This is a genomic window from Caballeronia sp. A2-2, assembly GCF_057612605.2.
In genome coordinates this window covers 1,992,620-2,047,686 of record NZ_CM172587.1, presented here as the reverse complement: position 1 = coordinate 2,047,686, position 55,067 = coordinate 1,992,620, and the positions used below count along the sequence as shown (strand labels likewise).

The 55,067-nt window shown below is 62.5% G+C and carries 58 protein-coding genes and 2 tRNA genes (2 of these 60 running past the window's edge); 22 read left to right on the top strand and 38 right to left on the bottom strand.

The genetic code is table 11. The annotated features are described in order from the left end of the window. On the bottom strand, window positions 1-394 hold the 5' end (the start) of the coding sequence (alr, locus tag ACZCWR_RS09735; protein ID WP_487300564.1) for an alanine racemase. The gene continues 677 nt to the left of window position 1, outside the view; 394 of the gene's 1,071 nt are visible here — the first part of the coding sequence; the start codon lies at window positions 392-394; its stop codon lies beyond the left edge, outside the window. Between the two features lie 275 nt (window positions 395-669). On the opposite strand from alr, the gene lplT reads away from it, so the two are divergent. From lplT to thiD, 4 genes are read left to right on the top strand one after another with little or no spacing between them, the layout of a single operon-like run. Beyond that, entirely contained in the window at window positions 670-1,977 is a 1,308-nt protein-coding gene (gene lplT / locus ACZCWR_RS09730; protein WP_487300563.1) for a lysophospholipid transporter LplT, read from the top strand. A 40-nt stretch (window positions 1,978-2,017) separates the two neighbouring features. Beyond that, complete coding sequence (gene thiM, locus ACZCWR_RS09725) at window positions 2,018-2,827, top strand: hydroxyethylthiazole kinase (protein ID WP_487300562.1); 810 nt, start codon at window positions 2,018-2,020, stop codon at window positions 2,825-2,827. 8 nt (window positions 2,828-2,835) lie between these two features. After that, entirely contained in the window at window positions 2,836-3,486 is a 651-nt protein-coding gene (gene thiE, locus ACZCWR_RS09720) for a thiamine phosphate synthase (protein WP_487300561.1), read from the top strand. An 8-nt stretch (window positions 3,487-3,494) separates the two neighbouring features. Next, window positions 3,495-4,307, top strand: coding sequence for a bifunctional hydroxymethylpyrimidine kinase/phosphomethylpyrimidine kinase (thiD, locus tag ACZCWR_RS09715; protein WP_487300560.1), 813 nt, complete (start codon window positions 3,495-3,497; stop codon window positions 4,305-4,307). Here the strand turns inward: thiD and ACZCWR_RS09710 are convergent. From ACZCWR_RS09710 to tsaB, 4 genes are read right to left on the bottom strand one after another with little or no spacing between them, the layout of a single operon-like run. Beyond that, window positions 4,294-5,259, bottom strand: coding sequence for a DUF1853 family protein (locus tag ACZCWR_RS09710; protein WP_487300559.1), 966 nt, complete (start codon window positions 5,257-5,259; stop codon window positions 4,294-4,296). The two genes, thiD and ACZCWR_RS09710, sit on opposite strands and share 14 nt — an antisense overlap. Continuing rightward, window positions 5,256-6,131, bottom strand: coding sequence for a uracil-DNA glycosylase (locus tag ACZCWR_RS09705; RefSeq protein WP_487300558.1), 876 nt, complete (start codon window positions 6,129-6,131; stop codon window positions 5,256-5,258). The genes ACZCWR_RS09710 and ACZCWR_RS09705 overlap by 4 nt, the downstream gene beginning before the upstream one ends. Continuing rightward, entirely contained in the window at window positions 6,118-6,612 is a 495-nt protein-coding gene (gene rimI, locus ACZCWR_RS09700) for a ribosomal protein S18-alanine N-acetyltransferase (RefSeq protein WP_487300557.1), read from the bottom strand. Before rimI ends, ACZCWR_RS09705 begins: the two co-directional genes overlap by 14 nt. Next, window positions 6,609-7,418 (bottom strand): tRNA (adenosine(37)-N6)-threonylcarbamoyltransferase complex dimerization subunit type 1 TsaB, encoded by an 810-nt coding sequence (gene tsaB, locus ACZCWR_RS09695; RefSeq protein ID WP_487300556.1) that lies wholly within the window; start codon window positions 7,416-7,418, stop codon window positions 6,609-6,611. The genes rimI and tsaB overlap by 4 nt, the downstream gene beginning before the upstream one ends. 159 nt (window positions 7,419-7,577) lie before the next feature. Between tsaB and ACZCWR_RS09690 the strand changes: the two genes are divergently transcribed. Together ACZCWR_RS09690 and ACZCWR_RS09685 are read left to right on the top strand one after the other, a co-directional pair. Next, window positions 7,578-7,847, top strand: coding sequence for an acyl-CoA-binding protein (locus ACZCWR_RS09690; protein WP_487300555.1), 270 nt, complete (start codon window positions 7,578-7,580; stop codon window positions 7,845-7,847). Between the two features lie 467 nt (window positions 7,848-8,314). Then, window positions 8,315-9,934 carry a DEAD/DEAH box helicase gene (locus ACZCWR_RS09685; protein WP_487300554.1) on the top strand — a complete coding sequence of 540 codons (1,620 nt, stop codon included), beginning with the start codon at window positions 8,315-8,317 and terminating at the stop codon, window positions 9,932-9,934. Between the two features lie 94 nt (window positions 9,935-10,028). On the opposite strand, the gene ACZCWR_RS09680 is transcribed toward ACZCWR_RS09685, so the two are convergent. The 3 genes from ACZCWR_RS09680 to ACZCWR_RS09670 all read right to left on the bottom strand — a co-directional run bounded on the left by ACZCWR_RS09680 (window position 10,029) and on the right by ACZCWR_RS09670 (window position 13,018). Further along, window positions 10,029-10,463 carry a universal stress protein gene (locus ACZCWR_RS09680; protein ID WP_487300553.1) on the bottom strand — a complete coding sequence of 145 codons (435 nt, stop codon included), beginning with the start codon at window positions 10,461-10,463 and terminating at the stop codon, window positions 10,029-10,031. Window positions 10,464-10,718: 255 nt separating this feature from the next. Then, window positions 10,719-11,849 carry an IS481 family transposase gene (locus tag ACZCWR_RS09675; protein WP_487300552.1) on the bottom strand — a complete coding sequence of 377 codons (1,131 nt, stop codon included), beginning with the start codon at window positions 11,847-11,849 and terminating at the stop codon, window positions 10,719-10,721. A gap of 260 nt (window positions 11,850-12,109) precedes the next feature. Further along, the gene (locus tag ACZCWR_RS09670; protein WP_487300551.1) at window positions 12,110-13,018 is read right to left on the bottom strand and encodes a LysR family transcriptional regulator; all 909 of its coding nucleotides are present in this window, start codon (window positions 13,016-13,018) and stop codon (window positions 12,110-12,112) included. A 138-nt stretch (window positions 13,019-13,156) separates the two neighbouring features. Between ACZCWR_RS09670 and ACZCWR_RS09665 the strand changes: the two genes are divergently transcribed. From ACZCWR_RS09665 to ACZCWR_RS09655, 3 genes are all read left to right on the top strand, one after another. Further along, window positions 13,157-13,951 (top strand): haloacid dehalogenase type II, encoded by a 795-nt coding sequence (locus ACZCWR_RS09665; protein ID WP_487300550.1) that lies wholly within the window; start codon window positions 13,157-13,159, stop codon window positions 13,949-13,951. A gap of 18 nt (window positions 13,952-13,969) precedes the next feature. Beyond that, window positions 13,970-15,562: a malate synthase A gene (gene aceB / locus ACZCWR_RS09660; RefSeq protein ID WP_487300549.1), complete on the top strand. Its 1,593-nt coding sequence runs from the start codon at window positions 13,970-13,972 to the stop codon at window positions 15,560-15,562. 155 nt (window positions 15,563-15,717) lie between these two features. Beyond that, window positions 15,718-15,978 (top strand): DNA-binding protein, encoded by a 261-nt coding sequence (locus ACZCWR_RS09655; RefSeq protein ID WP_487300548.1) that lies wholly within the window; start codon window positions 15,718-15,720, stop codon window positions 15,976-15,978. Between the two features lie 30 nt (window positions 15,979-16,008). Here the strand turns inward: ACZCWR_RS09655 and ACZCWR_RS09650 are convergent, their stop codons facing one another. Together ACZCWR_RS09650 and bamC are read right to left on the bottom strand one after the other, a co-directional pair. Then, window positions 16,009-16,299 (bottom strand): putative quinol monooxygenase, encoded by a 291-nt coding sequence (locus ACZCWR_RS09650; protein ID WP_487300547.1) that lies wholly within the window; start codon window positions 16,297-16,299, stop codon window positions 16,009-16,011. Between the two features lie 488 nt (window positions 16,300-16,787). Further along, complete coding sequence (bamC, locus tag ACZCWR_RS09645) at window positions 16,788-17,993, bottom strand: NlpB/DapX family lipoprotein (protein ID WP_487300546.1); 1,206 nt, start codon at window positions 17,991-17,993, stop codon at window positions 16,788-16,790. A gap of 516 nt (window positions 17,994-18,509) precedes the next feature. On the opposite strand from bamC, the gene ACZCWR_RS09640 reads away from it, so the two are divergent. Next, complete coding sequence (locus tag ACZCWR_RS09640; RefSeq protein ID WP_487300545.1) at window positions 18,510-18,929, top strand: DUF2844 domain-containing protein; 420 nt, start codon at window positions 18,510-18,512, stop codon at window positions 18,927-18,929. Window positions 18,930-18,944: 15 nt separating this feature from the next. Next, entirely contained in the window at window positions 18,945-20,222 is a 1,278-nt protein-coding gene (locus ACZCWR_RS09635; RefSeq protein ID WP_487300544.1) for a DUF3443 domain-containing protein, read from the top strand. A gap of 71 nt (window positions 20,223-20,293) precedes the next feature. Here the strand turns inward: ACZCWR_RS09635 and pcaC are convergent, their stop codons facing one another. The 6 genes from pcaC to ACZCWR_RS09605 are packed head-to-tail and all read right to left on the bottom strand — an operon-like array spanning window position 20,294 to window position 25,462. Continuing rightward, window positions 20,294-20,683, bottom strand: coding sequence for a 4-carboxymuconolactone decarboxylase (gene pcaC / locus ACZCWR_RS09630; protein ID WP_487300543.1), 390 nt, complete (start codon window positions 20,681-20,683; stop codon window positions 20,294-20,296). Beyond that, window positions 20,684-21,475 (bottom strand): 3-oxoadipate enol-lactonase, encoded by a 792-nt coding sequence (gene pcaD / locus ACZCWR_RS09625; RefSeq protein WP_487300542.1) that lies wholly within the window; start codon window positions 21,473-21,475, stop codon window positions 20,684-20,686. It lies immediately after the preceding gene. A 23-nt stretch (window positions 21,476-21,498) separates the two neighbouring features. Beyond that, a complete protein-coding gene (locus ACZCWR_RS09620; RefSeq protein ID WP_487300541.1) occupies window positions 21,499-22,854 on the bottom strand; it encodes a 3-carboxy-cis,cis-muconate cycloisomerase in 1,356 nt (451 codons plus the stop codon). A 2-nt stretch (window positions 22,855-22,856) separates the two neighbouring features. After that, window positions 22,857-24,059: a 3-oxoadipyl-CoA thiolase gene (gene pcaF, locus ACZCWR_RS09615; RefSeq protein WP_487300540.1), complete on the bottom strand. Its 1,203-nt coding sequence runs from the start codon at window positions 24,057-24,059 to the stop codon at window positions 22,857-22,859. A gap of 31 nt (window positions 24,060-24,090) precedes the next feature. Next, a complete protein-coding gene (locus tag ACZCWR_RS09610) occupies window positions 24,091-24,747 on the bottom strand; it encodes a 3-oxoacid CoA-transferase subunit B (RefSeq protein WP_487300539.1) in 657 nt (218 codons plus the stop codon). A gap of 22 nt (window positions 24,748-24,769) precedes the next feature. Then, the gene (locus ACZCWR_RS09605; protein ID WP_487300538.1) at window positions 24,770-25,462 is read right to left on the bottom strand and encodes a 3-oxoacid CoA-transferase subunit A; all 693 of its coding nucleotides are present in this window, start codon (window positions 25,460-25,462) and stop codon (window positions 24,770-24,772) included. A 199-nt stretch (window positions 25,463-25,661) separates the two neighbouring features. Here ACZCWR_RS09605 and ACZCWR_RS09600 point away from each other — a divergent pair, with 199 nt between their 5' ends. Continuing rightward, a complete protein-coding gene (locus tag ACZCWR_RS09600; protein ID WP_487300537.1) occupies window positions 25,662-26,462 on the top strand; it encodes an IclR family transcriptional regulator in 801 nt (266 codons plus the stop codon). 17 nt (window positions 26,463-26,479) lie between these two features. Beyond that, the gene (locus ACZCWR_RS09595; RefSeq protein WP_487300536.1) at window positions 26,480-27,403 is read left to right on the top strand and encodes a LysR family transcriptional regulator; all 924 of its coding nucleotides are present in this window, start codon (window positions 26,480-26,482) and stop codon (window positions 27,401-27,403) included. Between the two features lie 7 nt (window positions 27,404-27,410). Here ACZCWR_RS09595 and ACZCWR_RS09590 read toward each other — a convergent pair whose 3' ends face one another. Beyond that, window positions 27,411-27,821 carry a DoxX family protein gene (locus ACZCWR_RS09590; protein ID WP_487300535.1) on the bottom strand — a complete coding sequence of 137 codons (411 nt, stop codon included), beginning with the start codon at window positions 27,819-27,821 and terminating at the stop codon, window positions 27,411-27,413. Between the two features lie 100 nt (window positions 27,822-27,921). On the opposite strand from ACZCWR_RS09590, the gene ACZCWR_RS09585 reads away from it, so the two are divergent. From ACZCWR_RS09585 to ACZCWR_RS09570, 4 genes are all read left to right on the top strand, one after another. After that, window positions 27,922-28,824: a LysR family transcriptional regulator gene (locus ACZCWR_RS09585; RefSeq protein WP_487300534.1), complete on the top strand. Its 903-nt coding sequence runs from the start codon at window positions 27,922-27,924 to the stop codon at window positions 28,822-28,824. Between the two features lie 128 nt (window positions 28,825-28,952). After that, window positions 28,953-29,351: a hypothetical protein gene (locus ACZCWR_RS09580; protein WP_487300533.1), complete on the top strand. Its 399-nt coding sequence runs from the start codon at window positions 28,953-28,955 to the stop codon at window positions 29,349-29,351. A 90-nt stretch (window positions 29,352-29,441) separates the two neighbouring features. Then, window positions 29,442-29,518: transfer RNA gene (locus ACZCWR_RS09575), tRNA-Pro, on the top strand. A 167-nt stretch (window positions 29,519-29,685) separates the two neighbouring features. After that, window positions 29,686-30,093, top strand: coding sequence for a hypothetical protein (locus tag ACZCWR_RS09570; RefSeq protein WP_487300532.1), 408 nt, complete (start codon window positions 29,686-29,688; stop codon window positions 30,091-30,093). On the opposite strand, the gene ACZCWR_RS09565 is transcribed toward ACZCWR_RS09570, so the two are convergent. The 14 genes from ACZCWR_RS09565 to ACZCWR_RS09500 form a co-directional block, all read right to left on the bottom strand. Then, the gene (locus ACZCWR_RS09565) at window positions 30,090-30,467 is read right to left on the bottom strand and encodes a MerR family transcriptional regulator (protein ID WP_487300531.1); all 378 of its coding nucleotides are present in this window, start codon (window positions 30,465-30,467) and stop codon (window positions 30,090-30,092) included. The genes ACZCWR_RS09570 and ACZCWR_RS09565 overlap by 4 nt on opposite strands. Before the next feature lie 92 nt (window positions 30,468-30,559). Next, complete coding sequence (locus tag ACZCWR_RS09560) at window positions 30,560-30,970, bottom strand: integration host factor subunit alpha (protein WP_487300530.1); 411 nt, start codon at window positions 30,968-30,970, stop codon at window positions 30,560-30,562. Window positions 30,971-31,035: 65 nt separating this feature from the next. Further along, the gene (gene pheT, locus ACZCWR_RS09555; RefSeq protein WP_487300529.1) at window positions 31,036-33,468 is read right to left on the bottom strand and encodes a phenylalanine--tRNA ligase subunit beta; all 2,433 of its coding nucleotides are present in this window, start codon (window positions 33,466-33,468) and stop codon (window positions 31,036-31,038) included. 88 nt (window positions 33,469-33,556) lie between these two features. Then, complete coding sequence (gene pheS / locus ACZCWR_RS09550) at window positions 33,557-34,570, bottom strand: phenylalanine--tRNA ligase subunit alpha (RefSeq protein WP_487300528.1); 1,014 nt, start codon at window positions 34,568-34,570, stop codon at window positions 33,557-33,559. A gap of 206 nt (window positions 34,571-34,776) precedes the next feature. Next, complete coding sequence (gene rplT, locus ACZCWR_RS09545) at window positions 34,777-35,136, bottom strand: 50S ribosomal protein L20 (RefSeq protein WP_035990405.1); 360 nt, start codon at window positions 35,134-35,136, stop codon at window positions 34,777-34,779. Window positions 35,137-35,164: 28 nt separating this feature from the next. Further along, complete coding sequence (rpmI, locus tag ACZCWR_RS09540; RefSeq protein ID WP_006052501.1) at window positions 35,165-35,362, bottom strand: 50S ribosomal protein L35; 198 nt, start codon at window positions 35,360-35,362, stop codon at window positions 35,165-35,167. Window positions 35,363-35,590: 228 nt separating this feature from the next. Beyond that, window positions 35,591-36,118, bottom strand: a complete 528-nt coding sequence (gene infC / locus ACZCWR_RS09535) for a translation initiation factor IF-3 (RefSeq protein ID WP_074168877.1) — start codon at window positions 36,116-36,118, stop codon at window positions 35,591-35,593. A gap of 46 nt (window positions 36,119-36,164) precedes the next feature. Next, on the bottom strand, window positions 36,165-38,072 hold the full coding sequence (gene thrS, locus ACZCWR_RS09530; RefSeq protein ID WP_487300527.1) for a threonine--tRNA ligase: 1,908 nt from the start codon (window positions 38,070-38,072) through the stop codon (window positions 36,165-36,167). Window positions 38,073-38,367: 295 nt separating this feature from the next. Further along, a tRNA-Val gene (locus ACZCWR_RS09525) sits at window positions 38,368-38,444 on the bottom strand. Window positions 38,445-38,559: 115 nt separating this feature from the next. After that, window positions 38,560-40,794, bottom strand: a complete 2,235-nt coding sequence (locus ACZCWR_RS09520) for a RelA/SpoT family protein (protein WP_487300526.1) — start codon at window positions 40,792-40,794, stop codon at window positions 38,560-38,562. A gap of 21 nt (window positions 40,795-40,815) precedes the next feature. Then, window positions 40,816-41,169 carry a RidA family protein gene (locus ACZCWR_RS09515; protein ID WP_487300525.1) on the bottom strand — a complete coding sequence of 118 codons (354 nt, stop codon included), beginning with the start codon at window positions 41,167-41,169 and terminating at the stop codon, window positions 40,816-40,818. A 67-nt stretch (window positions 41,170-41,236) separates the two neighbouring features. After that, window positions 41,237-42,157, bottom strand: a complete 921-nt coding sequence (locus ACZCWR_RS09510; protein WP_487300524.1) for an alpha/beta fold hydrolase — start codon at window positions 42,155-42,157, stop codon at window positions 41,237-41,239. Window positions 42,158-42,325: 168 nt separating this feature from the next. Then, complete coding sequence (locus ACZCWR_RS09505; RefSeq protein WP_487300523.1) at window positions 42,326-42,967, bottom strand: CoA transferase subunit B; 642 nt, start codon at window positions 42,965-42,967, stop codon at window positions 42,326-42,328. 2 nt (window positions 42,968-42,969) lie between these two features. Next, entirely contained in the window at window positions 42,970-43,674 is a 705-nt protein-coding gene (locus tag ACZCWR_RS09500; protein ID WP_487300522.1) for a CoA transferase subunit A, read from the bottom strand. A gap of 215 nt (window positions 43,675-43,889) precedes the next feature. On the opposite strand from ACZCWR_RS09500, the gene ACZCWR_RS09495 reads away from it, so the two are divergent. Further along, complete coding sequence (locus ACZCWR_RS09495) at window positions 43,890-44,435, top strand: LuxR C-terminal-related transcriptional regulator (RefSeq protein WP_487300521.1); 546 nt, start codon at window positions 43,890-43,892, stop codon at window positions 44,433-44,435. 28 nt (window positions 44,436-44,463) lie between these two features. Here the strand turns inward: ACZCWR_RS09495 and ACZCWR_RS09490 are convergent, their stop codons facing one another. The 3 genes from ACZCWR_RS09490 to ACZCWR_RS09480 form a co-directional block, all read right to left on the bottom strand. Next, window positions 44,464-45,000, bottom strand: coding sequence for a 2OG-Fe(II) oxygenase (locus ACZCWR_RS09490; RefSeq protein ID WP_487300520.1), 537 nt, complete (start codon window positions 44,998-45,000; stop codon window positions 44,464-44,466). Between the two features lie 322 nt (window positions 45,001-45,322). After that, on the bottom strand, window positions 45,323-45,760 hold the full coding sequence (locus ACZCWR_RS09485; protein ID WP_487300519.1) for an acyl-CoA thioesterase: 438 nt from the start codon (window positions 45,758-45,760) through the stop codon (window positions 45,323-45,325). Window positions 45,761-45,789: 29 nt separating this feature from the next. Then, complete coding sequence (locus ACZCWR_RS09480) at window positions 45,790-46,563, bottom strand: SDR family oxidoreductase (protein WP_487300518.1); 774 nt, start codon at window positions 46,561-46,563, stop codon at window positions 45,790-45,792. Window positions 46,564-46,767: 204 nt separating this feature from the next. Here ACZCWR_RS09480 and ACZCWR_RS09475 point away from each other — a divergent pair, with 204 nt between their 5' ends. Next, a complete protein-coding gene (locus ACZCWR_RS09475) occupies window positions 46,768-48,441 on the top strand; it encodes an electron transfer flavoprotein-ubiquinone oxidoreductase (RefSeq protein WP_487300517.1) in 1,674 nt (557 codons plus the stop codon). Window positions 48,442-48,494: 53 nt separating this feature from the next. Here the strand turns inward: ACZCWR_RS09475 and aroC are convergent, their stop codons facing one another. The 3 genes from aroC to ACZCWR_RS09460 form a co-directional block, all read right to left on the bottom strand. Beyond that, window positions 48,495-49,601: a chorismate synthase gene (gene aroC, locus ACZCWR_RS09470; protein ID WP_487300516.1), complete on the bottom strand. Its 1,107-nt coding sequence runs from the start codon at window positions 49,599-49,601 to the stop codon at window positions 48,495-48,497. A 58-nt stretch (window positions 49,602-49,659) separates the two neighbouring features. Further along, on the bottom strand, window positions 49,660-51,588 hold the full coding sequence (locus ACZCWR_RS09465) for an MFS transporter (protein WP_487300515.1): 1,929 nt from the start codon (window positions 51,586-51,588) through the stop codon (window positions 49,660-49,662). A 165-nt stretch (window positions 51,589-51,753) separates the two neighbouring features. Continuing rightward, complete coding sequence (locus tag ACZCWR_RS09460; protein WP_487300514.1) at window positions 51,754-52,224, bottom strand: CBS domain-containing protein; 471 nt, start codon at window positions 52,222-52,224, stop codon at window positions 51,754-51,756. Window positions 52,225-52,512: 288 nt separating this feature from the next. Here ACZCWR_RS09460 and ACZCWR_RS09455 point away from each other — a divergent pair, with 288 nt between their 5' ends. From ACZCWR_RS09455 to ACZCWR_RS09445, 3 genes are read left to right on the top strand one after another with little or no spacing between them, the layout of a single operon-like run. Continuing rightward, window positions 52,513-53,835 carry an O-acetylhomoserine aminocarboxypropyltransferase gene (locus tag ACZCWR_RS09455; protein ID WP_487300513.1) on the top strand — a complete coding sequence of 441 codons (1,323 nt, stop codon included), beginning with the start codon at window positions 52,513-52,515 and terminating at the stop codon, window positions 53,833-53,835. Next, window positions 53,832-54,683, top strand: coding sequence for an alpha/beta fold hydrolase (locus tag ACZCWR_RS09450; RefSeq protein WP_487300512.1), 852 nt, complete (start codon window positions 53,832-53,834; stop codon window positions 54,681-54,683). Before ACZCWR_RS09455 ends, ACZCWR_RS09450 begins: the two co-directional genes overlap by 4 nt. A 22-nt stretch (window positions 54,684-54,705) precedes the next feature. Beyond that, the gene (locus ACZCWR_RS09445; protein ID WP_487300511.1) at window positions 54,706-55,026 is read left to right on the top strand and encodes an Mpo1-like protein; all 321 of its coding nucleotides are present in this window, start codon (window positions 54,706-54,708) and stop codon (window positions 55,024-55,026) included. Between the two features lie 6 nt (window positions 55,027-55,032). Here ACZCWR_RS09445 and ACZCWR_RS09440 read toward each other — a convergent pair whose 3' ends face one another. Continuing rightward, window positions 55,033-55,067 carry the final stretch of a YihY family inner membrane protein gene (locus ACZCWR_RS09440; protein ID WP_487300510.1) on the bottom strand. It continues 1,273 nt past the right edge of the window, so only the last 35 of its 1,308 coding nucleotides appear in the window; its start codon lies beyond the right edge, outside the window; the stop codon is at window positions 55,033-55,035.

Genomic DNA, 55,067 nt, shown 5'->3' with positions numbered 1-55,067 from the left:
CCAGGCGATTCATGCCGCTGTTCATCTTCAGTTGGATATTGACCGGCTTCGAGAGCCGCGCCATTTCCAGCATGCGCAATTGCTCGTCGCAATGAACGGCCGTGGTCAGGCTGTAACGGTCGATCACGTCGATGTCGGTCGGCCGAAAAAAGCCTTCGAGCAGAAGAATTGGCCCCGCCCAGCCCAATTCACGCAACTTCGCGGCTTCTTCGAGGTCCAGAAGCCCGAAGCCGTCCGTTGCGCGCAAGCCGGGGAACGTCCGCGCCAGTCCGTGGCCATACGCATTGGCCTTGACGACGGCCCAGATCTTGGACTTCGGCGCGTATTTGCGCGCGACGGCGAGGTTATTGGCCAGTGCGGCCGTATGAATGGTTGCTGAAAGGGGGCGCGGCATGAGTGTCTGGTGGAAGTGCGGTTCTGGCGTACCTGTGGCGGGCGGCATATGCCCGGCTGCAAGACGCCTTGTGAATCAATCTCTTATGGAGAATTCGGCGCACGATCGTGTGTTTCCATACGCGATCGAGATTACTGCTAGTCAGAATGCGCCTATTTTCGTGTTATAAAGCCGTGCGCACAACCCATTTCGAACGGCATAAGCCCGGATGTAAGGCGGGCGGCACGCCCCGCGTCCGGGACGGATCACCCGCAGTGAGGAAAGCTTCGGATCAGATGAAAAAAGGTTTTTACACCATCATGGCCGCGCAGTTTTTCTCATCGCTGGCCGATAACGCACTACTGATCGCTGCCATCGCACTGCTGAAGGATCTCCACGCGCCGAACTGGATGACGCCGCTGCTCAAGCTGTTCTTCGTGCTGTCCTATGTCATTCTGGCCGCGTTCGTCGGCGCCTTCGCGGATTCCCGGCCCAAGGGTCGCGTGATGTTCGTGACCAATTCCATCAAGGTGGTCGGCTGCATCACCATGCTGTTCGGCGCGCATCCGCTGCTGGCTTACGGCATCGTGGGGTTTGGCGCGGCGGCGTATTCGCCGGCCAAGTACGGCATTCTCACCGAGCTGCTGCCGCCGGACCGGCTGGTCGCGGCCAACGGGTGGATCGAAGGCACCACGGTCGGTTCGATCATCCTGGGCACGGTGATGGGCGGCGCGCTCATCAGTCCGCAGGTCGCCTCGCATCTGCTCTCGTATCACATTCCGCGCGTGAACACGCCCGCGGAGGCCGCCATGCTCGTCATCATGGCGATGTACGTGGTCGCCGCCGTCTTCAACCTGCGCATTCCCGATACCGGCGCACGCTATCCGAAGCAGGAAACGCGGCCGGTCAAGCTCATTACCGATTTCGCGGATTGCTTTCTCGCGCTGTGGCGTGACAAGCTCGGCCAGATTTCGCTCGCCGTGACCACGTTGTTCTGGGGCGCGGGCGCGACGCTGCAATTCATCGTGCTGAAGTGGGCCGAAGTCTCGCTCGGCATGACGCTCTCGCAAGCGGCCATCCTGCAGGCCGTGATCGCGGTCGGCGTGGCGGTGGGCGCGATCCTCGCGGCGGCGCGCGTGCCGCTCAAGCGCTCGCTGAGCGTGTTGCCGGTCGGCATCGTGATGGGGCTGGCCGTCATGATCATGGCGTTCTACACGCGGCATCTGTTTCCCGCGCATTGGGGCATCTACTTCGGCAGGATGCATTTCCCCGGCTATCTGCTGGTCGCGTATCTGTTCCTCATGATCGTGGGCGGCCTGTCGGGATTTTTCGTGGTGCCGATGAACGCGCTGCTTCAGCATCGCGGACACGTGCTGTTGTCGGCCGGGCATTCCATCGCGGTGCAGAACTTCAACGAAAATCTTTCCGTGCTCGTCATGCTGTGCCTGTACGCGGTCCTCGTCTGGCTCGATGTCCCCATTCAGTTCGTCATCGTCCTGTTCGGTTCGTTCGTGTGCCTGATGATGTACTTCGTCATGCGCCGCCATCAGGCGAATCAGCGCGCGTTCGATTCCGTCTCGCTCATCGGCGAAGCGCGGCACTGAAGCGGCGCTGTTCCCGCCGATCGGCTACTCTCTTTCGATCATGCTCTGCGCCGAACTCTATTCCTTTGTCACGCGCGTGCGCGAACGCGCGCCGCTCGTCCATTGCCTGACGAATCTCGTCGTCACCAATTTCACGGCCAATGTGCTGCTCGCCATCGGCGCCGCACCGGCGATGGTCGTCGCGCGCGAGGAAGTGGCCGAATTCGCGCCGATGGCCAATGCGCTGTCGGTGAATCTCGGCACGCTCGACCTGCCGCAGACGCGCGCGATCCGCGCCGCCGTCGATGCCGCCAACGCCGCGAACAAGCCGTGGATTCTCGATCCGGTCGCGGTCGGTCCGCTGTCGTTTCGCACCGGCTTCGCGCTCGATCTGCTCGATGCGAAACCTGCCGTGATTCGCGGCAACGCGTCGGAGATCATCAGCCTGTCGGGCGGTGCTGCGAGCGGTCGCGGCGTCGATAGCACCGCCGCCACCGATGCCGCACTCGACGCCGCGCAAGTGCTCGCGCTGAAGACGCAGGCGGTCGTCGCGGTCACCGGCGCAATCGATTACGTGACCGATGGCCGCCGCGTGATCGCGCTGTCGAACGGCTCGCCGCTGATGACGCGCGTGACCGGCGTCGGCTGCGCGCTGTCGGCAACCGTCGCGGCGTTCGTCGGCACGGCGGCATCGCGCGAGGAATACTGGAACGCGACGGTCGCGGCCATCGCGTATTCGACCATCGCCGGAGAACTCGCCGCGCGCGACGCCGCCCTGCCCGGCAGCTTTGCGGTCGCGTATCTGGACCGGCTGGCTTCGGTCGATGAAATGTCCTTCGACAAGACGCTCGTGCAGCGCGAGATCGCGTGAGACCGGCCATGCGCGATTCATTCGACCTCTCGCTTTATCTCGTCCTCGATCCCGTGCAGTGCGGCGGTCACGATGCCGCGCTTGCCGTGGCGCGCGCCGCGCTCGAAGGCGGCGTGACGCTCATGCAATTGCGCGCGCCCGAGTGGCACAAGCGCGCGTGGTTCGAACTGGCGCACGCGCTCGTGCCGATTGCGCGCGAACATGGCGTGCCTTTCGTCATCAACGATCATGTCGATGTCGCGCTGGCGGTCGGCGCGGACGGCGTGCATCTCGGTCAGCGCGATCTGCCTGTCGAGCATGCGCGCCGTCTTTTGGGCGACGATGCATTGATCGGCCTGTCGGTTTCCAATCTCGACGAGACCGACGCAGCGAAGCGGCTCGACAATGGCCTCATCGACTATCTCGGCGCAGGTCCGGTCTACGCCACGCCCACCAAAACCGATGCGTCCGCGCCCTGCGGCATCGACGGCATCGCGGCCATTTGCAAGCGCGCCGCGCTGCCGACGGTTGCCATCGGCGGCATCCAACTGCACAACGCGACCGACGTGATGCGCGCGCAACCGGCAGGACTGGCGGTCGTCTCCGCGATCTGCAAGGCCGCGAATCCGCGTGACGCGGCGGCGGCGCTGGCCGCGACCATCGCGCAATCACGCACCTGAGTTCATCCATGGCATCGACCCCACGCATTCCCAACGTCCTCACCATCGCCGGTTCCGATTCGGGCGGCGGCGCGGGCATTCAGGCCGATCTCAAGGCATTCTCGGCGCTCGGCGCGTATGGCGCGAGCGTCATCACCGCGCTCACGGCGCAGAACACGCGCGGCGTGACGGCGGTTCACGCGCCGGAGCCGGCATTCATCACCGCGCAGCTCGACGCCGTGTTCGACGACATTCGTATCGATGCCGTGAAGATCGGCATGCTGGCGAACGCGGGCATCGTGCGCGCGGTCGCGGATGCGTTGCGGCGGCATCGCCCGACGCATATCGTGCTCGACACGGTGATCATTTCCAAAAGCAATCACGCCCTGCTCGCGCCGGATGCCGTAGCGGCTTTGCGCGACGAATTGCTGCCTTTGGCGAGCCTCGTCACGCCCAATCTGCCGGAAGCGGCGGCATTGCTGGACACGACGAGCGCCGCCAATGAAGACGAAATGGTGCGTCAGGGCGAAGCGCTGCGTGCGTTCGGCGCGCGCGCGGTGCTGATGAAGGGCGGACATCTGGCGTCGTCGGATAGTCCGGACTGGCTCATCGAGGAAAGCGGCGCGGTGCGGCTCGGCGGCGCGCGCGTGCCGTTGAAAAACACGCACGGCACGGGTTGCACGTTGTCATCGGCGATTGCGGCGTTGATTCCGCAAACCGGCGATCTGGCGAGCGCGACGGCCGAGGCCAAGCGCTATCTCACCGGCGCGATCGAAGCCAGCGCGCGGCTCGAAGTCGGGCACGGTGTCGGCCCGGTGCATCACTTTTTCAGGTGGTGGTGACGCGCGATAACGCCGTCGCTGCGAAGGCCCGCGCACGCTCCGGCCAGTCGTCCGGCACGATGAAACCGCGCGATTCCTCGAACCACGCGTCATTGCTTTCTTCGGGCGCGTAGACGGCGACCATCGTTGGCGTCGTCATCGATTGCAGGCGGGTGTGGATCGCCTGTGTGTCTGCGTGCAACGAGGCAGCTTCGCTTGCCGGAAGCCTGCGCGATGCCAGCCACGCCATGCGCGGCTGCACGATCCACGCGCGGTCTTGCGTCGTCGAATCGTGCGACGCGTTCCACTCGGATGCCGTCAGCCACCAGCCGCGCAAATGCTGTGCGCCGAGTTCCGGCGCGGGCGTGGTGTCATCGCCGTGATAGAACAGCCGGCCTTTGATGTAGGCCTGCGGTTTCCACGGTCCGGCCAATCCCAGCGCGGCGAATTCCGGACGCATGGTCAGCCCGAGTTGATGCGTGAGCAGCCGCGTGACCTTCAGATCGAAGCGATCCTGCAGATTCGGCCCAACGTAGTCGGACAGGCGTGCGACGTTCGTGACGCCATCGCCGATATGCAGATAGAACTTGACCGCCAGTTCCCAATGCAGACGCGCGCCGCTTGCATCTTCGAGCAGAAAATCGCATTCGCCGATGGTGCGCCGCCCTTGCCGCAGCGGCACGTTCGCGGCGATCAGGCGCAGCGTCGGACCGTGCGCGAGGAAGAATTCGAGCAGGCTTTCGGCATATTTGCCGAGGCGTGTGTGTTTTGGGTTGCGCGCGTGCGCGTGAAGCGGTTCGGGATGCGCGTCGAGCGTGAGAAGCCAGTCGAGCGTGGCGTCGTCGTCGAAGCGCTCGGCGAGTGCCGCGCCCACGTTCGCCGCGCACAGCAGATCGGGCGTGAACAGCAGCCAGGCCAGGTCTCGCACGGTCGCGTCTTGGAAGCGTTCGACGATCCGTGCGAGGCCGGTCATCGTGCCGAATCCTGCCCCGATGGCTCGACGCCAAGTTTATCCAGCGCGTCGCGATAAGCGCCGCGCGCGAGACACAGATCGGCCCACGCCTTCGCCTTGTCCGGAAGACTGCGCAGCAAATACGCCGGGTGATACGTGACGACCACCGGCACGCCGCGATACTCATGCACGCGGCCGCGCATCGAGGCGATGCTGGCTTCCGACTTCAGCAGGCTTTGCGCCGCGAAGCGCCCGAGCGCGACGATCACCTTCGGCTTCACCAGTTCGACTTGCCGTTGCAGGAACGGCTCGCAGCGCGCAACTTCATCGACTTCGGGATTGCGGTTGCCGGGCGGCCGGCATTTGATGACATTGGCGATGTACACGTTCGACTCGCGCGACAGCGACACCGCGCGCAGCATGTTGTCGAGCAGCTTGCCCGCCTGTCCGACGAACGGTTCGCCCTGCTTGTCTTCGTTCTCGCCGGGCGCTTCGCCGATGAGCATCCAGTCCGCCTCGCGGTCGCCGACGCCGAAGACCGTGTTGGTGCGGCGCTCGCACAGGCGGCAGCGTTCGCATCCGGTGACGCGTGCTTCGAGTGCGGGCCAGTCGAGCGTGTGGATGTCGTCGGGAAGCGCGTCGATGGATTCGGCGAGGACGGGCGCGTCGTCGGTCCAGGGCAGATCGTCGTCGGCTTCGATGAATTGTTGAGGCGGCGGCTGAACTTCCGGCGCTTCGACCGGCACGACGGGTTCGGCAAATTGCTCAGGCGGCGGCGTCAAGGCAGGCGCCTGCACTTCCGGCGCTTCGACCGACGCCACAGGTTCAACGCCCCGCAGCCGCCACATCGGACCGTATCCCAGTTCTTCCATGAACGATTCATCGAGCGCCATGCGCACTCTCCTTCGAAAACGACAGACGCATGACGATTGCGTCCTCACGCGTGCGATGCCGCGCGGGGTAATAGTTCTTGCGACGTCCGATGGCCGCGAAGCCGAAGCGCTCATACAGCGCCACGGCGCGCGGATTGGATGGCCGCACTTCGAGCAGCACGCCTTCGAGCTTTTCCGCCCGCGCGATGCGCACCGCCTCGCGCAAGAGCGTCAGCCCCGCGCCCGCACCCTGCGCGGCGGGCGCGACCGCCAGATTCAGCAGATGCATTTCATCGACGACGGGCATCAGCACGCAATAGCCCAGCAGCGTGCCCGTGACATGACGCAGGCACACGCCGTAGTAACCGTTGCGCAGCGAATCCTGAAAATTGCCGCGGCTCCAGGGGAATTCGTAGGCGAGCTTTTCGACGAAGGCGACTTCGTCGAGATCGGCTTCGGTCATCGGCGTGAGATACCGATCCGCGAGCAACACGCCGCTCACCGAAGCGTCTCCTCGCTGGCGTTGGTTTTCTGCTTTTGTGCGGCTGCGGCCATGCGTTCGGCGGTGGTTTGGGCGACCTTGTCGCGCACGTATTCCGGCGCGGCGAGTTCGGCCGCGACCGCGTGACCCGCTTGCCAACCGCGCAGGCCGAGCAACGCCACGGGCAACGCGTGCGGTAACGCGCGACGATCGACGTGAGCCGCCGCCGCGAGCGCTGGCAAACGCTCGCCGAATGCGTCGGCGGCGTTGCCGGCCAGTGCGAACGGTGCTTCGGGCAATGGCAGCGCGGCGGGGGCATCGAGCGAGGCGGGATGCAGCGTGCGCCAGTGGCTCGCGGCATCGGCGGGATCGTGTTCGTAGGCGGCCCAGTAGACCTCGTCCATGCGCGCATCGAGCGCGACGAGCACGCGCGGCGGTAACGCGGCATCGTTCAGACGCGCGGCTTCGGCGCAGGCTAGCAGCGTGCTGACCGCCACCACCGGCACATTCAGGCCGAATGCCAGTCCTTGTGCCACGCCGGTTGCCGTGCGAAGGCCGGTGAACGAACCCGGCCCCGCGCCGAACGCGATGGCGCCGCAGTCCGCGAGCGCGAGGCCCGCTTCATCGAAGAGTTCGCGGACCATCGGCAGGAGCCGTGTGCTTGAAACCGATCCGGTGGCTTCATGGCGAAACCAGACGCGCACGTCGCCCGCTTCGTAAGGCGGCGCAACGGCGGATGGCGCGGGCGCTGCCGAACCGGCGAGCAAAAGCGCGACGGAGCAGAACTCAGTCGATGTATCGAGGGCGAGCAAAACGGTGCGTGTCATGGCCCGTATTGTAATGCGGGACTCGCGCCGTTCGACGTCGATGAGCGATGCGCGCCGTCTCGATACGCAAACGCAATTCGAAGAAAACCTCGACGAGCGTGCGCGAATGGCTTGCTAACATCGTTCGTCCTTATCTCGATAACACGCAGGAGTGTTCGCATGACCGATATCGCACAGCGTTTTGCCCAGGCTCAGACCGATGTGACCGAATTGCCCGAACGTCCGGGCAATCTCACCTTGCTGCGCCTTTACGCGCTGTTCAAGCAAGGCAGCGCGGGCGACGTGAGCGGCGACAAACCCGGTTTCGCGGATATCGTCGGCAAATATAAATACGATGCATGGGCCGCGCTCAAAGGCACGCCTGAAGACGACGCGAAGCAGCGTTATGTGGAACTGGTCGAATCGCTGAAACGCGGCGAGGCGGGTTAAAGCCTTGTTCGACGCTTAAAAAACCGTCATGCCCCGTCCGCGCCGCTTTTTGCCCGAAGATGGCGCGGAGTTTGCATCAGAATGTGGCGCGGCGCAGCAATTTCCGGTATTATCTTGGTTTGCGTCGGACGGAACCTGAATTTAGTCGCCCAGTGCGGTTCATCCAGGCCACGCCAGACGCTTCGTAGCGTTTTGCTCCAATCCAGTTTAGAAACTGTCCCCTCCCTGCTAGGCCGTGATCTGTTTGTTTCGGCCCATCATGCATCAGGCTGACGTCAGCGCTTGACGACCTCACCGGTCGGCGGGCCTGTCGTATCCGATACAGCTTCTAATACAAGATACTCGCCGCACGTTCGAGCGAGTCGCCCCCGTTTTTCGATCCGCACGCTGCTTCTTCGCTCGCTGATTCCAACGACATGGGCATGCCGATTGGCGCCGACGCCTTATTTCCCGTTTCAAGGATCGACATGACTTCGAGCTTCACCCCCAGCCCGTTGGAAACTCTCGCAGCACAAGCACTCGGCACCACTGATGCACCCGCAGCCGCTCCGGCAGAGCCGACCGGCCCCACTTTCGAATCCCTCGGCCTGTGCGCCGAAATCGTCTCCGCACTGACCGGCGCCGGCTATCAAAGCCCGACGCCCGTGCAGCAGCGCGCGATTCCCGCCGCACTCGCCGGACGCGACCTGCTCGTGTCCAGCCCGACCGGCTCCGGCAAGACCGCAGCGTTCATGCTGCCCGCCATCGAGCGTTTCTCGCAGATGCAAAAGCAGGAAGCGCAGCAACCGCGCGCCCCGCGCGATGCAAACGCCCGCCCTGCGCGCCGCCCGATGCCGGTCGCCCGTCCGCAATTGCTCGTGCTCACGCCGACGCGCGAACTCGCGATGCAGGTTTCCACCGCCGCGACCACGTACGGCAAGCATCTGCGCCGTCTGCGCACCGTCAGCATTCTCGGCGGTGTCGCGTACGGCCAGCAGTTGATGCTGCTCGCCAAAAACCCGGAAATTCTGGTTGCCACGCCGGGCCGTTTGCTCGATCACCTCGAACGCGGCCGTATCGACCTGTCGGGTCTGAACATGCTCGTGCTCGACGAAGCCGACCGCATGTTGGACATGGGCTTCATCGACGACATCGAAACCATCGTGGCCGCCACGCCCGCCACGCGTCAGACGTTGCTGTTCTCGGCGACCATCGACGGCAAGATCGCGTCGCTGACCGGCCGTCTGTTGAAGGACCCGGAGCGCATCGAGATCGTGCAGAAGCTCGAAGCGAAGAACAACATCGCGCAAACCGTGCATTACGTCGATGACCGCGATCACAAGGATCGTCTGCTCGACCATCTGCTGCGCAGCGAAGAACTGGATCAGGCCATCGTGTTCACGGCGACCAAGAGCGATGCCGATCTCATCGCCAATCGTCTCGCCGATGCGGGCTTCGAATCCGCCGCGCTGCACGGCGATCTGCCGCAGGGCGCGCGTAACCGTACCATCCGTGCGCTGCGCGAGCGTCGTGTGCGCGTGCTGGTCGCGACCGATGTCGCGGCGCGCGGCATCGACATTCCGGGTATCACGCACGTGTTCAACTACGATCTGCCGAAGTTCGCGGAAGATTATGTGCACCGTATCGGCCGGACCGGCCGCGCGGGCCGTAGCGGCACGGCGGTCAGCCTCGTGCACTACGCCGAAATGGGCGCGTTGAAGCGCATCGAGCGTTTTGTGCGTGCACCGCTGCCGGTGAACGTCGTGGTCGGCTTCGAGCCGCGCAAGGCGCCGCCGAAGGGCGGTTTCGGCGGCGGCCGTGGTCGTCCGGGCGGCGGCAATGGCAACAGCGGCCGTCGTTTTGGCGGTAACGGTGGTGGCAACAGCGGCGGTCGCAGCTTCGGTTCGGGCAACGGCGGCGGCGGTTACGCCAACAAGTCGAGCGCGGGTGCCGGTGCCGGTTCGCGCGAAGGCGGCTTCCGTGAGGGCGGTTATCGCGGCGGCAATCGCGATGGCGCCGGTCGCAGCGAAGGCGGCTACGGTCAGCGCGAAGGTGGTTACGGCGCGCGCCGCAACGATGGCCCGCGTGCTCCGCGTCGTGGCAGCTAAGCGTTAAGACGAGGCGGCTTTATGCCGCTTCCGTGCTGTTTCAAGAAAGCCGGTGCCTTGTGCATCGGCTTTTTTTCGTCTGCGTTTCGCGTATTCAGCGATAAACGATCACCGGAATCTTCGTGTGCGTCAGCACGCGCTGCGTTTCGCTGCCGATCAGCAGGCTTCCGAGTCCGCGCCGTCCGTGGGACGCCATGAGAATGACATCGCATCCCTGATGCACCGCCGTCTCGATGATCCCTAGGTACGGCGCGGCCTCGACGCTGGTCACGCTCGCGCACGCCACGCCGGCGTTCTGCGCGGCGCGTTCGACCGCGCGAAGGTGTTCGCGCGCTTCGTTTTCGGCGCGCGCGTGGAAATCGTCGGGCGGTTCGATGGCGACATCCGCGAAAGGGGAATACGGGTATTGAGGCAGACAGGCATAAGCCGTGATGCGCGCGCCGACGGATTGCGCAAGGTCGATCGCGCCGTCGATGGCTTTCTGCGACAGTTCGGAGCCGTCGGTCGGCACCAGAATGTGCTTGAACATGGCGTCCTCCTTGGAGGTCGGGGCACGTGTTTATTGTAGTCACAGGCGGCGTAGGATTGGTCGTTCTCGTGTCAACGGAATGCTGGTCGAGTGAGGTAAAGGGCTGCTGTCTAAATGTCGTGCAAGGGGCTTCTGTTGTTTGGGCTTTTGTTGCAGTAGCCGCCTCCCCGGCGGGGGGGTAACTTTCTTTGCAGCAGTGTATAGACCGGAGACATGGTTGACAGATGTACGAGGACATCGTTGACAGTTTTATGGTCAGGCTTTTGGGTCCCTCAGGTCAAGTGTCAGTATCCGATGATGGGCAAACCACAAGTCGAATACCCCGTCTTCACCGGGCTTTGCACGAGCCGCAACCGGCAGCCCATAAAGCGCGTTGGATAGCTTGATGCGTCGTCCTTCGAAGTCCACGCGCCCACCCGATCTGACCTTCATCACCACATCGTCCGGGCCGTACTCGATCTCCCGCAGGATGGAGGGATACGCGCGCGAGCTTGCCCGATAGCGGCTCTCGGGGGTGGCCATGCCGATTGCTTCGTGCGGCCGCTCGCAGTTATAGACGATGCGCCACCGCTCAAACGCCTCCTGCACGCGCTCCAGGTTCTCATAGCATCGCCCGTTCAGGACTTCGGCCTTCAGGGTGCGGTGAAACCGTTCCTCCTTGCCATTGGTCTGCGGGTGATAGGGCCGGCTGTAGCTGATGCCGATGTCCAGCCGGATCAGCCACACCGCCAGTTCAGTAAGTTGCCCCGGACTGCTGGGCGAGCCCCACGGCGCACCATTGTCGGTGTTGATGCGCGCAGGCAAGCCATACCGTGCGAACGCCTCGCACAGCCCCGCCTGCACGGCTGCGGTGTCGGTCGGACCACAGGCACGCAGCAGGATATTGAAGCGCGAATGGTCATCGAGCACGGTCAGCGGACTGCAGCGCTGCTTGTCCAGCGTCTCGAAGTGTCCCTTGAAATCCATCTGCCAGAGGGCGTTGGGCTGCGCGTGCTCAAAGCGCTTCCAGGGCTCGCTCCTCGCGGACTCGGCTGGCAGGATGAGTTGGTGCCGATGCAGGATCGAGGTCACGGTGCTGGGGTGCGGCACCCCTTCAAAGCCGAGATCCTGAAGGCGTCGGCTGATTTTGCGTCCGCCCCAGCACGGATGGGCCAGACGCAGTCGTACCACTTCCTGCTCGATGGCCTCAGTGCTCTTCGAAGGACTGCTGGCGGGACGGCGCGAGCGATCGGCCAGTGCCTGCTCACCCCGCTTGAGCCATTTGTAGCCGGTCTGCCGGCTGATGTTGAAGCGCTCGCACAACTCCGTCATCGTGAGGGTGTGTTGAGAGGCCAAATGAACGAATTCTTGTCGCAGGCTCATCGTGTCTTTTGTGTTCCAAGTCATGGTCGGCACCGGGGTTTCAGTACCCGAAAGTGTCAACCATGTCCTCGTACGTTTGTCAGCGATGTCTCCCGTCTATACACAGCAGCAAAGAAAGTTACCCCCCCGCCGGGGAGGCGGCTACTGAATAAACAACACAATCTGCAACAGCCCTTTGCGCGAAAGAACAACAAAATCAACCCGGCAACGACAGCAAAAACAAACCCTGTCTGTCAGGTGCAAGTACTGCAGCCTACAGGCGATAATCAGAACACCAAACCAAATCACCCCCCCTCCCAATACCCCTCCACCCCATACGTATGCTTCAACAAATCCAAAAACAACCTCACCCTCAACGGCAAATGCCTACGCTGCGGAAACACCGCATGAATGCCGATAGCCGGCGCAGCAAACTCATCGAGCACACTCACCAGCCGCCCCGCGCCGATATCCGCGCCCACCTCCCACCATGACCGCCACGCCAGCCCGCGCCCTTCCATGCACCACTCATGCAGCACCGCGCCATCGGAGCATTCCATCGTGCCGGATACCTTGATGGTGACGACCTTCCCGCCCTCCTGAAACACCCACCCACGCTGCTGATTCGCCGATGCCCCGAGCGCCAGGCAATTGTGCTGCGCAAGCGCCACCAGATCCTTAGGCTCGCCGCGACGGCGCAAATACTCGGGCGATGCAACGCAAACCCGCCGGTTATCACCCAGCCTCAACGACACCAGCGACGAATCCGGCAACTCCCCCAAACGCACCGCGCAGTCAAAACCCTCATTGACCAGATCCACCATACGGTCCGTCAAATCCAGACTCACCGACACATCCGGATGCTGCGAAGTAAACCGAGGCACCAGCGGCGCGACATGCCTGCGCCCAAACCCCGCTGGCGCCGACACGCGCAAATGCCCGCTCGCCTTCACGCCGCCCGCCGACACGCTCGCCTCCGCGTTCTGCATCTCACCGATGATCCGCTGGCAATCCTCCAGAAACGCCGAGCCTTCGAAGGTCAGCGTGATCTTGCGCGTCGTGCGCACCATCAGCTTGACGCCCAGCCGTTCCTCCAATGCATCGAGCCTGCGCCCGATCACCGCCGGCGCGATGCCCTCCGCCTGCGCCGCCGCCGACAAACTGCCCTTCGCCGCCACCGAGGCGAACGTTTCGATCTGCTTGAACCGGTCCATGCGTTTCGCGCGTCCTTAACGAGTCTCGCGCACAGATTAGGTATGTAAAAGTAAAAGATCAAGTGATTCGTGGGCGCTTTTTCCATCACCCAGATCACGAATAGAATTTGCCTCGACCTCTTAATGGAGCGCACGGCCATGTCGGCCATAACGACACCCGCCACCTCGTCCGGTTTATCGCTTATGCCTCGCGCCGTGATTTTCGACGCCTACGGCACGCTGTTCGACGTCCATTCGGTCGTCGCGGCGGCCGAGCAGTTGTTCCCCGGACACGGCAACGCGCTCTCGCTGTTGTGGCGGCAAAAGCAGATCGAATACACGCAGTTGCGCACGCTCGCCGACCCGTCCGGTGCGCATTACGCGCCGTTCTGGGACATCACCGTCGATGCCCTGCGCCACGCCGCCGCGCGCCTGAAGCTGGCCGAATCGCTAACGAGCGCCGCCGAAAAGCGGCTCATGGACGAATACGCCTGCCTGTCCGCGTTCCCCGATACCGTGCCCGCGCTGCGTGAACTGCGCGAGAGCCGCAAGATGCCGCTCGCGATCCTCTCGAACGGCAGCCCGCCGATGCTCGACATCGCCGTCAAGAGCGCCGGCATGAGCGGCCTGTTCGATCACATCCTTTCCGTCGATGCCGTGCGCGCCTATAAGCCCGCGCCCGCCGCGTACGCGCTCGGCACGCGCGCATTCGGCGTCGCCGCGCGGGACATCGTGTTCGTGTCGTCGAACGGCTGGAACGTCGCCGGTGCGACGTGGTTCGGCTACACCACGTTCTGGATCAATCGCGGCAAGCGGCCGATCGAGGAACTCGGCGTCACGCCGCGCGGCATGGGGCGCGGCATGGCGGACCTGATCGGCTTCATCGAAAGCGGTTGCCGGACGCAACAGGTTCCGCCGCCGCGACGTCTTCTCAACAAACGCAAAACCGTCTGACCGACCAAGGAGAACAACATGACGCAATCGCTCACGCTGCCCAAGGGCATGACCATCACTGCGGACATCAAGCCCGGCTTCGAGACGATCCTCACGCCCGAGGCGCTGGCATTCGTCGCTGCGCTGCATCGGCAATTCGAGCCGCGCCGCCAGCAGTTGCTCGCCGCGCGCGTCGAACGCACGAAGCGGCTGGACGCGGGCGAGCGTCCCGACTTTCTCGCGGAGACGAAAGCGATCCGCGAAGGCGACTGGCGCGTCGCGCCGCTGCCTGCGGATCTGCAACGCCGCCGCGTCGAGATCACGGGGCCGGTCGAGCGCAAGATGATCGTCAACGCGCTGAATTCCGGCGCGGATTCGTACATGACCGACTTCGAGGATTCGAACGCGCCGAACTGGGACAACCAGATCACCGGGCAGATCAACCTCAAGGACGCGGTTCGCCGCACGATCTCGCTGGAACAGAACGGCAAGTCGTACACGCTGGGCGACAAGGTCGCGACGCTGATCGTGCGTCCGCGCGGCTGGCATCTCGATGAAAAACACGTCACCGTAGACGGGCAACGCGTGTCGGGCGGCATCTTCGATTTCGCGCTGTTCCTGTTTCATAACGCGATGGAACTGATCGCGCGCGGCAGCGGCCCGTATTTCTATCTGCCGAAGCTGGAAAGCCATCTCGAAGCGCGTCTGTGGAACGATATTTTCATCGCGGCGCAGGAAGGCGTGGGCATCGCGCGCGGCACGATTCGCGCGACGGTGCTGGTCGAAACCATCCTCGCGACGTTCGAGATGGACGAGATTCTCTACGAACTGCGCGAACATAGTTCGGGGCTGAACGCGGGCCGCTGGGACTACATTTTCTCGGCGATCAAGAAGTTCAAGAACGATCCAAACTTCTGCCTCGCCGATCGCGCGCAGATCACGATGACCGTGCCGTTCATGCGCGCCTACGCGCTGCAACTGCTGAAGACGTGCCACAAGCGCCATGCACCGGCTATCGGCGGCATGTCGGCGCTGATTCCCATCAAGAGCGATCCCGCCGCGAACGAACGCGCGATGGCGGGCGTCCGTGCCGACAAGGCGCGCGATGCGGGCGACGGTTACGACGGCGGCTGGGTCGCGCATCCGGGTCTCGTGCCCATCGCGATGGAGGAGTTCGTCCGCGTGCTCGGCGATGCACCGAACCAAATCGCCAGACAACGTCCTGATGTGCAAGTGGCGGCCAGCGATCTGCTCGATTTCCGCCCCGAAGCGCCGATCACCGAAGCGGGTCTGCGCAACAACGTGAACGTGGGCGTCCACTATCTCGGTTCGTGGCTTGCGGGCAATGGCTGCGTGCCGATTCACAATCTGATGGAAGACGCCGCGACCGCCGAAATCTCGCGCTCGCAAGTGTGGCAATGGATTCGCTCGCCCAAGGGCAAACTCGACGACGGCCGCAAGGTCACGGCCGCGATGGTGCGCGAGATCGTCATCGACGAACTGGAGAAGATCAAGCGCGCGGTGAGCGGCGATTTCAAGCCCTACGAACGCGCCGCGAAAATCTTCGTGGAGATGTCCACGTCCGAACAATTCACCGAGTTTCTGACGCTGCCGCTCTACGAAGAAATCTGATCGCGTTCATTGTTTTCATGCACGATGGAAGACGGCTCGCGGGCCGTCTTTTTTCATGCCCGACGCGCCACGGACGATGCATCGCATGTGCTACATTGCGCATCGTCTTTTTAACGTTTCAACCGTGGAGCGCACGCGTGCGTGCGAACGAAAGCATGAGCAATATCGAGCTCGATATCGAATGGACCGAAGCGGCATCGCGCAAGATCGAAAAATTGATGCCGCGCGGCGCGAACAAGGACGCGTATCTCGCGCTGCCGCCGATCGAATGTCTGCCGATGGAAGGCGATGTGCTGTTTCTCGGGCCGTCGGGCAAGCAACAGCCGTTCATCGTGGCCGAGCGTCAGTATCACCATGACGGCGATGCGGACTGGACCATCATCCTGATCCTCGACGTTCCGCACGAAACGCACTGACGCCCGCACAGGCTTACGTCAACGCGCGGCTCAAAGCAGCTTAGCCGCGCGATGCACCTCGCCGTGCTCCGTCAGTTCCGGCGCCTTCGCTCGGAACGCCAGAATGTGCGGCGCCTGGCCGTGTGCATCGAGCGCGGCTTCGCTTTCCCAGCGCTCGAAGAACATGAAACGGCGCGGCTCCTTGATGTCGCGATGCAAGTCGTACTGAAGCGCGCCGTTTTCCTTTCGCGTCGGCCCGACGTTCGCTTCCAGCACTTCCCTCAGTTCTTCTTCCTTGCCCGGTTTGGCCACGAAAATGGCGAAGACGGCGACTTCCGACATGAGCATCTCCTCGTGTTGAATGGTTCGGCTTGAAGCATAACCGCACGACTTGAAACGCGTGCGGAAGCCATACGATTCACGCGCCCAAGAAAAAGCCCGCGCTTCTGTCGAAACGCGGGCAAAAACCGTCGCCCTACGAGGATAGGCGACGGGGCCACCGGGGTTCGCGGCAAAGCGCGAACCATCATCTTGGTTGTCGTGTGGCGCGCGTCCGGTGTGCAGGTTATGCGTTGCTTTTCACCGATTCGCGTCGTTGATGCAAATGTACTGTCCGACCGGTCGTTTCTTATAAGCTTTTGCGCACATTTCCGGATAAAAAGAATTGTCTGCGCAATTCGAGCGCGAGCGTCGCATTGCATGCGTCTACGCAAAGGTTTTCCGCAGAATGCGCGCAACGTTCGCATGGCGTGAAAGGACCATGAAAAAAGCCGCCTCGAAATCGAGGCGGCTTTGTGCGGAATGACAGATTCCGTGTGCGAAAACGACGTTCAGGTGATCTGATCGGCCAGCAAAGCCATGATCTGACGCGCTTGCGGCGACGAATCCACCTGCCCCTTGTCGTCGAGGATGGCAATGCGCGTCTGCCCTTCCGTGACCGCGCGCACGTTCACCTGATACTGCTTGGCGACCATGTCGATGCGGCCATGGAACACCTGATTCCAGAAGCCCTGTTCGGCGGAGCGCTTGTCGTTCGGATCGACATAGCGGATGAAGTAGATGCCCTTGGCGCGATCGCGGTCGTCCACCGTGAAATTCGCGCGATCGAGCGCCGTGCCCACGCGCAGCCACGCGCGATCGAAAGCGTCGGACAGCGTGAGTTGCGCGTTCTGCGCTTCCGGCACACGTTCGTTGCCGATCGGCGCATTGCTTGCGTTCGTGACGTTTTGCGCGGCGACCGCTGCGGCCTTCGCATCGCCTGCCTTGGCTGCCTGCGCGCCGCTGGCCGATGCCGCCGGCGCGGCGGAAATCGCCTGACCGGGCGTTTGCCCCGAATCCGCCATCGCAAGCGATGACATCAGACGGCGCAGATATTCGTTTTCGAGCGCGGGATCGTTCGGACGCGCCTGCCACTGGCTCTGATCGTTGTTCACGCCGGTGAGCGCCTCGCGCATGCCCTTCTGGCTGATGAACACGTACGTGCCGCCGTTGGGCGCGTTTTCGAGCCGCGTGCGGTACTTGTTGCGCTCGGCGGTGACATACGAATTGCCCGTTGCCTTGGAAAGCGTGTCGCGAATCAGACCATCCGAAATCTGCGGATGCGTTTCGTTCCAGTCGGTTTCCATCACGCCCTTGTCGCGCGTATCGACCACGAGCAGGAAGCCTTGCTCCTGCCAGAAACGCCGCACCTGCGACCACACCTGATCCGGCGACTTGCCATCGACGACGAGCCAGCGTTCCGCGCCGTCGCGCTGGATATGCATGCCCTGCACGGGCGGAACCACGGTCGGCAACGAAGGCGCGGTTTGCTGCACCTGTTGCAGGCCCGACAGCGTGGCTTGCCCGTTTTGCGGCGCGAGCGAGCGCTGGTCGGCGGCTTCGTCGAGGAAATTCGGCGGGACCGCCAGCGACGCTTCCTTCGCGCGCCCGTCGCTTCTGTAGTTCATCGCATCGGGAGAGGATGTGCCGCAACCCGCCACGATTCCGGCTACCGCCATCAGCGCAGCCACCCGTCTGGTTACACGAAATTCTGTCATGTCTGGAAATTCCTTCCGCTACGCCACGGTGGTTCAGTGGTTCTTCCGTGGATCAACCCGGCATTTTACCGGTCCCGCGAAGCCACGTGCAAAAAGACTCGGACAAGCGCGATGTTCTTCTGCTCGCGAGTGGTTTATGCGCGTGCCGCTCACCTGCTTTTTAGCATCCGAATCTTTCGTTTCGATGCTGTATTTTTAAGTATCGATTCGCTGCACAACTATCGGTTCGCCTGCTTCGTTTTGCTATTTAAGACGTCTCGCCGCGATTTGACAATTTGTGACAAACAGGAAAATCGGCAATTTGCCCGAGCGGTTTGTGCAACGCGTTGTATTTCAAAGGAATTGCCGCTGACGAGCGCCGAAGTGGCGACAAAACTCCCCTCCTAAGCGCGTATCACTTTCTATCGGACTCGTCCTAAACTTCTCATCTCATAAATACGAGAATTCTGAAACCGAGAGAGGGCTACGATGAAATCCATAAGAATTCCTAATCACGCTTGGGTAACGGCTTTTTCGATGACCATCGCGCTCGTCGCGAGCACGCCATGTCATGCGCAACTGGGCGCGAACGTCGGTATCGCGGATGCAGCGAACGGCGCGGTCGTGCATCGCTCGCAGGATGGGCTTGCGCGCTATCGGGAGACCACCGATGCGAACGGCATCGTGGTGCGTCAGTACGTGGATTCGAGCGGCGTCGTCTATGGCGTGACATGGCGCGGTCCCGCGATGCCGAATGTCGAAGCGCTGCTCGGCGCTTACTTTCCGCGCTTCAAAAGCGGCGCGAATGCATCGGTTGGAGACGCGGGATTGCATGCAGCGCGTGTCAACGATGGCGAACTCGTCGTCGAAAATCACGTTCGCCTGCGCGAGTTCAGCGGACGCGCGTGGCTGGCGAGCGCGCTTCCGGCGGGCGTCTCCGCCGACGACGTTCAATGACACGCGGAGGCCGACATGACGAAACCGATCTTCATTGCGAGTCTCGCGCTCTCGTTCTTCCTGGCCGCATGCGGCGGAGGCGGCGGCGGATCGACCACTGCATCAGCAAGCGCGCCCGCACCGGCCAGCACACCCGCACCCGCGCCCGCTGCAAGCACGCCGGTCGTGACAAGCCCCGCGCCCGCGCCCGTGAACACCACCGTCGTTCAATCGACGACACCGAACGTACAGGCCATCGAAGTCTCCAGCACGCCGACCAACACGCGCAACATGCTGCAAACGAGCGTGACGATCTGCGTGCCCGGCACGAACACCTGTCAGACCATCGACGACATTCAGGTGGACACCGGCTCGCAAGGATTGCGCGTGCTCGCGTCCGCGCTGAATCCGTCGATCGTGCTGCCAACGGTCCCGGCCAGCAACGCGAACGCGGTCGTCGGCGAATGCTCGGTGTTCGGCACCGGCTACACATGGGGCGCAGTGCGTCAGGCCGATATCCGCATGGCGGGCCAAAACGCGGCATCGACATCCGTGCAATTGATCGCGGATGCCGCCACCGGCAACGCGCCCACCGACTGCGCGCAATCCGGCCTGCCGATGCTCACCGCGTCCAGCCTGCGCGGCAACGGCATTTTGGGCGTCGGACCGTTCACGGCGGACTGCGGCGCGGGCTGCGCGGCGTCCGCCATGCCACGCTGGTACTACAACTGCATCGGGTCCAACTGCGTCAACGCGACGCTCGCGGTCGCGCAGCAAGTCACCAATCCGGTCGCGAACTTTGCCACCGACAACAACGGCGTGCTGATCGAACTGCCTGCCGTGGCGGCGACGGGCGCATCGTCGGTGACGGGTTCGATGATCTTCGGCATCGGCTCGCAATCGAACAATCTGCTCGGTTCGGCCACGGTGTTGCCGTCGAACACGCTGAGCGGATACGTGTCCACGAGCTTCGGCGGCAGCAACTACGGATCGAGCTTCATCGACAGCGGTTCGAACGCGATGTTCTTCCCCTCGACAACGCTCGCGACCTGCGGCGTCTGGTTCTGCCCCGCGACGCCGCAAACCTTGAGCGCCGCCATCAGTTCGACGAGCGGGGCATCGGCGGCGGTGAGCTTCACGGTCGGTAGCTCGACCACACTATTTGCCAGCGGCAACTTCGCCTTTAACAATCTGGCGGGCACAGGCAGTGGCTACTTCGACTGGGGCTTGCCGTTCTTTTACGGACGCCGCATCTTCACCGCGTTGGAAGGCCGCGTGACGCCCGCAGGCAACGGGCCGTACTACGCGTTCTGATGCCGCGATGAAAAAAGCCGCCGCCCGTTTCCCGGCGGCGGCTTCTCTACCTTCAACAACCCATCGCATGTTCAGGCCGACGCCTTGCCCTCTTCCTCGAAAATCTTCTGCGCAAGATGGAACGCCGAATTCGCTGCCGGCACGCCGCAATAGATCGCGGTTTGCAGCAGCACTTCCTTGATCTGATCCTGCGTCACGCCATTGTTCTTGGCCGCGCGCAAGTGCAGCGCGAGTTCCTCGCTGCGGTTGAGCGCGACCATCATCGCGATGGTCAAAAGGCTGCGCGTATGACGCGGCAAACCCTCGCGCGTCCAGATTTCGCCCCATGCATAACGCGTGATGAGATTCTGAAACTCGCTCGTCAACTCGGAGCGATTGGTCAGCGACCGGTCCACGTGCGCGTCCGACAGCACGGCGCGGCGCACCTTCATTCCCGCTTCGTAGCGTTCGTCGTCAGTCATTTAGTGTTCTCCGAGAAAATCCAGCACGGTGCGCGTGTATTCGTCGCGCTTTTCGATGTTCGACAGATGCGCCGCGTCCAGTTCGACGTAGCGCGCGCCTTCGATATAACCCGCCAGTTCGCGGCCCTGCTCCGCCGTCGTCGAGAGATCGTGCGTGCCGGAAATCACCAATACCGGCAGCTTGATGCCCTTCGCTTCGCCGCGCAGGTCGGCATCGCGGATCGCTTCGCAGTTGGATGCGTAGCCATCGCCCGAGGTATGACGGAACACATCCCGGATGCCGGCCAGCACCAGCGATTCGCGCTCGATGAACGGCGCGGTGAACCAGCGCGCGATGACCGCATCCGTGAGCGAAGGCATGCCGCCCGGTTCACGCGCTTTCGCGGCGCGCGGCGTCCACACGGCGTCCGAGCCGATGAGCGCGGCGGTGTTGGTCAGCGCGACGCGCTTGAACCGCTCCGGATGACGCGCGGCAAGCCCGATGCCGGTCAGCCCGCCCATCGACAGCCCGCAGTAATACGCGCGTTCGATTTTCAGATGGTCCATCAGCCCGATCACATCGCCGACGAGCTGATCGATGGTGTACGGCCCCGGCGCGACGTCCGACTGGCCGTGGCCGCGCGTGTCATAGCGCAACACGCGGTACTGCTTCGCGAAGGCTTCGACGTTCGGCGCCCACATCGAGACATCCGCGCCGAGCGAGTTCGACAGCACGAGCCACGGCGCGTCGTCGCCCGCCGTGACGTCGGCGCGGTAGTGAAGCCGGATTCCGTTGACTTGGGCAAAAGGCATGCTGGTTTCGCTCCTGTTCTTGTTCACGTGCGCGAGTGACGCGCGATGGCGGCATCGACGAATTCTTTTGCCTGTCCGACGTAGTTCGCCGGATCGAGCAACGATTTCAGTTGTTCCGCTGACAGATGACGCGTGACGGCTTCATTCGCGGCGAGCGCTGCTTCGAGCGTCGTGCCGTTTGCAATCGACGCCTTCGATGCGCCTTCCACGAGCTTGTGCGCGTCCATCCGGCCGATGGCATCCCCCAGCGCGAGCATCACCGCTTCGCCGAGCACGAGGCCGTTGGTGACGCTTAGATTGCCCGCGAGCCGTTCGGTGTTCACTTCCATGTCCGGCACGATGCCGACGATATTCGACAATGCGCCCGCCGTGAGCCGCGCGAGATCGGGCAGCGCTTCCCACTCCGCTTGCCAGCCGCCGAGCGCGCGTTCGTGCTCCTGCACCATGCCCGCGAAAACGGTCGCGACGAGATTCGGCGCGCGCGTGGCGGCGGTCAGCACGGCCGCGCAGCCGACCGGATTGCGCTTGTGCGGCATCGTCGATGAACCGCCCTTGCCCGCCGCCGCCGGTTCCGCGACTTCGCCGAGTTCGGTCTGCATCATGAGCGAGATGTCGCGCGCGATCTTGCCGAGCGTGCCCGTGAGCATGCCGAGAAACGCCGCTGCTTCCGCGATGCGGTCGCGCTGTGTGTGCCACGGCAACGCGGGCAACGCGAGCTTCAGGTCCTCCGCAAGCGATGCCGCCACCGGCCGCGCGCGGTCGCGCAGACTCGCGAGCGTGCCCGCCGCGCCGCCGAATTGCAGCACGAGCGCGCGCGCCTTTAGTTCGCTCAAACGCTCGCGATGACGCGTGACAGCATCGAGCCATTGCGCGAACTTAAGGCCAAGCGTGATCGGCAACGCTTGTTGGAGCCACGTGCGGCCGATCATCGGCGTCGCGCGATGGGTTTTGGCTTGATGCGCGAGTGCAACGCCCAACGTGGACAAATCGGCATCGAGCAAATCGAGCGCCGCGCGCAATTGCAGCACGACGCCCGTATCGATGATGTCCTGACTCGTCGCGCCCCAATGCACGTATTTCGCCGCTTCGGCGTCCTTCGCCTTGACCGCCGCCGTGAGTTGCTTGACGAGCGGAATCGCCAGATTGCCGCCCGCCGCCGCGCCGGTCATGAGTGCGTGGGCATCGATTTCATCGGCGTTGCACGCGGCGACGATCGCATCCACAGCGCTCGCCGGAATCACGCCATGCAGCGCCGATGCACGCGCCAGCGCCGCTTCGACATCGAGCATGGCCTGCACGGTCGCGCGCGGCGACCAGACCTCATTTGCAGCGAGATTGCCGCAAATGAGATCCGTGAGACGTCCCGTGGCCTCGAACATGCTCAGACACGCTCGATGATCATCGCGATGCCCTGACCCACGCCGATGCACATCGTGCACAGCGCATAGCGCCCGCCCGTGCGATGCAACTGATAGCTCGCCGTCGTCACCAGACGCGCACCGGACGCGCCCAGCGGATGCCCCAGCGCGATCGCGCCGCCGTTCGGGTTCACGCGGGCATCGTCATCGGCGACGCCGAGCATGCGCAGCGTGGCGAGCCCTTGCGAGGCGAACGCTTCGTTCAGTTCGATCACGTCCATCTGATCGATCGTCATGCCCAAACGCGCCAGCAACTTCTGCGACGCCGGACCCGGCCCGATGCCCATCACGCGCGGCGGCACGCCAGCCGTCGCCACGCCCAGAATGCGCGCGCGCGGCGTGAGGCCGTGACGCTTGGCGCTGTCTTCATCGGCGATGAGCATGGCGACCGCGCCATCGTTCACGCCGGACGCGTTCCCCGCCGTCACGCTGCCATCGGGACGCACGACGCCCTTGAGCTTCGCCAGCGCTTCGAGACTCGTTTCGCGCGGATGTTCGTCCTTATCCACGACCAGCGCATCGCCCTTTTTCTGCGGAATCGTCACCGCGACGATTTCCTGCGCCAGCGTGCCGTCCTTCTGCGCGCGCGCCGCCTTTTGCTGCGAACGCAGCGCGAAGGCATCCTGATCGGCGCGGCTGATGTTGTAGTCGTCGGCGACGTTCTCGGCGGTTTCCGGCATCGAATCGACGCCGTAGAGCTTCTTCATCAGCGGATTGATGAAACGCCAGCCGATGGTCGTATCGTGGATTTCGGCCTGACGCGAGAACGCGCTCGTCGCCTTGCCCATCACGAACGGCGCGCGGCTCATGCTCTCGACGCCGCCCGCGATCAACAGCCCCGCCTCGCCCGACTTGATGGCGCGCGCCGCGATACCGATGGCATCCATGCCCGAACCGCACAAACGGTTCACCGTCGTGCCCGGCACGCCGACCGGCAAACCAGCGAGCAGCGTGGACATGCGCGCGACGTTGCGATTGTCGTCGCCCGCCTGATTCGCGCAGCCGTAGATCACTTCCTCGACCGCTTCCCAGTCCACTTCCTTGTTGCGTTCGACCAGCGCGCGCAGCGGCACCGCGCCCAGATCGTCGGCGCGCACCGAAGCGAGCGAACCGCCATAACGGCCGACCGGCGTGCGGATGGCATCACATACGAAGGCTTCTTTCATCTGTCGACTCCAGGTTATCTCTCAGGCTCTTTCAGGCCGCTTCGGACAGCGGCACGTATTGAAGCGGCACGTTGGCCAGCTTCTGAAGTTCTTCGAAGGACAGGCCGTCGACCATTTCGCGCACGACGAAACCGTCCGGCGTCACATCGAACACGGCGTGGTCGGTGTACACGCGATCCACGCACTGCACGCCCGTCACCGGATACGAACATTCGGCGACGAGTTTGCTCTCGCCCTGCTTGGTGAGGAGTTCCATCATCACGTAGACCTGCTTCGCGCCGATGGCGAGATCCATCGCGCCGCCGACGGCGGGGATGGCATCCGGTGCGCCGGTGTGCCAGTTGGCGAGGTCGCCCGTCGCCGAGACCTGGAACGCGCCGAGCACGCAGAAGTCGAGATGGCCGCCGCGCATCATCGCGAAGGAATCCGAGTGATGGAAGTACGCGCCGCCCGTCAGCAGCGTGACGTGTTGTTTGCCCGCGTTGATGAGTTCGTCGTCCTCCTCGCCCTTGGCGGGCGCGGGGCCCATGCCGAGCAGGCCGTTTTCGCTATGCAGGAAGATTTCGCGATCCGCCGCGAGATGATTCGCGACGAGCGTCGGCACGCCGATGCCCAGATTCACATACGCGCCTTCGGGGATGTCCGCGGCCACGCGCCGGGCCATTTCGTCACGGGAAAGTTTCTTCATGGCTGTCTGTCTTCCTTAACTTTTAAGCGGCGAGTTCGGCGGCGTGCACGGCTTGCGGCACTTCCACGACGCGTTGCACGAAAATGCCCGGCGTCACGATATTCTCGGGGTCCAGTTCGCCCAGCGGCACCACCTTCGACACCTGCACGATGGCGGTTTTCGCGGCGCTCGCCATGATCGGCCCGAAGTTGCGCGCCGTTTTACGATAGACCAGATTGCCCCAGCGGTCGCCCTTGAATGCCTTCACGAGCGCGAAATCCGCATGCAGCGGCGCTTCGAGAACGTAGTGCTTGCCATCGATCTCACGCGTTTCCTTGCCTTCTGCCAGCTTCGTGCCGTAACCGGTTGGCGTGAAGAATCCGCCGATGCCCGCGCCCGCAGCACGAATGCGCTCGGCCAGATTGCCCTGCGGCACGAGTTCGAGTTCGACTTCGCCCGCGCGATAGAGCGCATCGAAAACGTAGGAATCCGTCTGACGCGGGAACGAGCAGATGATCTTGCGCACACGCTTCGCCTTGAGCAGCGCGGCCAGACCCGTATCGCCATTGCCCGCGTTGTTGTTGACGATGGTCAGCTCGCGCGCGCCCTGTTCGATGAGCGCATCGATCAGTTCGGAGGGCATGCCGGCCGTCCCGAAACCGCCGATCATGATGGTCGCGCCGTCGTGGACATCGGCCACGGACGAGGCGAGCGTGTCGAAAATCTTGTTGATCATTGCCGTTCTTCTCCTGCGCGAAGCATGGACATGAATGAGGTGATGGTGAGAAATGACGCTTGCATCCCTTTGTTCGATATGCGAACATGGATTCGATTAGCGAACATTGGCATGTTATTCCTGCGTTCGTTGTCGTGTCAACGAAGCACTTGCGTTTTGCGGGTTTGTACCGAGTTTCCCTTTGCCCTCAAGGTCGAACATGACGGACTCCCTTCCCGATACCGACTCTGTCACGCGTCCCGGCGACGCCTACGTTCAATCGTTCGCGCGCGGGCTCGCCGTGATCCGCTCCTTCGATGCTACTCGCCCCGCGCAAACGCTCACCGATGTCGCCGCCGCCACCGGCCTCACGCGCGCGGGCGCGCGGCGCATCCTGCTGACCTTGCAGGCGCTCGGCTATGTCGAAGCGGACGGACGCCTCTTTCAGCTCACGCCGAAGATTCTCGATCTGGGTTTCGCCTATCTGACGTCGATGCCCTTCTGGAACCTCGCCGAACCGGTGATGGAAGACCTCGTGGGGCAAGTGCACGAAAGCTGCTCGGCGGCCGTGCTCAACGGCGCAGAAATCGTCTACGTGCTGCGCGTGCCGACGCACAAGATCATCACGCAGAACCTGTCGATCGGCAGCCGTCTGCCCGCCTTCTGCACGTCGATGGGACGCGTGCTGCTCGCCGCGCTCGACGACGCCCGCCTGAACGCCGCGCTCGATGCCAGCGATCTCACCGCGCGCACGCCGCGCACGCTCACCGACCGCGATGCGCTCACGGAAGCGATTGCCGCCGTGCGCCGTCAAGGCTGGGCGGTGGTCGATCAGGAGTTGGAAGAAGGGCTGATTTCGCTGTCCGCGCCCATTCGCGACCGTCAGGGACGTGTGATCGCCGCGCTCAACATCAGCGGCAATGCGCAGCGCAAGAGCGCGAAGCAGATGGTGAAGTCGTTTCTGGAGCCGTTGCAGGACGCGGCGCAGCGCGTGACCGATCTGGTCGCGCGGCGCGGCTGAGCGAGAACGGCGGCCGCATGCACGACCTCGACCTCAACCTGATTCCGTTCCTCGTCGCCATCGAGGAGACGCGCAACGTGAGCCGCGCGGCCGAACGGCTGGGCGTGAGTCAGCCGCGTGTATCGACGGCGCTCGGCAAGCTGCGCGAGTATTTCAACGATCCGCTGTTCGTGCGCACCTCGCGCGGCATGGAACCGACGCCGCGTGCACTTGCACTCGCGCCCGCCGCGCGAGAGGCGTTGTCGCGCATCGAGCGTGGTCTGCTCGATACGCAGCACTTCGATCCGTTATCCAGCACGGACACGTTTTCCATCGCGCTGTCGGATGTCGGGGAAATCGTGTTTCTGCCGCGGCTGCTTCAGGCTTTCGCGCAACAGGCGCCGCAGGCGAATTTGCGCTCGGTGTCGGCATCGCATGAACAGGTGGAACGTGGACTGGAAGCGGGTGAAATCGATCTGGCGGTCGGCTATTTTCCGGATCTGCACGGGAACAACTTCTTTCAACAGCGCTTGTTCTCGCATCGCTTCATTTGTTTGATGCGGCGCGATCATCCGTTCGCGCGCGAGCCGTTGACGCTGGAACGGTTCATCGAATGCGGACACGCGGTTGTGCGCGCCGAGGGACGCAGCCAGGAAGTGCTGGAAAATCATCTCGACAAGGAACGCGTGCGACGTCGCGCCGTGCTCGAAACGCCGCACTTCATGAGCCTGCCGTTCATCCTGTCGCGCACGGACCTCATTGCGACGGTGCCGCATGCGATCGGGTTCGCGTATGTGGCCGAGCATGCATCGATCACGCTGGCCGAGCCGCCGCTGCCGTTGCCGCGCTTCGATCTGAAGCAGCACTGGCATCGCAAGTTTCATAACGATCCGCGCACGGTATGGCTGCGCGGTGTCGTCGCTTCGTTGTTCAACGACGAGATGGATGAATGGCCGAAGTGAGCGCTCTCTAGCGCTTGTCGATGCTCCACGCGCCCGGCCCCGCCGCCGCGATGAAGAGGAACACGAACGACAGCAACACCGCCGGTTCGCCCTGATTCAACAGCGGCAGCAACACGTGCCCTTGCGGCGCGTGACCGATGAAATACGCAAACGCCAGTTCGCCCGACAACACGAACGCCGCCGCGCGCGTGAACACGCCGAACAGCACCAGCACGCCGCCGACGAGTTCGATCACGCCCGCCGCGCCGAGCAGCGAGAACAGCGGAAGGCCGTCGAACATCGCGATATGCGGAACGTGAAAGAGCTTGGCCGATGCGTGCGTCAACATCACATACGCCGCGACGATGCGCAGCAAGGCCTGCGCGTAATTCGCCAAAGCCGGCGTGCTGAACGAGAGTGATTGCGCCTGAGTGGACATGTCGAAAGCTCCTGATTGGAATGCTTCGAGTCTAGGCAAGCCGTGGTCATCGATAAATCCGGCTAATATTGTCGTTTTATTTCCCTTCAGGAAAGAATCGATGGATGCCCTCACCAGCCTGCGCGTGTTCCGCGAGGTCGTCGAGTCAGGCAGCTTCGTGAAGGCGGCCGAGCGTCTCGATATCTCCACGGCGATGACCAGCAAGCATGTCGCGAATCTTGAGCGTCAACTGGGCGTGCGGCTGCTGAACCGCACGACGCGTCATCTGAGCATGACCGAGGCCGGCAGCGTGTATTACGAGCAATGCAGCGAGGCGCTCGATATTCTGCAGGCGGCGCAGGCTGCTGTCGGCGAGCAAACGGCACAACCGCGCGGCGTGCTGAAAGTGACCGCGCCGGGGTGGTTCGCCAATCGCAAGTTCGCGGATTTGCTGGTCGCGTATCAGGCGCGGTATCCGGGCGTGCTGGTCGACTTGCGGCTGGAGAACCGCTTTGTGGATCTGGTCGAGGAAGGCTACGACATGGCGATTCGCGCGACCTCCGAGCCGTCGCCTTCGCTGATCGTCCGGCCGCTGTGCAGCATGCCGTTCGTGCTGGTGGGATCGCCCGCTTATCTTGAAAAGCATGGACCGGTGGTGCATCCCGAGGACATCGCGCGGCATCGCGTGGTGCTGCCGACTTATACGAATATCGAGACCGTCACGCTGAGCGGGCCGGACGGCGAATTCACCGTGAAGAACAAAGCAGCGCTCAAGACCAACGATACGTCGATGGCGTTGCAATTGGTGCGCGCGGGCATCGGGCTCGCGTATTTTCCTGCCTGGATCGTCGAGCCGGAACTGGCTACAGGCGCGCTGGTGCATCTGCTTCCCGATTACGCGGCCTTTGCGCCGTCCGTGTACGCCGTTTATACGAGCCGCAAGTACATGACGATCAAGGTGCGGACGTTCATCGACTTCCTTTCCGAGACACTGGGCGCGCCTCAACCGAGTTCCATTGATTAGGAATACTCTTATTCAAGCATCGCTTTGCGCGTGTGAAGATCGCGCCGCCTTTTGGCTGAAATGCGTGCGACATATTTGCACGCCTTCTTGCCCGAAAGCGCGTCCCGTCACGCACGAGCAAGGCACGCATGGACTTTCCACTATTTCCGCTACTTTTCAATCTCGCGCTTCTCGGCGTGATCCTATTCATTTGCCGCACGCTTAACGTTAGTCAGCGCAAACCGGTCTGGAACGGCGCGCTGCTGTTCTTCGCGCTCTGCTTCCTTGCGATGACGCTCGATTTCGTGCTCACGATGGTGTTCGCCTCGGCAAGTTTTCACGACCGCACGCAATACGAGAGCATCGCGTCGCGTAGCGCCTGGAGCGAACGAGTTTCGAGTTACCTGATTCCTTGCGTGATTGCGCTGTGGCTGGGCATGCGCTTTCGTCGGCGTCAGCGCGTGGAGATCGAACGCGCGACGGGCGCGGGCGAATCGTCCGTGACGGTTCAGACTTCGCCCTACACGCAGTCAGAACTTCGGCTTTGAGCCGATGACGAGTGAGTTCATCGGGCCTGCAAGCAAAAATGATGGAAGCAGTTCTACATTTCGATTCGGCCTGATATAATTTCGCTCTTTCGGGGCGTAGCGCAGCCTGGTAGCGTACCTGCATGGGGTGCAGGTGGTCGGAGGTTCAAATCCTCTCGCCCCGACCAGAATATGAACCCGCATTGGCCTCTAGCCGATGCGGGTTTTTTCATGCACGCACGATTCGCGACCGTCTTTTCACCTCTGCGCGCCTCCGCACAAACCCCCTCCATATTCCCCTTGTCCGTCAGCCACTTAAGCTCTACTCTTAACGCGACATATAAGGAAATGCGCGATGTCCTCCCCAGCAGTTGCGCCTCCTGACCCGAGGCTCGTCCCCACTGCCCGCACAGGCTCTTCCCTGCGCGCAGAGATCGCCAGACGGCTCGAACCATCGTTACCGGCGCGCCTCGCGCACTTCGGCCGCATCTACCCCGGCTCGGGCAGATACATCTGCATCAGCGGACGAGAAAAGAGCCGTTCTTTCGCGCTCTACTTCTTCCATCACGGCGCCGATGACTGGCGCGTCTATCCGCCTTGTGGCGTGGGGCCGAGCATCGTCTACTGGTCGGCGGATGTGGTCGCGCCAAGGCCATCGCTGCAAGTGGTCGCCACCGCGCGCATGCCCATCGTACGGACGAAAAAATGCCGCGATCGATTTGCTCGAATCGCGGCACATGAAATCGGATCGGAGCAAGACTAGCCGCCCAGCAGATCGATCACCTGAAGAATGTCCTGGCGCAGCCGGTCCACATCAACACCGGGCGTAGCTTGCGGCGTGGGCTCGTCGACCATGTCGGCTTCGTCACTCGTCGGACGGCCCTGCGAATCGAGCCGGTTACGCGCACCGTTGATCGTGAAGCCCTGCTCGTACAACAACTCGCGGATGCGCCGGATCAGCAAGACTTCGTGGTGCTGATAGTAGCGGCGGTTGCCGCGCCGCTTGACCGGTCTGAGCTGCGTGAACTCCTGTTCCCAATAGCGCAGCACGTGGGGCTTGACGCCACACAGCTCGCTGACTTCGCCAATCGTGAAATACCGCTTGGCCGGGATCGGGGGCAAGACGACTTTTTCCATCGTCGATCAACCATTGTTATAGGTGATGTCGATTGAAGCACGGCGGTCTTACAGCGCGACGAGCCGCACACGCGGCGGCCTGAGCGTGACAGTCAGCGGGTAAGCTCTGTCTCCGCGCCTGTTTCGACCAGCGCCTTCAACTTCTGGCTTGCATGGAATGTCACGACACGCCGCGCCGCGATAGGGATGGCCTCGCCCGTCTTGGGATTGCGTCCCGGGCGCTGAGGCTTGTCGCGCAACTGGAAATTCCCGAAGCCGGACAGCTTCACGCTGTCGCCGCTTTCCAGCGCGTCACGGATGACTTCGAAGAACGCTTCGACCATGTCCTTCGCCTCGCGCTTGTTCAGACCCACATGGTCGAACAGCATCTCGGCTAGTTCTGCCTTGGTCAGCGTCGGGGTGTCCGGGGACGCGCCGCCGTTCGAAGTCGCGGTATCTCGGTTCATGGCGCTGCGCTGCGCCGAAAGAAGGGCTTCGAAATCACTCGAGTTCATTTGGTTCATATCAGTAAAACGGCGCGTAAGACGATTTGAGACTGTGCGATTGAGACGCTGGGGCCAACTTCAGGCTATCCGCGCAACCGCGCGCCGTGTACTCGAGCCAGGCGATCCACAAGCGTTTTGATGGCCGTGTCGACCGTTTCGTCCTGTAGCGTGCCGCCAGTATCTTGCAACGTTACACGGAAGGCAAGACTTTTCTCACGCGCTCCTAACCCGCCGGAAGTGTTTGATTTTGGACGAAATTCGTCGAAAAGCGCAACCCTTGTGACGTGCCTGCAAGCCGGTTCCGAACGGGCGTTTTCCAGCTCGTCGAGGAGCGTCTGAACCGGTACGTTTTGATCGACGACGATCGCGATATCGCGCCGCACGGGCGGGAATTTCGACACTTCGGACGGCGCGGGCAAGGCGCGATCCATCAGCGCATCGGCTTCGATTTCGAACAGCACGGGCGCATTCGGCAGATCGTATTTTTGTTGCCAGCGCGGATGCAATTCGCCGATCCAGCCCACCGCGCGCCCCGCCACTTCGATACGTGCGCTTCGTCCCGGATGCAACGCCGGATGCTCGCCCTTCACGAAACGCGGCACGACCGGCGCGAACAGCGCTTCGACATCGCCCTTCACGTCGAAGAAATCGACGTTGCGTGATGCCGCGCCCCATTGTTCGTCCAGCGCCGGACCGTAGGCCAGCGCGCCGATCATCTTCGGTTGCGCGTAGCCTTCGATCGTGAGTTCGCCCGCCTTCACCGATGCATCGCGCAGGAACACGCGCCCCGCTTCGAACAAACGAATGCGGTCCGCGCGCCGGTTCAGGTTATAGCGCAGCACTTCGATCAGGCTGCCGAACAGCGTCGTGCGCATGACCGAAAGCTGGCTCGCGATCGGGTTGAGCAGCTTGATCGGCGCGTGGTTGCCGGCGAAATCCTGCTCCCATTGCGCATCGACGAAACTGAAGTTCACGGTCTCCGAGTAATCGCGCGCGGCCACCGCGTGACGCAGCGTGTGGATCGAACGGCGCGTCTCATCGGTGCGGCGCATCTCGCTGCGCGCGACGGGCGGGCGCGCCGGAATCTTCTCGAAACCGTAGATGCGCGCCACTTCCTCGATCAAGTCTTCCTCGATCTCGATATCGAAGCGATACGCGGGCGGCGTGACCTTGAAGGTATCGCCGTCGCGCTCGAAGGCCAGATTCAGCCGCGTGAAAATTTGCGCGATTTCTTCCGCGCCAATCTCCACGCCGATGATGCGATGCGCCCTCGCCACCCGCATGCTCACCGGATGACGCTCGGGCACGTTGGTGATCTGATCGTCGACCGGACCGGCCTTGCCGCCGCAGATATCGAGAATCAGCCGCGTGATGCGCTCGATGTGCTCGACGGTCGTTGCATAGTCCACGCCGCGCTCGAAGCGATGCGCCGCGTCCGTCGAAAAGTTATAACGACGCGCGCGGCCACGGATGGCATCGGGCCACCAGAACGCAGCTTCGAGATAGATATTCGTGGTGTCGAGCGTGACGGCCGTGCTGTCACCGCCCATGATGCCCGCGAGACTTTCCACATGACGATCGTCAGCGATCACGCCGACCTGCTCATCCAGTTCCACAGTGTTGCCATTGAGCAGCTTGAGCGATTCGCCCTTCTTGCCCCAGCGCACTTCGATGCCGCCGTGAATCTTGTCGAGGTCGAACACGTGCGTCGGACGGCCGAGTTCGAGCATCACGTAATTGGAGATGTCGACGAGCGCCGAGATGCTGCGCATGCCCGAGCGTTCGAGGCGCGCGACCATCCATTGCGGCGTCTTCGCATGCGCGTTCACGCCGCGAATCACGCGACCGGAAAAGCGGCCGCACAGATCGGGCGCGAGAATCTTGACGGGCAATTTTTCGTCGAGCGTGGCTTCGACCGGCGGCATGTCCAACGTCTTCAACGGCGCGCCGGTGATGGCGGCGGTTTCGCGCGCGACGCCGAACACCGACAGACAATCGGCTTTGTTCGGCGTGAGCTTGATTTCGAACACCGTGTCGTCGAGATCGAGCGCTTCGCGGATGTCCTGACCGACCTGTGCATCGGCCGGCAGGATCAACAGCCCGCTGTGATCGTCGGACAACTTCAACTCACGCGCGGAGCACAACATGCCCTGGCTTTCGACACCACGCAGCTTCGACAGCTTGATCGCGAACGGCTCCGCGCCCGCTTCGGCCGGCGGCAGCGCCGCACCGACGAGCGCCACCGGCACCTTGATGCCCGGCGCCACATTGGCCGCGCCGCACACGATGTTCAGCGTCTCGCCCGTGCCGGCATCGACCTGACACACGTTGAGCTTGTCCGCGTTCGGATGCCGCGCGACTTCGAGCACCTGACCGACCACGATCTTGCTGGTCGGCGGCGCGACCGGACGCAGGTCTTCGACTTCCAGACCGGCCATCGTCAATGCGTGCGCGAGTTCATCGGTGGAGAGCTTCGGATCGACGAAACTGCGCAGCCAGGATTCAGGGAATTGCATGTGTGTCTACGTTCGGAATGAGGTGGAGTCTCGGGTCCGGCTCAACGCGTGTGCGTTCGATGCCGGACGTCGCGGGCAGGCGGCGTGCTCAGGCGAACTGTCGCAGAAAACGCAGATCGTTCTCGAAGAACAAACGCAAATCCTGCACGCCGTAGCGAAGCATGGTCAGCCGTTCGAGGCCGCTGCCGAACGCGAAGCCGATATAGCGCTCCGGGTCCAGCCCCATGTTGCGGATGACGGTCGGATGCACCTGCCCCGAGCCCGAGATTTCCAGCCATTTGCCCGCGTTCTTGCCGTGCTCGAACATCATGTCGATCTCGGCGGACGGCTCCGTGAACGGAAAATACGACGGGCGGAAGCGCACGAGAATGTCGTCGCGCTCGAAAAATTTCTTCAGGAAATCGCTGTACACGCCCTTCAGATCGGCGAAGCTGATGTTCTCCTCGATCCACAGCCCTTCGACCTGATTGAACATGGGCGAATGGGTGGCGTCGCTGTCCACGCGATAGGTGCGGCCCGGCACGATCACCTTGATGGGCGGCTTGTTCATGCGCGCGTAACGCACCTGCATCGGGCTGGTATGCGTGCGCAAGAGCAGCGGACGGCCTTCGGTGTCCTTGCCATCGACGTAAAACGTGTCCTGCATCGAGCGCGCCGGATGATTTTCGGGACTGTTGAGCGCCGTGAAGTTGTACCAGTCGGTTTCGATCTCGGGACCGTCGGCCACATCGAAACCGATCGAGCGAAACACCTGCTCGACACGCTCCCACGTGCGCATGACCGGATGCAGCGTGCCCGCGCCCGCGCCGCGCCCCGGCAGCGTGACGTCGATGGCTTCTTCGGCGAGGCGCTGGTTCAGGAGCGCATCCGCCAACGCCTGACGACGCGCGTTGAGCGCCGCTTCCACCTTCTGCTTCGCCACATTGATGCGCGCGCCCTCGGTCTTCTTCGCTTCCGGATCGAGCTTGCCCAAGCCCTTGAGCAATTCGGTCAGCGCGCCGGACTTGCCGAGAAAGCGCGCCTTCTCGTTTTCGAGCGTGGTGGCATCGGTGGCGTGTTCAAAGGCGCTTTGCGCATCGGCGACAATCTGGTCCAGATCCATTGATCCCATCTTCTCTACGTCGAAAATTCACACTGAGGTTCGGTTTTGCTGATCCACGTTCGATCATGCACGTGCTTGGTGGCGTGGATAAGCAAAACCGTCCGACCAACAAAAACGGGGCTCGGTGAGAGCCCCGTTTTCTGCCTTCGCGCCGCCGTCAACTACCCGGCGACGAGGAGGCGAACCACGCAGTACTAATTTCGCAATTAGGCTGCAACGGCGGCTTTCACCTGCTGAACGATAGCAGCAAAAGCAGCCTTGTCGAACACAGCCATGTCAGCCAGCACCTTGCGGTCGAGTTCGATCGACGCCTTCTTCAGGCCGTTGATGAACACGCTGTACGTCATGTCGTGCTGACGCACCGCCGCGTTGATACGCGTGATCCACAATGCGCGGAACACACGCTTCTTGTTGCGGCGATCGCGGTAGGCGTACTGGCCTGCGCGCATGACCGCCTGCTTGGCGATGCGATAGACGTTATTGCGACGGCCGCGGTAACCCTTGGCCAGACGAATGATCTTCTTGTGACGGGCCCGTGCGGTAACCCCACGTTTTACTCGAGGCATGTTGCGCTCCTATGAGTTTAAGTTGAGGTTAGGCGAACGGCAGCATTGCGCGCACGGAGTTCAGATCGGAATCATGAACGGCCGTCGAGCCACGCAGATGGCGTTTGTTCTTCGTGGTTTTCTTGGTAAGAATGTGGCGCTTGAAGGCCTGACCGCGCTTGACGGTACCGCCCGGACGCACCACGAAGCGCTTTGCAGCACTCTTCTTGGTCTTCATCTTCGGCATGAAACTACTCCACTTTTTAGATGGTCATGGGTGTGCGGCTGATCTTCCCGTGCTGGCCAAGACCCCTTCCCGCCCTTCGAAACCCACGCTCCACTTATAGGCGTGCGGTCTTTGCAAACCGCCGCTTTTCACGAGCCGCGCCATTTTAACGGCACAGCTCCGAAACTGCCGACAATGCCGCGCCGACCGCCTGACGACGGCGCGCGATCCATTGCTTCCTGCTTGTGGTTACTTACCCTTTTTCTTCGGGGCAAGCACCATGATCATCTGACGGCCTTCCATCTTCGGCATTTGCTCGACCTGACCGTATTCGTCCAGATCCGTCTTCAGACGTTCGAGCATGCGCATGCCGATTTCCTGGTGGGCCATTTCGCGGCCGCGAAAACGCAACGTGATTTTCGTCTTGTCGCCGTCTTCGAGGAAGCGCGTGAGGTTGCGCAGCTTGACGTTGTAGTCACCGTCATCCGTGCCGGGGCGGAATTTGACTTCCTTCACCTGCACGATCTTCTGCTTGAGCTTCGCCTCGTGCTGCTTCTTCGCTTCCGAGTACTTGAACTTGCCGTAATCCATCAGACGGCAGACAGGCGGTGAGGCCTGCGGCGCGATTTCGACGAGATCCACGTCGAGCTGTTCCGATTGACGGAAAGCCTCGGCCAGTTTCACGATTCCGAGCGGCTCATTGTCCACTCCGACCAGGCGCACTTCCGGCGCAGTGATTTCACCGTTGATGCGATGTGACGACTTATCAGTAGCGATGTTACGGTTCCTCTAAAAATGAAAAACAAGCCGCGCTGCGAGTGACTTACCTCAACGCCCGCACTTCCTGCTGCAGACGTCCGAGGAACGTATCGACCGGCATCACGCCCAAGTCGACACCGCCACGCGCACGCACGGCCACGGTATTCGCTTCACGCTCCTTGTCCCCGACGACCAGCAAATAGGGAACCTTTTGCAGCGTGTGCTCCCGTATTTTATAGCTAATCTTCTCGTTGCGCAAATCGGACTCCACTCTAAGCCCTTGTTTTTGCAACGATTGGGCCAATTGCGCGGCGTATTCTGCCTGACTTTCGGCAATATTGAGCACGATTGCCTGAGTCGGCGCGAGCCACGGCGGCATGGCACCAGCGTGGTGCTCGATCAGGATGCCCAAAAAGCGCTCCATTGACCCGACGATCGCGCGATGAAGCATGATCGGACGGCGGCGGCTGTTGTCCTCGGCCACGTATTCTGCGCCGAGCCGCTCCGGCAGCACCATGTCGAGCTGGAGCGTGCCGCATTGCCACGAGCGGCCGAGCGCATCCTTGATGTGGTATTCGATCTTCGGACCGTAGAACGCGCCCTCGCCCGCCAGTTCTTCCCACTTCACGCCGCACGCGGTCAGCGCTTCACGCAGACCCTGTTCGGCGCGATCCCAGGTTTCATCGGTGCCGGCGCGCTGTTCCGGACGCAGCGACAGCTTGATGTCGATATGATCGAAGCCGAAGTCCTTGTACACGCTCATCGCCAGCGTATTGAAGGCGATGGATTCCGCGATGAACTGATCTTCGGTACAGAAGATGTGCGCGTCATCCTGCACGAAACCGCGCACGCGCATCAGGCCATGCAGCGCGCCCGACGGCTCGTTGCGATGGCACGAACCGAACTCGGCGTAACGCATCGGCAGATCGCGGTACGAACGCAGACCGTGATTGAACACCTGCACGTGGCCGGGGCAGTTCATCGGCTTGATCGCGTAATCGCGCTTCTCCGATTCGGTCGTGAACATGTTTTCACGATAGTTCTGCCAGTGTCCCGACGCTTCCCACAGCGAACGGTCCATCACCATCGGGGTTTTGATTTCGAGGTAACCGGCTTCGTTCACGCGGCGGCGCATGTACTGCTCGACCTGCTGCCACACCGACCAGCCCTTCGGATGCCAGAACACCATGCCCGGTGCTTCGTCCTGCAGATGGAACAGGTCGAGTTGCTTGCCGAGCTTGCGGTGATCGCGCTTCTCCGCTTCCTCCAGCATGTGGAGGTACGCGTCCTGATCTTCCTTCTTGGTCCACGCGGTGCCGTAGATGCGCTGAAGCTGTTCGTTCTTGGAATCGCCGCGCCAGTACGCACCTGCGACCTTCATCAGCTTGAAGACCTTGAGCTTGCCGGTGGACGGCACGTGCGGCCCGCGGCACAGATCGATGAAGTTGCCATGCCCGTACAGACGAATTTGATCGCTCTCCGGAATGGACTGGATGATCTCGGCCTTGTACTTCTCGCCGATGCTCATGAAGTACTCGACCGCCTCGTCGCGCGACACCACGCGGCGCGACACCGGCTCGTCCTTCTTGGCGAGTTCCTGCATGCGCTTTTCGATCTTTTCCAGATCTTCGGGCGTGAAGGGACGGCTATACGAGAAGTCGTAGTAAAAGCCATTGTCGATGACCGGTCCGATGGTCACCTGCGCCTCGGGAAACAAATCCTTGACCGCATAAGCCAGCAAGTGCGCGGTCGAATGACGCACGACATCGACGCCCTCGGGGTCTTTATCGGTGACGATGGCGAGCGACGAGTCCCGGTCGATCAGAAACGAGGTATCGACGAGTTCGCCGTTGAGCTTGCCGGCGAGCGCCGCCTTGGCGAGGCCCGCGCCGATCGATGCCGCGACTTCCGCGACGGTCACCGGGTGGTCGTATTGGCGGACCGACCCATCAGGCAAACGTACCGAAACCATTTCGTTCTCCAAGACGCCGGCGTGGGCCCGGCGAGTTCATCTTAATCGTGCCCCGCGACTCGAACTGCAAAATCGAGGGATAAAAAAAATGCGGCCCCGCTATCGAGGGGCCGCATTCACTTTTCATACATTCCGCGAAACAATTTGGCAGAAGGCGAATTAGGTCCTCGACTAGCGTCGCTCCGAAAATGTTTCGGTCAACGTTCGAAGTACCATGTTGTTCGCCTTTTGCGCTGAGCGCTTCTTGCGGTTGAAACCCCGTGAGATGAATATCCACCGAAGTCTCGATTTTCGTTGGTAGGCTCGATTGGACTCGAACCAACGACCCCCACCATGTCAAGGTGGTGCTCTAACCAGCTGAGCTACGAGCCTGAAAGAAGTGAGATTATATGGAGCGTTTCGATTTTTGGCAAGCGTTTGTCTGCGGAAAATCGAAAAAGCTTCGTCGATCTTTCGAATCGACGCGCTTCGTCGGCCGATCTCGCTTTCAGCCGCGACGCATCGCGCGGATCACGCCGGGCACTTCGCCGAGCAGCGTGCAGGCGCGCTGAATCTGCGCCGCGTTCGACACTTCCACGGTGAACTGCATATACGCGATGTTCCTGCGGCTCTGACTTTTCACGCCGATCACATTGATCTTTTCACGCGCGAACACTTCGGAGATATCGCGCAGCAAACCCTGCCGATCCGCCGACTCGACCGACAGATCCACCGGATACACCGACGCCCCGCGCCCGTTCATCACCTCTGCGGACCAGGTCGTGTGCAACACGCGTTCGGGCGAGCGCTGCGCCATGCGCTGGAACGTCGCGCAGTCGCTGCGATGAATCGACATGCCCTTGCCGCGCGTGACGAAACCGGCGATCGGGTCCGGCGGCGCGGGCCGGCAGCAGCGCGCGAGTTGCGTGAGCAGCGCATCGACACCGACCACCAGCACGCCCGCCGATGCGCCGTGCGCCACGCTCTGCCCGCTGCTGCGCTTTTCGAACTGTTCCGGCGCTTCCGGTTCCGGCTCGGGCGGCGGGGCATCGGAAAGAGCCTGTTCGATGTTGCGCAGGCTGAACTCCTCTTTGCCGACCGACGCGTACAACTCCTCCTGCGCCTTGAAGCCCAGCTTCGCCGCAAGCTGATCGAGATTGACCGAGGTCTTCCCTTCGCGCTGCAAAGTCTTTTCGACGATCGCGCGGCCATCCGCGATGGTCTCCGCCGCGTCGACCGTGTTGAAGTACGCGCGCACCTTTTGCCGCGCGCGCGGACTATGCAGATAGCCGAGGTTCGGATTGAGCCAGTCGCGCGACGGCCCGCCCTCCTTCACCGCGACGATCTCCACCGTCTGCCCGTTTTGCAGCGGCGTGTTGAGCGGCACCATCGCGCCATCGACGCGCGCGCCGCGGCAGCGATGGCCCAGATCGCTATGCACGTGATACGCGAAGTCCACGGCCGTCGAGCCGTGCGGCAACGCGACCACGCGCGCCTGTGGCGTGAGCACGTAGATATGGTCGTCGTCGAGCGTGGCGTCGCGCAGATGTTGCCAACCGCGCGGTTCGCTGTCGTTCTCGCCTTCGACGTCATCCTTCCACGCGAGCAGTTGACGCAGCCACGCGATCTTCTCGTCGTACTTCTCGCTCGCGGTCACCGCGCCCGCGTAACCGCGCGTGCCGGCTTCCTTGTAGCGCCAGTGCGCCGCCACGCCGTATTCCGCGAACTGATGCATCTCCTGCGTGCGAATCTGCACTTCGAACGCGCGCCCGTCGTCGCCGATCACGACCGTGTGCAGCGACTTGTAGCCGTTCGGCTTGGGCCGCGAGATATAGTCGTCGAATTCGCGCGGCACCGGCTGCCACAGGTTATGCACGATGCCCAGCACCGTGTAGCAATCCTTGATATCGCCGACGATCACGCGAAACGCGCGCACATCGTTCAGTTCGGAGAAGTCGAGATGCTTGCCGCGCATCTTCTTCCAGATGCTATAGATGTGCTTGGGCCGCCCGCTCACTTCGGCCTTGATGTGCGCGGTGTCGAGTTCCGTTTGCAGACGCGCGATGGCCTCGGTCACATACGACTCGCGCTCGATGCGCTTCTCGTCGAGCAACTTGGCGATACGCTTGTAAGTGACCGGGTCTTCGAAGCGGAACGACAAATCCTCCAGTTCCCACTTCAGTTGCCAGATGCCCAACCGATTCGCGAGCGGCGCGTAAATCTCGAACGTTTCGCTCGCCACTTCCGGCGCGGGTTCGGTCTTGGTCGCCGCGTGGTAACGCAAAGTTTGCAAGCGCGACGCGAGTCGAATGAGCACCACGCGAATATCCTGCGCGAACGCCAGCAGCATCTTGCGCAATGCCTCGACCTGCGCGCGGCGCGCGGCCTGCGCATCGCGTGTGTTCTCGGGCAAGGTCGCGAGCGTGGCGCGCGAACTGACCGAGCCTAGACGCAGGAGCTTGCGGACATCGCCGACCAGGCGCTGCACTTCCGGCCCGAAGCGCTCCGCGATCACCTTGTCCGGATCGTCCAGATGCGGCGCGAGCACGAACAGCGCCGCCGCCGCGATGGCGTGCGCATCGACGTTGAGCGTCTGCATGATGCGCGCGGTGCCTGTCGCGTGATCCGCGAGCAGTTCGCCGGTGGATACGCGCACGTCCCGCGCATGCTCGCGCACGAACGCGAGCGCGTCGTCGATGGACGGCTCGGGCCAGGTTTCGCTGAGGACGTCGGACTCGGTCATACGGGCAAAGCCACGGCGCGATCAGCTACGCTGCGCGGCCACGACGACGATTTCCACAAGGCACGCGGGGTTCGCCAGCTTCGATTCCACAGTGGCGCGCGGCGGCGTGTCGCCCTTCGCGACCCAGCCATCCCACACGGCGTTCATGCCGTCGAAATGCACCAGATCGGAGATGAAGATCTGCACCGACAGCAAGTGCGCCTTGTCGCTGTTCGCCTCTTCCAGCAAACGGTCGATGTGACCAAGCACTTCGCGCGTCTGGCCGGTGATGTCCTGATCGGTGTCCTCGGCGATCTGGCCTGCGAGATAGACCGTGCCGTTATGGATGGCGATTTCCGAAAGCCGTGCGCCGACGTGATGACGAGTGACTGCCATGTCTGTTCAGTTCCTGATGAGTTGACGATGCAATATTGGGACGAAGCGCCGGGCGCTCAACCCGATATTATGCCGCGCCGCCGGCATTTCCGAGAAAGAAGCCCCGCGCGATGCCGATCTGCTCGTCCGACAGAAACGCAGGCGCGTGACCCGCGCCACGCGCTTCCACGCTCGTCACGGCCTGCCCTTTCTCGACCATCTGCGCGACCGTTTCCCGCGAGAGCAGGTCCGATGTTTCGCCACGCACCACGAGTACCGGCGTCTTGACCGACGCCAGCGCATGCCACAAATACGCCTCTCCCGCCGCACTCTGCTCCGGCGTCGAAGCCTTGAACGGCGCTGCAATGCCGGGGTCGTAGCGGAACGTCCAGCCGCCGTCCTTCTCGTGTAAGAGCGGCGTGTTGATGCCGGTCCATTCCTCGTCCGTCAGCGGTCCGAACGACGACGCGAGCGCCGCCGCGTGCTTCACGCCTTCATCGAGCGAGGCGAACTGCGCGGGCCTGCCGAGGTAGTCGCCGATGCGCGCCAGCGCCACCGGCTCGATATGCGGCCCGACATCGTTGAGCAGCATCTTGCGGATGGGCGTGCCGGGCAAGCCGCCCAACGCCATGCCGATCAGCCCGCCCATCGAGGTGCCGAACCAGTCCACCGTTTCCACGTTCAGGCGCGCGATCAGCGTCACCATGTCGGCGACATATTGCGGCACGCCGTAATGACGCGGATCGGCGAGCCAATCGGACAGGCCTCGCCCGACCACATCGGGACACACCACGCGATAATCGCCCGCCAACGCCTGCGCCACGCGATCGAAATCGCGGCCCGAGCGCGTGAGCCCGTGCACGCACAACAGCACGCGCGGATTCGCCGGATCGCCCCATTCCGTGTAAGCCATGCGATGCAGCCCCGCCGGGCTCGCGCACTGCACGAAACGCTGGCGTGGCACGCCGATATCGGACTGAGGCGCTTCGACGACGATGGTTGCGGTCATGAGTTTTCCTTTGGGCCAAGGTTCGAATCGATTGTAAAGCGGCTGATGCGGCAACGTGCGTGCTTAGGCCGAACGGATGACCCCAACGCGCGTCGCCATCGCAAACAAAACGGGCGAAGCCCTGAAGCTCCGCCCGTTTTTTTCCAACGCTGGATATGCGTCAGACGTTCACTTCACGCTCGACACATCGAGCGGTGCGCCGGTCTTTTGCTGAATCTCCTCGACCGTCACGCCATCCGCCAGTTCGACCAGCTTCAGGCCCTTCTCCGTCACGTCGATCACGCCCAGGTCCGTGATGATGCGATCCACCACGCCCACGCCCGTAAGAGGCAACGAACACGATTCGAGGATCTTGTGCTGATCGCCCTTGGCGACGTGCTCCATCAACACGACGACCTTCTTCACGCCCGCCACGAGGTCCATCGCGCCGCCCATGCCCTTGATCATCTTGCCGGGGATCATCCAGTTGGCCAGGTCGCCGGTCTTGCTGATCTGCATGGCGCCGAGAATGGCCAGATTGATGTGGCCGCCGCGAATCATCGCGAACGAATCCGCCGAGGAAAAGATCGACGAACCCGGCAGCGTGGTCACCGTCTGCTTGCCCGCGTTGATGAGGTCCGCATCCACTTCGTCTTCATACGGCGACGGCCCGATGCCGAGCAGCCCGTTCTCCGACTGCAGCCACACTTCCATGCCATCCGGCACATGATTGGCGACGAGCGTCGGCAAGCCGATGCCGAGGTTCACATAAAAGCCGTCCTGCAATTCCTTCGCGGCGCGCGCGGCCATCTGATCACGATTCCAAGCCATGATTACTCTCCTTTCGCGCGGACGATGCGTTGTTCGATGCGCTTTTCCGGCTGCGCATTCAGGACCAGCCGTTGCACGAAAATGCCCGGCGTATGGATGTGATCGGGATCGAGTTCGCCCACTTCGACGATTTCCTCCACTTCCGCCACGGTGATCTTGCCGGCCATCGCGCACATCGGGTTGAAGTTGCGCGCCGTGCGGCGATAGATCAGGTTGCCCGACTTGTCGGCCTTCCACGCCTTGACCAGACCGACATCGGCGGTCAGCGAATGTTCGAGCACGTAGTGGTTCTCGCCGAACTGGCGCGTTTCCTTGCCGTCCGCGATCACCGTGCCGAAACCCGTATTCGTGAAGAAAGCCGGAATGCCCGCGCCGCCCGCGCGCAGCTTTTCCGCCAGCGTGCCTTGCGGCGTGAATTCGAGTTCGAGTTCGCCGGCCAGATATTGCCGCTCGAATTCCTTGTTCTCGCCGACGTATGAAGAAATCATCTTCTTGACCTGACGCGTTTCGAGCAGCAGGCCGAGCCCGAAGCCATCCACGCCCGCGTTGTTGCTGATGCAGGTAATGCCCTTGACGCCCGAATCGCGCAATGCCGCGATGAGCGCCTCGGGAATGCCGCACAGCCCGAAGCCGCCGACCGCGAAGGTCTGGCCGTCCTTGACGATGTCTTCGAGCGCGGCCTTCGCGCTGGGATAGACCTTGTTCATCTGTGTGTCCCTTCCATGAGTGAAACCGACTGATTGGAAACCGGCTGCTTGTTGGTCGCCGTGACGCCCCGCGAGCGGGCGTGCGGCGATTTGTTGGCGTGGCGAAAGAGTACGCTGGCCGGGCGATCCGGCACAATACGCAAAAATACATAAGTCTTTGCCCGTGCGCTTTGGTTCCTGCTGCAAGCGAAACCGGCAAGAGACGCCGAATTCTCATGCGAGCACTGGATTACCAAACCGCGTTTCAACTTGCGCCCGTCGGGCTCGTGCTTTCTCGCGCGCGCATCATCGAGGATTGCAACGAGGAACTTTGCGCGATGTTCGGCTTTGCGCGCGCGTCGCTCATCGGCCAGTCGTTCGAGGTGCTGTATCCGTCGCCGGACGAATTTGCGCGCATCGGCGAGCGGATCGCCGCGCAGATCAGCACTCAGGGCACGTATGGCGATGACCGCATCATGAAGCGCGTGAACGGCGAACTGTTCTGGTGCCACGTGACGGGCCGCGCGCTGGATCGCGCCGCGCCGCACGCAGCGGGCGTCTGGACGTTCGAGGATTTGAGCGCGACACGGCGCGTGGCCATAGAACTGACGCCGCGCGAGCGGGAAATCGCCGCGCAACTGGTGACGGGCAAAACGAGCAAGCAGATTGGCCGCGTGCTCGATATCAGTCCGCGCACGGTGGATATCTATCGCGCGCGGCTCATGCGCAAATACGATACGGGCAACGCCACCGAGCTTTTGCAAAGGCTGCTCGGGACATGAATCGAACAAACGAAGCCCAACTCGACGATCACCGAAACTGCGGTCCCACACACCATCCGACCAACGAACGACGCAGCCCTTTCGTCACCGCCGTCACCTGATGCACGCACCAGCTCGGTATGAAATGAATCGCCCCCGGTTCCCGGTCGATCGTTCTGGCGGGCGCGGCGCCGCCATACATGAATTCAAAATCACCGCCCTCGTATTCGTTCGAATCCGATAACGGAATGACGATGCTCAGCTTGCGCGGCGCCAACGTGCGAAGACTCATGTCGACGTGCCATGCATAGTGACCCGGCGTTGAAGTCGAGCCTTGATAAACCGCGTATTGAAGCGGTTCGATATTCCAGAGGTCGAATCCGAACGTTTTCTCGTTGACCACGTTCGCACTCGCCACGATGACGTCGTATAGCCATTGCGACTCCGGGTCACACGAAATCCAGCCAATTTCCGAACGCCTGATATTGCTTTCCGGAGTGTTGGCGACTCTTCCCGTTTCTTTCGATTTCGATTCACCCAGCGCGATAATCCGCGCGATGTCCTGCGGACTGAACACGTCAGGCATGCACGCGTAGTCCTGCGGTAGCGTGGGTGAAGAAAGCTTCTGTTCCGGCGATTGATTTGCTGTATTTTCCACAATCTCGACTTCAAATTCAGTTGAATTCTGAAAGTGTTTGCTCGTTATTTTTAAGCCTTTGGTTTCGCTGTATCCGCCGAAATAAGCTCATGCCTAAGCGCGAAAGACCGTCATCGAGCATATATCAGATGAATTCAAATGGGCCTGCCGATTTGAAAAAGAGTGGACCGACGAACGAGCGAAATCGGTATGCCGGGAGCGTCTTTTTTGACGCTGCCGCTTTCACGTTTGGCATTGCATCGCGAACGATCTAGATTGCGCCCGTCGTGGCCGAGCCGACGATCCGCCGCAGCAAATCCGGCAACGCCACCGACTTCCCCGCCGCGTAATCCGCCCACACGACCTTGGCCGCACCACGCGCATAGGGCGTGGCGAGATCGTCCGCGCGCACGAGTTCGAAATGCGTCTGGAAACTGCTGCGTCCGGGCTCGCCGACCGACATCCGGCCGATGACATCGCCCGGATAATGCAACTGCCGCAGAAAATCCATCGACGCATTCACGATCACCGGCCCCTGCCCTTCGCCATTGCCGCCCGCGATGCCAATCTGCTCGAACCACGAAATCCGCACCTGCTCCATGTAACGGAAATACACGGTGTTGTTGACGTGGCCGAACGCGTCCATGTCGCCCCAACGGATCGGCATGGACAGTTCGAAGACGGGGTGAAAGGCGTGGTCGTTGCTCATCGATTCAGGCGTTGGGATAAAAGGAGGCGTCAGAGAGCAAAGCCGTCGTCGGCGGAAATCACCGAACCGTTCATGAACTGCGATTCGTCGGCGGCGAGCAGCATCAAGAGGCCGTCGAGATCGCTGGGCTTGCCCACGCGCCGGCGCGGCAGCATCGACATGAGTTTCTGGCCCTGCTCGGTCTTCCAGTGATGATGGTTGATCTCGGTATCGATATACCCCGGGCAGATCGCATTCACATTGATGCCGTGACGGCCCCATTCGAGCGCCATGGACTTGGTCATCTGCACGACGGCGGCCTTGCTCATCGAGTAGAGCCCGATTTGCGGAAACGGCCTCAAGCCCGCCACCGACGCGATATTGATGATGCGATACGCCGGCTTGGCCGCGTCGTTGCCGCGCATGATCATGCGCTTGGCCACTTCCTGCGCGACAAAGAACGCGCCGCGCACGTTCGTGCCGAACACGAATTCGAAGTCCGAGGGCGTGGCGTCCGTCAGCTTCTGCATGGTCGAGACGCCCGCGTTATTCACGAGGATGTCGATGGTCCCCGCTTCGGTTTCCGCGTGCGCGACCGCCGATTTCACGCTCTGGTAGTCCATCACGTCGAGCGCGACGACATGCGCCGCGCCGCCCGATGCCTCGATCTCCGCGCGCAGTTCCTTGAGACGCTCGGTGCGCCGGCTCGCCAGCACCACCTTGGCGCCCGCCTGCGACAACACCTGCGCGAAACGCTTGCCGAGTCCACTGGATGCGCCTGTAATCAGCGCAACCTTGCCTTCCAGATTGATCGAACGGCCCATTGTGTTTCCTTGTTGTGTGGTTGATTCAGCCTTGCCAGACGCATACCGCGCGCCTTCACGACACTAGCACCGGCACGGATATCGAGTTCTCCGGAGCATAAGTACGCTCGTGCTAAATTAGCCGGGATCGGTTGCGGCGGGCTTGACGTTCGCTGACAATACGCGATCCCCAGAAGGCCATTCTAACGGTACACAGGAGCATTGATGACCCCGGCGAGCCTGATCGAACAATACGGTCCCCGCGAATCGATGGAATACGACGTCGTCATCGTCGGCGGCGGGCCGGCCGGTCTGTCGGCCGCTATCCGCGTGAAGCAACTGGCGCAGGAGAATGGCGTCGAAGTCGGCGTCTGCGTGCTGGAGAAAGGCTCGGAAGTCGGCGCGCACATTCTTTCGGGCGCGGTGATGGACCCGCGCGGCCTGTCCGAACTCATCCCCGACTGGAAGGAAAAAGGCGCGCCGCTCGATGTCGAAGTGACGGAAGACCGCTTCCTGTTCCTGTCGCAGGACAGCGCCAAGCAAGTGCCCAACTGGCTGCTTCCCGACAACTTCAAGAACCACGGCAACTACGTCATCAGTCTGGGCAATGTCACGCGCTGGCTCGGTCAGCAGGCCGAAGAACTGGGCGTCGAGATTTTTCCGGGCTTTCCAGCGGCGGAAATTCTTTACGGCGACGATGGCGCGGTGAAAGGCGTCGTCACCGGAAACATGGGCATCGGGAAAGACGGACAGCCGACCGAGAATTTCCAGCTCGGCATGGAGTTGCACGGCAAGTACACGATTTTCTGCGAAGGCGCGCGCGGGCATCTCGGCCGTCAGTTGATCGATAGATTCAAGCTCGCCCAGAAGGCCGATCCGCAGGTGTATGGCATCGGCATCAAGGAGTTGTGGGAGATCGATCCGGTCAAGCACAAGCCTGGTCTGGTCATCCACACGGCGGGCTGGCCGCTCGATCCGGACACCTACGGCGGCTCGTTCCTCTATCACATGGACAATAACCAGGTGGTGGTCGGCTTCGTGGTCGGGCTGGGGTATTCGAATCCGTATCTGTCGCCGTTCGACGAGTTTCAGCGCTACAAGACGCATCCGTCCATTCGCCCGTTCCTCGAAGGCGGCAAGCGCATTTCCTATGGCGCGCGCGCGATCACCGCGGGCGGTCTGATGTCGTTGCCGAAGCTCGTTTTCCCCGGCGGTGCGCTGGCGGGCGATGACGCCGGTTTCCTGAATGCCTCGCGCATCAAGGGCAGTCATGCAGCGATCAAATCCGGCAAGATGGCCGCCGAAGCCGCGTTCGATGCGCTGCAAGCCGGCCGTCAGAACGACGAACTCGCGGCCTATCCGGAAGCCTTCGAAAACTCATGGCTCAAGACCGAGCTGTACCGCGCACGCAATTTCAAGCAGTGGATGAGCAAGGGCCTGTATCTCGGCACCTTCATGGTCGGGCTTGAGCAGAAGGTGATGGGCGGCAATGTGCCGTGGACGCTGCATCATCAGCATTGGGATCATGAAATGTTGAAACCCGCGTCGCAGAGCAAGCCGATCGTGTATCCGAAGCCGGACGGCAAGCTCACATTCGACCGGCTTTCTTCGGTGTTCATTTCGAACACAAATCATGAGGAGAATCAGCCGGCGCATCTGACGCTGAAAGACCCGAACGTGCCGGTGAACATCAACTGGCGGACGTATGCTGGCCCTGAAGGCCGATATTGCCCGGCGCAGGTGTATGAGTTCGTGAAGACGGACGACGGCGGCGAGCGCCTGCAGATCAACGCGCAGAACTGCGTGCACTGCAAGACGTGCGATATCAAGGACCCGACGCAGAACATCGTGTGGGTCACGCCGGAAGGCGGCGGCGGGCCGAATTATCCGAACATGTAAAGGCGTTCGGCAGAGGCAAAAAAAACGCCGGTTCGTTTTGAACCGGCGTTTTTTTATTTCGATGGCGCTTGCGCGGCAATCTTCGGCGTCGCGACGATCACATCGCCGCATTGCGCGCGATGCCTGAGCGCGTGATCCATCAGCACGAGCGCGAGCAGCGCTTCCGCGATGGGCGTCGCGCGGATGCCCACGCACGGATCATGTCGCCCGAAGGTTTCGACGGTGGCGGGCGCGCCATCGCGATCGATCGACTGCCGCGCCGTGCGAATACTCGACGTCGGCTTGATCGCGATCGACACGGTGATGTCCTGACCGCTCGAAATGCCGCCCAGAATGCCGCCCGCGTTGTTGGTGCTGAAACCTTCGGGCGTCATCTCGTCGCCATGTTGCGAGCCGCGCTGCGCGACGCTCGCGAAACCCGCGCCGATTTCGACCGCCTTCACCGCGTTCAGGCCCATCATCGCGTGGGCGATGTCGGCATCGAGCCGGTCGTACAGCGGCTCGCCGAGGCCCACCGGCACGCCGCTCGCCGTCACTTCGATGCGCGCGCCGACCGAATCGCCATCGCGACGCAGATCGTCCATGTACGCTTCGAGCGTCGGCACGATCTCCGCGTTCGGCGAGAAAAACGGATTTTCCGGCACATGCTTCCAATCCACGAACGGAATCTCGATCTCGCCCAGCGCGCTCATGCAGCCGCGCGTTTCCAGCCCGAACTTCTCGCGCAGCCACTTCTTCGCGACCGCGCCCGCCGCCACCGTCGGCGCGGTGAGACGCGCGGACGAACGCCCGCCGCCGCGATAATCGCGCACACCATACTTTTGCAGATAGGTGTAATCGGCGTGACCGGGGCGGAAGGTCTGTGCGATATTGCCGTAGTCCTTACTACGCTGATCCGTGTTGCGGATGAGCAGCGCGATGGGCGTGCCCGTGGTCACGCCTTCGAACACGCCCGAGAGTATCTCGACCTGATCCGCTTCCTGACGCTGCGTGACGTGCCGCGACGTGCCGGGCCGGCGGCGATCGAGTTCCGCCTGAATATCCGCTTCGGTGAGCGCCATGCCCGGCGGGCAGCCGTCGATCACGCAGCCGATCGCCGGACCATGCGACTCGCCGAAATTCGTGACGGTAAAGAGCGTGCCAAGGGTATTGCCGGACATGACGTCGACCTGAAAAAAAGTGTCTGGGGAGAACGCTATTATGCCAGCGCGCCTGCTTTCATCTCTTGGCCCCGCGCAGCGCCGACACGACTTCCCGCAGATGATCCGGCGTCGCCTCTTCCGGCGCGATCGGCATGCCGACCGCGAGCGTGAGCCGCGTCATCGCGCCGCGATGCATCGGGCGCGGCCATTGGGCATCTTCGTGACGCGAGAACACGCTGCCCCACAAACCGCGCAGCGCCATCGGCACAACGGGCGCGGGATGCCGCCGCAGAATCTCCGCGACGCCGCCCCTGAACGGATTGATGTCGCCCGTGCGTGTGAGTTTCCCTTCCGGAAAGATGCACACCAGCGCGCCCTCTTCCAGCGCGCGCTGGCATTCCCGATACGCGCGTTCCAGCATGTCGGCATCCTCGTGCGCGGGCGCGATCGGAATGGCCTTCACGCGGCGAAACAAACGCCCGAGCACCGGCGTGCGAAAGATGCGATGGTCCATCACGAAGCGAATCGGCCGCGGGCTTTCGGCCATGATGACGACCGCATCCACGAAACTCACGTGATTGCACACCAGCACCGCCGCACCGTGCGCGGGAATGCGCTCGGCATCCACCAGACGGATGCGGTAGAACGTGTGCACCAGCACCCACGCCATGAAGCGCAGCAAGAACTCCGGCACCAGCGAATAGATGTACACGGCGACGACCACATTGAGCAGCGCCGTCGCGAGAAATAACCCCGGAATGCCGACGCCCATCGACGTCAACGCGAGCGCCATCAGCGAGGACACGATCATGAAGCCCGAGTTGAGGATATTGTTCGCCGCGATGATGCGCGCGCGATGCGTCGGCTGACTGCGCGCCTGAATGAGCGCGTAAAGCGGCACGCTGTAGAAGCCGCCGAACATGGCGAGCAGGAACAGGTCCGCGAGAATGCGCCAGTGCCGCGCCACGAGCAGAAACTCCTTTACATCGAGCAGATGCGACACCGGCGCGATCTTATGGCTGGCGAAAAACAGATCGATCGCGAACACGCTGATGCCAATCGAACCCAACGGCACCAGCCCGATTTCGACGCGCTTCTTCGACAGCTTCTCGCACAGCAACGACCCCGTGCCGATGCCGATGGAAAACGTCGCCAGCAGCACGGTCACGACATCCGGATTGCCCGACAGCACGTCCTTCGCGAAGTTGAAGAACGACGTGAGAAACGTCGCGCCGACGAACCACAGCCATGAGATGCCGAGCAGGCTCAGAAACACCGTGCGGTCGGACTTCGCGAGCTTGAGATTGCGCCACGTCTCCGTGAACGGATTCCAGTTCAGCGCGAGCCCCGGCTGCGACGCCTCCGACTTCGGAATGAACGACGACACCGCGCGCCCGATCAGCGCGAACGCGAGACACGCGCCCGCCAGCACCGGCGCGCCCCAGTCCGCCGCGCCCGCCGCCGCTCCGCCGATGATCGTGCCGAACAGAATCGCGACGAACGTGCCCATCTCGACCAATCCGTTGCCGCCGACGAGTTCATGCGAATCCAGATGCTGCGGCAGGTACGCGTACTTCACCGGTCCGAACACGGTGGAATGCACGCCCATCAGAAACGTGCACGCGTACAAAAGCGGCGCGCTGTGCAGCAGAAAACCCGCGCCGCCGATCAACATCACGACGATCTCGAAAGTCTTGACGAGTCGCGCGAGCGTGCCCTTGTCGTACTTGTCGGCGATCTGTCCGGACGTCGCGGAAAACAGCACGAACGGCACGATAAAGATTGCTGAAATGAGGAACGCCGCCGTGCCCGGATCGACGGCGGAAAAGCGCGCCGCCTGAAACGTGACAAGCGACGTGAAGCCGATCTTGAACACGTTGTCGTTCATCGCGCCTAAGAACTGCGTCCAGAAGAACGGTGCGAAACGGCGTTCTCCGAGCAGTCTGAACTGGCCGTGGCCATCGCCCTTTTCGCGTTGGGCAACGCGCGGCGGATTGTCACTCATGGTTCTTGTTATATCGTTTAGTAGATCGAAGCCGCATGTTAAAGGATGAACCTGCACGGGCCGTCGCCGAGACACACAAAGTATCCGCGCAGACGAAAAAAACGCCCCTTGCGGGGCGCTTCAGGCGCAGGCCTGGCTTCGACGAAAAACGCGTCATGCGGACGCTCATCGCGCCTCGTGCGGCTGCTCCTTCTCCTTCTCTTCTTCCGGCCAGTCGCGGATATACGCCTTGAGCATGCGGTTTTCGAAACCCTGCTCCTCCACCACGGCCTTCGCCACGTCGTAGAACGAAATGACGCCCATGAGTTCGCGCTTCTCCATGACCGGCAGATAACGCACGTGATGTTCGAGCATCATGCGGCGGATTTCGTTGACGTCCGTTTCCGGCGTGCAGGTGAGCGGATGATCGTCCATGATCTTGCGGATGGTCGTGGTGCCGACCGAGCCGCCGTTATCGCGCAACGTGACGATGATCTCGCGGAACGTCAGCATGCCGACCAGATCGCCGTACTCCATGACCACGAGCGAGCCGATATCGTGCGCGGCCATCGCGTCCACGGCGTCGGAGAGCGGCGTATCCGGTGTGACGGTGAACAGCGTGTTGCCTTTCACCTTGAGAATGTCGCTGACTCGCATGATTGTCTCCTTGCCGTATGCCTGTGCGAATGCTGAAAAAGGTTGATTTAAAAGACCGAAAACGCGCGATGAACCATGTTTCGATGCTATCGGAAAGGCCCGCAAAAGGAAAGCAACGCCGCCCGCGAATGCCGGTCCGGCAAGGGTTTGCCCGCGTTATCTCCAGTATTCGTGCCCGCTCGTTGTGCATCGCCGCGTTCGCCCTAGGTTTGAGCGCGCAATCGCGATGTTACGATGAATGACCGATATTCTCCGCCGCCCGCGCCATTTGCGCACAGGCCGACCACGATGCCCGCCAACCGTTTCGACACGCTCGCGCTGCATGCGGGCGCCGCGCCCGACCCCGTCACCGGCGCGCGCGCCACACCGATTTATCAGACGACATCGTTCACGTTCCGCGATACGGATCACGCCGCCGCGCTCTTCAACATGGAGCGCTCGGGGCATGTGTATTCGCGCATCTCCAATCCGACCGTGGCGGTGTTCGAGGAACGCGTCGCGGCGCTCGAAGGCGGCGTCGGGGCGATTGGCACGGCCAGCGGTCAGGCCGCGCTGCATCTGGCGATTGCCACGTTGATGGGCGCAGGTTCGCACATCGTGGCATCGAGCGCGCTGTATGGCGGTTCGCATAATCTGCTGCACTACACGTTGCGGCGCTTCGGCATCGAAACGACCTTCGTGCCGCCGCATGATCTCGATGCCTGGCGCGCGGCGGCGCGGCCGAACACGCGGCTGTTCTTTGGCGAGACGCTTGGCAATCCGGGGCTCGACGTGCTCGATATCGCGGGCGTGGCGGAAATCGCGCACGGGCATGGCGTGCCTTTGCTCGTCGATTCCACCTTCACCACGCCGTATTTGCTGCGGCCTTTCGAGCACGGCGCGGACCTCGTGTATCACTCCGCCACCAAGTTCCTCGGCGGTCACGGCACGACCATCGGCGGCGTGCTGGTGGATGGGGGCACCTTCGACTTCACCGCGAGCGGCCGCTTCCCCGAATTCACCGAGCCTTACGATGGCTTTCACGGCATGGTGTTCGCCGAGGAAAGCACCGTCGCGCCGTTTCTGTTGCGCGCGCGACGCGAAGGACTGCGCGATTTCGGCGCGTGTCTGCATCCGCAGGCTGCGTGGCAGTTGCTTCAGGGCATCGAAACATTGCCTTTGCGCATGGATCGGCATGTCGCGAATACGCGGAAGGTGATCGACTTTCTGCTCACGTCGCCCGCGGTCGAAGGCGTGGCTTATCCCGAACTGCCGACGCATCGCGATCACGCGCTCGCCGCGCGTTTGCTGCCGCGTGGCGCGGGCGCGGTTTTCAGCTTCGATGTGCGCGGCGGCGTGCCGGCGGCGCGGCGCTTCATCGAAACGCTCACGCTGTTCTCGCATCTCGCCAATGTCGGCGACGCGCGCTCGCTCGTGATCCATCCCGCCTCGACGACTCACTTTCGCATGGATGCCGCCGCGCTCGAAGCGGCGGGCATCGGTCCGGGACGCATTCGGCTGTCGATCGGGCTGGAAGACGCGGACGATCTCATCGACGATCTGAAACGCGGATTGAAAGCCGCGCAGAAAGCCGGTGAAAGCGCGCAGGCGGCGCCCGGGAGCCGCGCATGATTTTCGATGTCGATGGCCAGGCGGCCTACGCCTATACCGGCGGCAAGCCATTCGATCCTGCGCGTCCGACCGTGGTGTTCATTCACGGCGCGCAGCACGACCATAGCGTGTGGGCCTTGCAGACGCGCTACTTTGCTCATCACGGTTTCGGCGTGCTGGCGCTGGATCTTCCGGCGCACGGACGCAGCGCCGGTCCCGCGCGCGCGACCATCGGCGCGCTCGCCGACTGGACCATGAAGGTGCTCGATGCGGCGCGCGTGTCGAAGGCGATCTTCATCGGCCACAGCATGGGTTCTTTGATCGCGCTCGATGCCGCCGCGCGTCATCCCACACGCGCGCTCGGCCTCGCGCTCGTCGCCACCGCCGCGCCGATGACCGTCTCCGACACGCTGCTCGATGCCGCCCGCGAGCACGAACCGGAAGCCATCGGCATGGTGAATCAGTGGTCGCATTCGACGATTGCCGCGAAGCCGTCCGCGCCCGCGCTGGGTTTCTGGCTGCACGGCATGAATCAGCGTTTGATGGAACGCGTCGGCGCGCTCGGCGAAGCGCAGTTGTTCCATACCGATTTCACCGCCTGCAACGCCTACGCGGATGCACTCGAACGCGCCGCTTCCGTGCGATGCCCCGTCCTCATGCTCGCCGGCAAGCGCGACGCGATGACACCGCCGCGCGCCGCCCGCGCACTCGCCGATGTGTTCGGCAAGCGCGAAGCGCCGTTGCATCGCGTGGAAGTGGACAGTGGCCACGCTTTGATGTCCGAACAACCCGACGCCGTGCTGGATGCGCTCTTTTCGTTCGCGCTTGCCAGCGTTCAACACGCGTCGCAGAATGAATCTTGCTCGTAGCAAAGACTCACCGGAGGCATTCATGGCCCACACGACACAAGGGGAACATTTCGCGAACTTCGCCGAGTTCTACCCTTTCTATCTGGGCGAGCATCGCAATGTGACATCGCGCAGATTGCATTTCGTGGGCTCGCTCGGCGTGATCGGTTGCCTCGCGATGGCGCTCGCCACCGGCGACTGGCTGTGGCTGCCCGCCGCCATCGTGTGCGGCTACGGCTTCGCGTGGGTCGGCCATTTCTTCTTCGAGAAGAACCGGCCGGCCACGTTTCGTCATCCGCTTTATAGCCTGATGGGCGACTGGGTGATGTTCAAGGACATCTGCATCGGCAAGATTTCGCTTTGATGCGCGTCACGCCGTTTGTTGCGGCATGGCAGGATTCGGCG

Coding starts and splice junctions, on each gene's coding strand:
- ACZCWR_RS09455 (WP_487300513.1), top strand. CDS start 52,513: ATGCCCGCCAACCGTTTCGACACGCTCGCGCTGCATGCGGGCGCCGCG.
- aroC (WP_487300516.1), bottom strand. CDS start 49,601: ATGTCCGGCAATACCCTTGGCACGCTCTTTACCGTCACGAATTTCGGC.
- tsaB (WP_487300556.1), bottom strand. CDS start 7,418: ATGACACGCACCGTTTTGCTCGCCCTCGATACATCGACTGAGTTCTGC.
- ACZCWR_RS09675 (WP_487300552.1), bottom strand. CDS start 11,849: ATGACTTGGAACACAAAAGACACGATGAGCCTGCGACAAGAATTCGTT.
- thrS (WP_487300527.1), bottom strand. CDS start 38,072: ATGGTTTCGGTACGTTTGCCTGATGGGTCGGTCCGCCAATACGACCAC.
- pheS (WP_487300528.1), bottom strand. CDS start 34,570: ATGGATCTGGACCAGATTGTCGCCGATGCGCAAAGCGCCTTTGAACAC.
- ACZCWR_RS09560 (WP_487300530.1), bottom strand. CDS start 30,970: ATGAACCAAATGAACTCGAGTGATTTCGAAGCCCTTCTTTCGGCGCAG.
- pcaF (WP_487300540.1), bottom strand. CDS start 24,059: ATGAAAGAAGCCTTCGTATGTGATGCCATCCGCACGCCGGTCGGCCGT.
- ACZCWR_RS09665 (WP_487300550.1), top strand. CDS start 13,157: ATGTCGGCCATAACGACACCCGCCACCTCGTCCGGTTTATCGCTTATG.
- thiE (WP_487300561.1), top strand. CDS start 2,836: ATGCGCGATTCATTCGACCTCTCGCTTTATCTCGTCCTCGATCCCGTG.
- ACZCWR_RS09705 (WP_487300558.1), bottom strand. CDS start 6,131: ATGGCGCTCGATGAATCGTTCATGGAAGAACTGGGATACGGTCCGATG.
- ACZCWR_RS09690 (WP_487300555.1), top strand. CDS start 7,578: ATGACCGATATCGCACAGCGTTTTGCCCAGGCTCAGACCGATGTGACC.
- ACZCWR_RS09585 (WP_487300534.1), top strand. CDS start 27,922: ATGGATGCCCTCACCAGCCTGCGCGTGTTCCGCGAGGTCGTCGAGTCA.
- ACZCWR_RS09465 (WP_487300515.1), bottom strand. CDS start 51,588: ATGAGTGACAATCCGCCGCGCGTTGCCCAACGCGAAAAGGGCGATGGC.
- rplT (WP_035990405.1), bottom strand. CDS start 35,136: ATGCCTCGAGTAAAACGTGGGGTTACCGCACGGGCCCGTCACAAGAAG.
- ACZCWR_RS09505 (WP_487300523.1), bottom strand. CDS start 42,967: ATGGCTTGGAATCGTGATCAGATGGCCGCGCGCGCCGCGAAGGAATTG.
- ACZCWR_RS09515 (WP_487300525.1), bottom strand. CDS start 41,169: ATGGCAGTCACTCGTCATCACGTCGGCGCACGGCTTTCGGAAATCGCC.
- ACZCWR_RS09475 (WP_487300517.1), top strand. CDS start 46,768: ATGACCCCGGCGAGCCTGATCGAACAATACGGTCCCCGCGAATCGATG.
- ACZCWR_RS09605 (WP_487300538.1), bottom strand. CDS start 25,462: ATGATCAACAAGATTTTCGACACGCTCGCCTCGTCCGTGGCCGATGTC.
- pheT (WP_487300529.1), bottom strand. CDS start 33,468: ATGCAATTCCCTGAATCCTGGCTGCGCAGTTTCGTCGATCCGAAGCTC.
- ACZCWR_RS09600 (WP_487300537.1), top strand. CDS start 25,662: ATGACGGACTCCCTTCCCGATACCGACTCTGTCACGCGTCCCGGCGAC.
- ACZCWR_RS09510 (WP_487300524.1), bottom strand. CDS start 42,157: ATGACCGCAACCATCGTCGTCGAAGCGCCTCAGTCCGATATCGGCGTG.
- ACZCWR_RS09640 (WP_487300545.1), top strand. CDS start 18,510: ATGACCATCGCGCTCGTCGCGAGCACGCCATGTCATGCGCAACTGGGC.
- ACZCWR_RS09595 (WP_487300536.1), top strand. CDS start 26,480: ATGCACGACCTCGACCTCAACCTGATTCCGTTCCTCGTCGCCATCGAG.
- ACZCWR_RS09490 (WP_487300520.1), bottom strand. CDS start 45,000: ATGCCTGACGTGTTCAGTCCGCAGGACATCGCGCGGATTATCGCGCTG.
- ACZCWR_RS09520 (WP_487300526.1), bottom strand. CDS start 40,794: ATGACCGAGTCCGACGTCCTCAGCGAAACCTGGCCCGAGCCGTCCATC.
- pcaC (WP_487300543.1), bottom strand. CDS start 20,683: ATGACTGACGACGAACGCTACGAAGCGGGAATGAAGGTGCGCCGCGCC.
- ACZCWR_RS09685 (WP_487300554.1), top strand. CDS start 8,315: ATGACTTCGAGCTTCACCCCCAGCCCGTTGGAAACTCTCGCAGCACAA.
- ACZCWR_RS09620 (WP_487300541.1), bottom strand. CDS start 22,854: ATGTTCGAGGCCACGGGACGTCTCACGGATCTCATTTGCGGCAATCTC.
- ACZCWR_RS09495 (WP_487300521.1), top strand. CDS start 43,890: ATGCGAGCACTGGATTACCAAACCGCGTTTCAACTTGCGCCCGTCGGG.
- ACZCWR_RS09445 (WP_487300511.1), top strand. CDS start 54,706: ATGGCCCACACGACACAAGGGGAACATTTCGCGAACTTCGCCGAGTTC.
- aceB (WP_487300549.1), top strand. CDS start 13,970: ATGACGCAATCGCTCACGCTGCCCAAGGGCATGACCATCACTGCGGAC.
- rpmI (WP_006052501.1), bottom strand. CDS start 35,362: ATGCCGAAGATGAAGACCAAGAAGAGTGCTGCAAAGCGCTTCGTGGTG.
- ACZCWR_RS09590 (WP_487300535.1), bottom strand. CDS start 27,821: ATGTCCACTCAGGCGCAATCACTCTCGTTCAGCACGCCGGCTTTGGCG.
- ACZCWR_RS09610 (WP_487300539.1), bottom strand. CDS start 24,747: ATGAAGAAACTTTCCCGTGACGAAATGGCCCGGCGCGTGGCCGCGGAC.
- ACZCWR_RS09680 (WP_487300553.1), bottom strand. CDS start 10,463: ATGTTCAAGCACATTCTGGTGCCGACCGACGGCTCCGAACTGTCGCAG.
- pcaD (WP_487300542.1), bottom strand. CDS start 21,475: ATGCCTTTTGCCCAAGTCAACGGAATCCGGCTTCACTACCGCGCCGAC.
- ACZCWR_RS09565 (WP_487300531.1), bottom strand. CDS start 30,467: ATGGAAAAAGTCGTCTTGCCCCCGATCCCGGCCAAGCGGTATTTCACG.
- ACZCWR_RS09670 (WP_487300551.1), bottom strand. CDS start 13,018: ATGGACCGGTTCAAGCAGATCGAAACGTTCGCCTCGGTGGCGGCGAAG.
- ACZCWR_RS09570 (WP_487300532.1), top strand. CDS start 29,686: ATGTCCTCCCCAGCAGTTGCGCCTCCTGACCCGAGGCTCGTCCCCACT.
- ACZCWR_RS09485 (WP_487300519.1), bottom strand. CDS start 45,760: ATGAGCAACGACCACGCCTTTCACCCCGTCTTCGAACTGTCCATGCCG.
- ACZCWR_RS09460 (WP_487300514.1), bottom strand. CDS start 52,224: ATGCGAGTCAGCGACATTCTCAAGGTGAAAGGCAACACGCTGTTCACC.
- ACZCWR_RS09710 (WP_487300559.1), bottom strand. CDS start 5,259: ATGACCGGCCTCGCACGGATCGTCGAACGCTTCCAAGACGCGACCGTG.
- ACZCWR_RS09480 (WP_487300518.1), bottom strand. CDS start 46,563: ATGGGCCGTTCGATCAATCTGGAAGGCAAGGTTGCGCTGATTACAGGC.
- lplT (WP_487300563.1), top strand. CDS start 670: ATGAAAAAAGGTTTTTACACCATCATGGCCGCGCAGTTTTTCTCATCG.
- ACZCWR_RS09650 (WP_487300547.1), bottom strand. CDS start 16,299: ATGTCGGAAGTCGCCGTCTTCGCCATTTTCGTGGCCAAACCGGGCAAG.
- bamC (WP_487300546.1), bottom strand. CDS start 17,993: ATGACAGAATTTCGTGTAACCAGACGGGTGGCTGCGCTGATGGCGGTA.
- ACZCWR_RS09500 (WP_487300522.1), bottom strand. CDS start 43,674: ATGAACAAGGTCTATCCCAGCGCGAAGGCCGCGCTCGAAGACATCGTC.
- thiD (WP_487300560.1), top strand. CDS start 3,495: ATGGCATCGACCCCACGCATTCCCAACGTCCTCACCATCGCCGGTTCC.
- ACZCWR_RS09635 (WP_487300544.1), top strand. CDS start 18,945: ATGACGAAACCGATCTTCATTGCGAGTCTCGCGCTCTCGTTCTTCCTG.
- thiM (WP_487300562.1), top strand. CDS start 2,018: ATGCTCTGCGCCGAACTCTATTCCTTTGTCACGCGCGTGCGCGAACGC.
- ACZCWR_RS09580 (WP_487300533.1), top strand. CDS start 28,953: ATGGACTTTCCACTATTTCCGCTACTTTTCAATCTCGCGCTTCTCGGC.
- ACZCWR_RS09655 (WP_487300548.1), top strand. CDS start 15,718: ATGAGCAATATCGAGCTCGATATCGAATGGACCGAAGCGGCATCGCGC.
- ACZCWR_RS09450 (WP_487300512.1), top strand. CDS start 53,832: ATGATTTTCGATGTCGATGGCCAGGCGGCCTACGCCTATACCGGCGGC.